65 protein-coding genes, 12 tRNA genes and 1 other annotated feature (1 of these 78 running past the window's edge) are annotated in these 49945 nt (G+C 35.2%); of the genes, 14 read left to right on the forward strand and 63 right to left on the reverse strand.

Features of this window, described 5'->3' with window-relative positions; all coding sequences use genetic code 11:
• A protein-coding gene (locus Q5I67_RS01620) for a DUF362 domain-containing protein (RefSeq protein WP_302486168.1) crosses the window boundary here: on the forward strand, positions 1–230 show its 3' end. 838 nt of this gene lie to the left of the window's left edge; only the last 230 of its 1068 coding nucleotides appear in the window; the start codon falls outside the window, past its left edge; its stop codon occupies positions 228–230.
• Positions 231–296: 66 nt separating this feature from the next.
• Here the strand turns inward: Q5I67_RS01620 and Q5I67_RS01625 are convergent, their stop codons facing one another.
• The 9 genes from Q5I67_RS01625 to Q5I67_RS01665 form a co-directional block, all read right to left on the reverse strand.
• Positions 297–1493 carry a cyclopropane-fatty-acyl-phospholipid synthase family protein gene (locus Q5I67_RS01625; protein ID WP_302486169.1) on the reverse strand — a complete coding sequence of 399 codons (1197 nt, stop codon included), beginning with the start codon at positions 1491–1493 and terminating at the stop codon, positions 297–299.
• Positions 1494–1804: 311 nt separating this feature from the next.
• Positions 1805–1879, reverse strand: a tRNA-Glu gene (locus Q5I67_RS01630).
• A gap of 69 nt (positions 1880–1948) precedes the next feature.
• Positions 1949–2034, reverse strand: a tRNA-Leu gene (locus Q5I67_RS01635).
• Positions 2035–2046: 12 nt separating this feature from the next.
• Positions 2047–2132 (reverse strand) — tRNA-Leu (locus Q5I67_RS01640).
• A gap of 29 nt (positions 2133–2161) precedes the next feature.
• Positions 2162–2250 (reverse strand) — tRNA-Leu (locus Q5I67_RS01645).
• 98 nt (positions 2251–2348) lie between these two features.
• A tRNA-Gly gene (locus Q5I67_RS01650) sits at positions 2349–2422 on the reverse strand.
• Positions 2423–2428: 6 nt separating this feature from the next.
• Positions 2429–2504: transfer RNA gene (locus tag Q5I67_RS01655), tRNA-Thr, on the reverse strand.
• 13 nt (positions 2505–2517) lie between these two features.
• Positions 2518–2593, reverse strand: a tRNA-Phe gene (locus tag Q5I67_RS01660).
• Positions 2594–2602: 9 nt separating this feature from the next.
• Positions 2603–2679 (reverse strand) — tRNA-Asp (locus Q5I67_RS01665).
• A 428-nt stretch (positions 2680–3107) separates the two neighbouring features.
• Here Q5I67_RS01665 and Q5I67_RS01670 point away from each other — a divergent pair.
• Entirely contained in the window at positions 3108–7331 is a 4224-nt protein-coding gene (locus Q5I67_RS01670; RefSeq protein WP_302486170.1) for a 2-hydroxyacyl-CoA dehydratase, read from the forward strand.
• Positions 7332–7464: 133 nt separating this feature from the next.
• Positions 7465–8409 (forward strand): alpha/beta hydrolase, encoded by a 945-nt coding sequence (locus tag Q5I67_RS01675; protein ID WP_302486171.1) that lies wholly within the window; start codon positions 7465–7467, stop codon positions 8407–8409.
• A gap of 134 nt (positions 8410–8543) precedes the next feature.
• Here Q5I67_RS01675 and Q5I67_RS01680 read toward each other — a convergent pair whose 3' ends face one another.
• The 3 genes from Q5I67_RS01680 to Q5I67_RS01690 form a co-directional block, all read right to left on the reverse strand.
• Positions 8544–9410 (reverse strand): EamA family transporter, encoded by an 867-nt coding sequence (locus tag Q5I67_RS01680; protein ID WP_296922937.1) that lies wholly within the window; start codon positions 9408–9410, stop codon positions 8544–8546.
• 106 nt (positions 9411–9516) lie between these two features.
• Positions 9517–10341 (reverse strand): SDR family oxidoreductase, encoded by an 825-nt coding sequence (locus tag Q5I67_RS01685; protein ID WP_302486172.1) that lies wholly within the window; start codon positions 10339–10341, stop codon positions 9517–9519.
• Positions 10342–10358: 17 nt separating this feature from the next.
• Entirely contained in the window at positions 10359–11102 is a 744-nt protein-coding gene (locus Q5I67_RS01690) for a carboxymuconolactone decarboxylase family protein (RefSeq protein WP_302486173.1), read from the reverse strand.
• A 167-nt stretch (positions 11103–11269) separates the two neighbouring features.
• Between Q5I67_RS01690 and Q5I67_RS01695 the strand changes: the two genes are divergently transcribed.
• Positions 11270–12043, forward strand: coding sequence for a DUF134 domain-containing protein (locus Q5I67_RS01695; RefSeq protein WP_302486174.1), 774 nt, complete (start codon positions 11270–11272; stop codon positions 12041–12043).
• A gap of 50 nt (positions 12044–12093) precedes the next feature.
• Here the strand turns inward: Q5I67_RS01695 and Q5I67_RS01700 are convergent, their stop codons facing one another.
• The 51 genes from Q5I67_RS01700 to Q5I67_RS01950 form a co-directional block, all read right to left on the reverse strand.
• Positions 12094–12603, reverse strand: coding sequence for an adenylate kinase (locus Q5I67_RS01700; RefSeq protein WP_302486175.1), 510 nt, complete (start codon positions 12601–12603; stop codon positions 12094–12096).
• Between the two features lie 45 nt (positions 12604–12648).
• Positions 12649–13419, reverse strand: a complete 771-nt coding sequence (gene truA / locus Q5I67_RS01705) for a tRNA pseudouridine(38-40) synthase TruA (RefSeq protein WP_117463779.1) — start codon at positions 13417–13419, stop codon at positions 12649–12651.
• A 103-nt stretch (positions 13420–13522) separates the two neighbouring features.
• A complete protein-coding gene (locus tag Q5I67_RS01710) occupies positions 13523–14347 on the reverse strand; it encodes an energy-coupling factor transporter transmembrane protein EcfT (RefSeq protein WP_302486176.1) in 825 nt (274 codons plus the stop codon).
• Positions 14341–15210 (reverse strand): energy-coupling factor transporter ATPase, encoded by an 870-nt coding sequence (locus tag Q5I67_RS01715; RefSeq protein ID WP_302486177.1) that lies wholly within the window; start codon positions 15208–15210, stop codon positions 14341–14343. Before Q5I67_RS01715 ends, Q5I67_RS01710 begins: the two co-directional genes overlap by 7 nt.
• 29 nt (positions 15211–15239) lie before the next feature.
• Complete coding sequence (locus tag Q5I67_RS01720; protein WP_302486190.1) at positions 15240–16091, reverse strand: energy-coupling factor transporter ATPase; 852 nt, start codon at positions 16089–16091, stop codon at positions 15240–15242.
• A gap of 196 nt (positions 16092–16287) precedes the next feature.
• Positions 16288–16629 (reverse strand): 50S ribosomal protein L17, encoded by a 342-nt coding sequence (rplQ, locus tag Q5I67_RS01725; RefSeq protein WP_027889375.1) that lies wholly within the window; start codon positions 16627–16629, stop codon positions 16288–16290.
• A 20-nt stretch (positions 16630–16649) separates the two neighbouring features.
• Positions 16650–17606: a DNA-directed RNA polymerase subunit alpha gene (locus tag Q5I67_RS01730; protein ID WP_008538846.1), complete on the reverse strand. Its 957-nt coding sequence runs from the start codon at positions 17604–17606 to the stop codon at positions 16650–16652.
• Between the two features lie 43 nt (positions 17607–17649).
• Positions 17650–18243 carry a 30S ribosomal protein S4 gene (gene rpsD, locus Q5I67_RS01735; RefSeq protein WP_008538847.1) on the reverse strand — a complete coding sequence of 198 codons (594 nt, stop codon included), beginning with the start codon at positions 18241–18243 and terminating at the stop codon, positions 17650–17652.
• A 21-nt stretch (positions 18244–18264) separates the two neighbouring features.
• Positions 18265–18657, reverse strand: a complete 393-nt coding sequence (gene rpsK / locus Q5I67_RS01740; protein WP_018998532.1) for a 30S ribosomal protein S11 — start codon at positions 18655–18657, stop codon at positions 18265–18267.
• A 19-nt stretch (positions 18658–18676) separates the two neighbouring features.
• Positions 18677–19045, reverse strand: coding sequence for a 30S ribosomal protein S13 (gene rpsM / locus Q5I67_RS01745; protein ID WP_118036076.1), 369 nt, complete (start codon positions 19043–19045; stop codon positions 18677–18679).
• Positions 19046–19060: 15 nt separating this feature from the next.
• Positions 19061–19174, reverse strand: a complete 114-nt coding sequence (rpmJ, locus tag Q5I67_RS01750; RefSeq protein ID WP_004092858.1) for a 50S ribosomal protein L36 — start codon at positions 19172–19174, stop codon at positions 19061–19063.
• A gap of 57 nt (positions 19175–19231) precedes the next feature.
• Positions 19232–19450, reverse strand: a complete 219-nt coding sequence (infA, locus tag Q5I67_RS01755; protein WP_008538853.1) for a translation initiation factor IF-1 — start codon at positions 19448–19450, stop codon at positions 19232–19234.
• 263 nt (positions 19451–19713) lie between these two features.
• Positions 19714–20358 (reverse strand): adenylate kinase, encoded by a 645-nt coding sequence (locus Q5I67_RS01760; RefSeq protein ID WP_296897136.1) that lies wholly within the window; start codon positions 20356–20358, stop codon positions 19714–19716.
• 11 nt (positions 20359–20369) lie between these two features.
• Positions 20370–21626 carry a preprotein translocase subunit SecY gene (secY, locus tag Q5I67_RS01765; protein WP_296897134.1) on the reverse strand — a complete coding sequence of 419 codons (1257 nt, stop codon included), beginning with the start codon at positions 21624–21626 and terminating at the stop codon, positions 20370–20372.
• On the reverse strand, positions 21627–22067 hold the full coding sequence (rplO, locus tag Q5I67_RS01770; protein WP_008538856.1) for a 50S ribosomal protein L15: 441 nt from the start codon (positions 22065–22067) through the stop codon (positions 21627–21629).
• A 21-nt stretch (positions 22068–22088) separates the two neighbouring features.
• A complete protein-coding gene (gene rpmD, locus Q5I67_RS01775) occupies positions 22089–22274 on the reverse strand; it encodes a 50S ribosomal protein L30 (RefSeq protein ID WP_008538857.1) in 186 nt (61 codons plus the stop codon).
• Between the two features lie 15 nt (positions 22275–22289).
• The gene (gene rpsE, locus Q5I67_RS01780; RefSeq protein ID WP_008538858.1) at positions 22290–22790 is read right to left on the reverse strand and encodes a 30S ribosomal protein S5; all 501 of its coding nucleotides are present in this window, start codon (positions 22788–22790) and stop codon (positions 22290–22292) included.
• A 22-nt stretch (positions 22791–22812) separates the two neighbouring features.
• On the reverse strand, positions 22813–23172 hold the full coding sequence (gene rplR / locus Q5I67_RS01785) for a 50S ribosomal protein L18 (RefSeq protein WP_008538859.1): 360 nt from the start codon (positions 23170–23172) through the stop codon (positions 22813–22815).
• Positions 23173–23208: 36 nt separating this feature from the next.
• A complete protein-coding gene (gene rplF, locus Q5I67_RS01790) occupies positions 23209–23754 on the reverse strand; it encodes a 50S ribosomal protein L6 (protein ID WP_008538860.1) in 546 nt (181 codons plus the stop codon).
• A 28-nt stretch (positions 23755–23782) separates the two neighbouring features.
• Positions 23783–24181: a 30S ribosomal protein S8 gene (gene rpsH, locus Q5I67_RS01795; protein ID WP_008538862.1), complete on the reverse strand. Its 399-nt coding sequence runs from the start codon at positions 24179–24181 to the stop codon at positions 23783–23785.
• Positions 24182–24208: 27 nt separating this feature from the next.
• On the reverse strand, positions 24209–24394 hold the full coding sequence (locus Q5I67_RS01800; protein ID WP_008538864.1) for a type Z 30S ribosomal protein S14: 186 nt from the start codon (positions 24392–24394) through the stop codon (positions 24209–24211).
• Positions 24395–24419: 25 nt separating this feature from the next.
• Positions 24420–24959 (reverse strand): 50S ribosomal protein L5, encoded by a 540-nt coding sequence (gene rplE / locus Q5I67_RS01805; RefSeq protein WP_008538865.1) that lies wholly within the window; start codon positions 24957–24959, stop codon positions 24420–24422.
• 21 nt (positions 24960–24980) lie between these two features.
• Positions 24981–25313: a 50S ribosomal protein L24 gene (gene rplX, locus Q5I67_RS01810; protein WP_008538867.1), complete on the reverse strand. Its 333-nt coding sequence runs from the start codon at positions 25311–25313 to the stop codon at positions 24981–24983.
• Between the two features lie 24 nt (positions 25314–25337).
• Complete coding sequence (rplN, locus tag Q5I67_RS01815; protein ID WP_008538869.1) at positions 25338–25706, reverse strand: 50S ribosomal protein L14; 369 nt, start codon at positions 25704–25706, stop codon at positions 25338–25340.
• Between the two features lie 39 nt (positions 25707–25745).
• Complete coding sequence (gene rpsQ / locus Q5I67_RS01820; protein ID WP_008538871.1) at positions 25746–26006, reverse strand: 30S ribosomal protein S17; 261 nt, start codon at positions 26004–26006, stop codon at positions 25746–25748.
• Positions 26007–26063: 57 nt separating this feature from the next.
• The gene (rpmC, locus tag Q5I67_RS01825) at positions 26064–26258 is read right to left on the reverse strand and encodes a 50S ribosomal protein L29 (RefSeq protein WP_008538872.1); all 195 of its coding nucleotides are present in this window, start codon (positions 26256–26258) and stop codon (positions 26064–26066) included.
• Positions 26248–26685, reverse strand: coding sequence for a 50S ribosomal protein L16 (gene rplP, locus Q5I67_RS01830; protein WP_008538873.1), 438 nt, complete (start codon positions 26683–26685; stop codon positions 26248–26250). Before rplP ends, rpmC begins: the two co-directional genes overlap by 11 nt.
• Complete coding sequence (gene rpsC, locus Q5I67_RS01835) at positions 26685–27359, reverse strand: 30S ribosomal protein S3 (RefSeq protein ID WP_296896962.1); 675 nt, start codon at positions 27357–27359, stop codon at positions 26685–26687. The genes rplP and rpsC overlap by 1 nt, the downstream gene beginning before the upstream one ends.
• 19 nt (positions 27360–27378) lie before the next feature.
• Positions 27379–27711, reverse strand: coding sequence for a 50S ribosomal protein L22 (gene rplV, locus Q5I67_RS01840; protein ID WP_008538875.1), 333 nt, complete (start codon positions 27709–27711; stop codon positions 27379–27381).
• A 21-nt stretch (positions 27712–27732) separates the two neighbouring features.
• Positions 27733–28014 carry a 30S ribosomal protein S19 gene (gene rpsS, locus Q5I67_RS01845; protein WP_008538876.1) on the reverse strand — a complete coding sequence of 94 codons (282 nt, stop codon included), beginning with the start codon at positions 28012–28014 and terminating at the stop codon, positions 27733–27735.
• A 62-nt stretch (positions 28015–28076) separates the two neighbouring features.
• The gene (gene rplB / locus Q5I67_RS01850; RefSeq protein ID WP_296896965.1) at positions 28077–28913 is read right to left on the reverse strand and encodes a 50S ribosomal protein L2; all 837 of its coding nucleotides are present in this window, start codon (positions 28911–28913) and stop codon (positions 28077–28079) included.
• Positions 28914–28943: 30 nt separating this feature from the next.
• Positions 28944–29225, reverse strand: coding sequence for a 50S ribosomal protein L23 (gene rplW / locus Q5I67_RS01855; RefSeq protein ID WP_008538878.1), 282 nt, complete (start codon positions 29223–29225; stop codon positions 28944–28946).
• Complete coding sequence (gene rplD / locus Q5I67_RS01860; protein WP_296896968.1) at positions 29225–29848, reverse strand: 50S ribosomal protein L4; 624 nt, start codon at positions 29846–29848, stop codon at positions 29225–29227. The genes rplW and rplD overlap by 1 nt, the downstream gene beginning before the upstream one ends.
• Before the next feature lie 26 nt (positions 29849–29874).
• The gene (rplC, locus tag Q5I67_RS01865; protein WP_008538881.1) at positions 29875–30516 is read right to left on the reverse strand and encodes a 50S ribosomal protein L3; all 642 of its coding nucleotides are present in this window, start codon (positions 30514–30516) and stop codon (positions 29875–29877) included.
• Positions 30517–30532: 16 nt separating this feature from the next.
• On the reverse strand, positions 30533–30844 hold the full coding sequence (rpsJ, locus tag Q5I67_RS01870) for a 30S ribosomal protein S10 (RefSeq protein ID WP_008538883.1): 312 nt from the start codon (positions 30842–30844) through the stop codon (positions 30533–30535).
• A gap of 179 nt (positions 30845–31023) precedes the next feature.
• The gene (tuf, locus tag Q5I67_RS01875; RefSeq protein ID WP_302486178.1) at positions 31024–32211 is read right to left on the reverse strand and encodes an elongation factor Tu; all 1188 of its coding nucleotides are present in this window, start codon (positions 32209–32211) and stop codon (positions 31024–31026) included.
• A 20-nt stretch (positions 32212–32231) separates the two neighbouring features.
• Positions 32232–34310, reverse strand: coding sequence for an elongation factor G (fusA, locus tag Q5I67_RS01880; protein WP_302486179.1), 2079 nt, complete (start codon positions 34308–34310; stop codon positions 32232–32234).
• A gap of 41 nt (positions 34311–34351) precedes the next feature.
• Positions 34352–34822, reverse strand: a complete 471-nt coding sequence (gene rpsG, locus Q5I67_RS01885) for a 30S ribosomal protein S7 (RefSeq protein WP_008538887.1) — start codon at positions 34820–34822, stop codon at positions 34352–34354.
• 40 nt (positions 34823–34862) lie between these two features.
• A complete protein-coding gene (gene rpsL / locus Q5I67_RS01890) occupies positions 34863–35240 on the reverse strand; it encodes a 30S ribosomal protein S12 (RefSeq protein WP_008538888.1) in 378 nt (125 codons plus the stop codon).
• Positions 35241–35356: 116 nt separating this feature from the next.
• Positions 35357–35596 carry a ribosomal L7Ae/L30e/S12e/Gadd45 family protein gene (locus Q5I67_RS01895; protein ID WP_296896976.1) on the reverse strand — a complete coding sequence of 80 codons (240 nt, stop codon included), beginning with the start codon at positions 35594–35596 and terminating at the stop codon, positions 35357–35359.
• Positions 35597–35949: 353 nt separating this feature from the next.
• The gene (rplL, locus tag Q5I67_RS01900) at positions 35950–36318 is read right to left on the reverse strand and encodes a 50S ribosomal protein L7/L12 (protein WP_296896978.1); all 369 of its coding nucleotides are present in this window, start codon (positions 36316–36318) and stop codon (positions 35950–35952) included.
• A gap of 71 nt (positions 36319–36389) precedes the next feature.
• Positions 36390–36932: a 50S ribosomal protein L10 gene (rplJ, locus tag Q5I67_RS01905; protein WP_296896980.1), complete on the reverse strand. Its 543-nt coding sequence runs from the start codon at positions 36930–36932 to the stop codon at positions 36390–36392.
• Positions 36933–36968: 36 nt separating this feature from the next.
• Positions 36969–37111, reverse strand: a sequence feature (ribosomal protein L10 leader region).
• Positions 37112–37117: 6 nt separating this feature from the next.
• Entirely contained in the window at positions 37118–37822 is a 705-nt protein-coding gene (gene rplA / locus Q5I67_RS01910) for a 50S ribosomal protein L1 (protein WP_296896982.1), read from the reverse strand.
• Positions 37823–37896: 74 nt separating this feature from the next.
• Positions 37897–38322 carry a 50S ribosomal protein L11 gene (gene rplK, locus Q5I67_RS01915; protein ID WP_008538898.1) on the reverse strand — a complete coding sequence of 142 codons (426 nt, stop codon included), beginning with the start codon at positions 38320–38322 and terminating at the stop codon, positions 37897–37899.
• 62 nt (positions 38323–38384) lie between these two features.
• Positions 38385–38912: a transcription termination/antitermination protein NusG gene (gene nusG / locus Q5I67_RS01920; protein ID WP_302486191.1), complete on the reverse strand. Its 528-nt coding sequence runs from the start codon at positions 38910–38912 to the stop codon at positions 38385–38387.
• Between the two features lie 47 nt (positions 38913–38959).
• Positions 38960–39178: a preprotein translocase subunit SecE gene (gene secE / locus Q5I67_RS01925; RefSeq protein ID WP_296899253.1), complete on the reverse strand. Its 219-nt coding sequence runs from the start codon at positions 39176–39178 to the stop codon at positions 38960–38962.
• Positions 39179–39213: 35 nt separating this feature from the next.
• Positions 39214–39363 (reverse strand): 50S ribosomal protein L33, encoded by a 150-nt coding sequence (gene rpmG, locus Q5I67_RS01930; protein ID WP_008538901.1) that lies wholly within the window; start codon positions 39361–39363, stop codon positions 39214–39216.
• A gap of 236 nt (positions 39364–39599) precedes the next feature.
• Positions 39600–39676, reverse strand: a tRNA-Met gene (locus tag Q5I67_RS01935).
• A gap of 14 nt (positions 39677–39690) precedes the next feature.
• Positions 39691–39766, reverse strand: a tRNA-Thr gene (locus Q5I67_RS01940).
• Positions 39767–39777: 11 nt separating this feature from the next.
• A tRNA-Met gene (locus tag Q5I67_RS01945) sits at positions 39778–39853 on the reverse strand.
• Positions 39854–39868: 15 nt separating this feature from the next.
• Positions 39869–39944 (reverse strand) — tRNA-Thr (locus tag Q5I67_RS01950).
• Between the two features lie 385 nt (positions 39945–40329).
• Between Q5I67_RS01950 and Q5I67_RS01955 the strand changes: the two genes are divergently transcribed.
• The 10 genes from Q5I67_RS01955 to Q5I67_RS02000 form a co-directional block, all read left to right on the forward strand.
• Positions 40330–41049, forward strand: a complete 720-nt coding sequence (locus Q5I67_RS01955) for an ABC transporter ATP-binding protein (protein WP_296899250.1) — start codon at positions 40330–40332, stop codon at positions 41047–41049.
• A gap of 11 nt (positions 41050–41060) precedes the next feature.
• Positions 41061–41981, forward strand: a complete 921-nt coding sequence (locus tag Q5I67_RS01960; RefSeq protein WP_008538904.1) for a SufD family Fe-S cluster assembly protein — start codon at positions 41061–41063, stop codon at positions 41979–41981.
• Between the two features lie 110 nt (positions 41982–42091).
• Complete coding sequence (locus Q5I67_RS01965; RefSeq protein WP_296899247.1) at positions 42092–42676, forward strand: hypothetical protein; 585 nt, start codon at positions 42092–42094, stop codon at positions 42674–42676.
• A 241-nt stretch (positions 42677–42917) separates the two neighbouring features.
• On the forward strand, positions 42918–43952 hold the full coding sequence (gene argC / locus Q5I67_RS01970) for an N-acetyl-gamma-glutamyl-phosphate reductase (RefSeq protein WP_296899255.1): 1035 nt from the start codon (positions 42918–42920) through the stop codon (positions 43950–43952).
• Between the two features lie 18 nt (positions 43953–43970).
• The gene (argJ, locus tag Q5I67_RS01975; protein WP_302486180.1) at positions 43971–45176 is read left to right on the forward strand and encodes a bifunctional glutamate N-acetyltransferase/amino-acid acetyltransferase ArgJ; all 1206 of its coding nucleotides are present in this window, start codon (positions 43971–43973) and stop codon (positions 45174–45176) included.
• Positions 45176–46078 (forward strand): acetylglutamate kinase, encoded by a 903-nt coding sequence (gene argB / locus Q5I67_RS01980; RefSeq protein ID WP_075555153.1) that lies wholly within the window; start codon positions 45176–45178, stop codon positions 46076–46078. The genes argJ and argB overlap by 1 nt, the downstream gene beginning before the upstream one ends.
• A gap of 25 nt (positions 46079–46103) precedes the next feature.
• Positions 46104–47300 (forward strand): aspartate aminotransferase family protein, encoded by a 1197-nt coding sequence (locus Q5I67_RS01985; protein WP_302486181.1) that lies wholly within the window; start codon positions 46104–46106, stop codon positions 47298–47300.
• Between the two features lie 23 nt (positions 47301–47323).
• Entirely contained in the window at positions 47324–48253 is a 930-nt protein-coding gene (gene argF / locus Q5I67_RS01990; RefSeq protein ID WP_302486182.1) for an ornithine carbamoyltransferase, read from the forward strand.
• Between the two features lie 77 nt (positions 48254–48330).
• Complete coding sequence (locus tag Q5I67_RS01995) at positions 48331–49545, forward strand: argininosuccinate synthase (protein ID WP_302486183.1); 1215 nt, start codon at positions 48331–48333, stop codon at positions 49543–49545.
• A partial coding sequence (locus Q5I67_RS02000) for a lyase family protein (protein WP_302486184.1) occupies positions 49545–49945 on the forward strand: 401 nt, incomplete at its 3' end. The genes Q5I67_RS01995 and Q5I67_RS02000, both read left to right, overlap by 1 nt.

The raw sequence follows: 49945 nt of genomic DNA on the forward strand, positions 1-49945 counted from the left end.
GTTATCAAAATTTGCTGCAAGCACTATCCTTATTAGATAAAGATAATTTACTTGATAAATTACCTACAAAATTATTTATCGGTCAAGGTTGGCGAGAATTTAGCGAAAATGGCATTGGCATAGGTCGCTGCACTAGCAAATTTGAAAATTATGTTAGAGGTTGCCCACCAAGCCCTCAAAAATCTTATGAATTCCTAAAAGAATTCATTCTTAATAATCAAAATGAATAAAAATTAATAAAAGCTCTATAAGTTAAATATCATAAATAACTTATAGAGCTTTTTCTTTAGATTATATTAATACCATCTTGTTATTGGTAATTCATTATTAACACCATTTGTTATTAAAATTTGATGCACTTCAATAACGCCAGTATAAAAAGCTGCTGCACAACCTGCTAAATATAAATCCCACATACGAATAAATCTTTCATCAAACATTTCTCTAACTTCATCTAAATGTTCATGGAAATTTTTATCCCAGCAAAGCAATGTTTTATTATAATGTCTGCGTAAATTTTCAATATCTAAAATATGGAAATCTTCATCTGCCATTATATTAACCATTTCACGTAAACTTGGTAATTCTCCACCTGGGAAGATATATTTTTGCATCCAACCATTACCACTATCTTCATTTAATTGACTAATATAATGTAAGAGGAATAATCCGCCTTTTTTCAATACTGCTTTTACACTATCATTAAATAATTTATAATTTTCACGACCAACATGTTCTACCATGCCAACGCTTACTACACGGTCAAATTTTTTGCCAGTTTTTGGTAAATCGCGATAATCCATTAATTCTACAGTCAAATAATCTTCTAAATGTTGTTCTTTTATTCTTCTGCTAAATTCTGCATATTGTTCATGACTTAAAGTAATACCCATACCTTTAATTTTATATTTTTTAGCAGCTTCAATGAGTAAAAAGCCCCAGCCACAACCGACATCAAGAAGTGTCATACCTTCTTCTAAGTGCAATTTTTCTAAAATGTAATCAACTTTATTTACTTGTGCCTGATATAAACTATCATCTTCATTTTTAAAATATGCACAAGAATAACTCATAGTTTTATCGAGCCATAATTTATAAAAATCATTACCTATATCATAATGACTTTGTACTTCTTTAGCCTGTGTTTTTTTAGAAAGAGATGGATGAAGCAATTTATTAAGTAAATGTTCATCAGTAGAAAATTTGCCCATCTGTCCTAAAAAATGAACTAAAGCATTGTATAAATCTCCCTCAATTGTCAAATTTTCATCCATATAAGCTTCACCAAGAGCCATAGATGTGCTCTTCATAAGTTCAGATACAGGTATCGGTTTTTTTACATTAACGACAAAAGTCGGTTCACCTTCACCAATTAAATATTCGTCGTCTTGAAATTTAATAAGAAAAGGATTTTCGTCAAATCGTTTTAAAAATGATACCATAGCTTTTTCTTCTGCTATGCGTTCTGCTTTTTCTTTTAATTTATCGAACATATCACTGCCTCCAAGTATGTATCTTTATAAAAAATTATAAACTACTAAAATTAATTAGTAGTTTAATATTTTATAAATAATATTCTTTTGTAACTTGCCAATATACAATATATTCGACTAGTTAACTATATATATATTTATACTATACCTATCTATAATTATTGTCAATCAAATAAAATTTAATAAGTTCAACAAAAAATTTAATCTTATAAAATAAAAAAAATGCTTTTTAAAATCTAGATAATAAATCTGGACTTTAAAAAGCATTTTTAAATCTATATAAAAACTCTTTTATAAGAGTTGAATAACCTTGGTGACGCGTATGGGATTCGAACCCATGAAGCCGCCGTGAAAGGGCGGTGTCTTAACCACTTGACCAACGCGCCATATTAAATTTTCTTACAGACATAAAAAAAGCTGATATCATATCGGTATCAGTTCATTTTTAACATTAATGGTGCGGTTGATGGGACTTGAACCCATACGACCATTGATCACTACCCCCTCAAAGTAGCGCGTCTGCCAATTCCGCCACAACCGCATATACTCTTAATGGTGCGGCCGAGTGGATTTGAACCACCATGAGGTAACCCCCACTAGCGCCTGAAGCTAGCGCGTCTGCCATTTCGCCACGACCGCAAAGGGCAAAAATAACAAATGATGGTGATTGGTGCCGAGGACCGGAATCGAACCGGTACGGTTATCACTAACCGCGGGATTTTAAGTCCCGTGCGTCTGCCAGTTCCGCCACCCCGGCATTATTCACTTCTTTGTTCTCGTCGAGAACATTTAATATGTTACCATATCGTTTTGTTCTTGTCAAGAACTTTTTTAAAGTTTTTTCAAACTTTTTTATGGAGCGGGTGATGGGAATCGAACCCACGTAACTAGCTTGGAAGGCTAGGGCTCTACCATTGAGCTACACCCGCATTTCATGGAGCTGGCGAGAGGAATCGAACCCCCAACCTGCTGATTACAAGTCAGCTGCTCTGCCAATTGAGCTACACCAGCATGTTAATAAAAATGGTGCCTCAGAGCGGAATCGAACCACTGACACGGGGATTTTCAGTCCCCTGCTCTACCGACTGAGCTACCGAGGCAAATAAAAATGGCGACCCGAAGGGGACTTGAACCCCTGACCTCCGCCGTGACAGGGCGGCATTCTAACCAACTAAACTACCGGGCCATCTTAACCTTTATTGCTGTTTTTTCTCTGTGAGTTACTGTCTCACGAGCCAGCTTCTATAGTATATTATTTTAAAATCATTTTGTCAACACTTTTTTTGAAAAAATTTTAAAAAACTATAAAAAAGTTAATATATCCCTGTTTTCATACTAAAAACTACCTAATTATATAAGATATTTTATTGAATTAGCATAAATTTTTCATAAAATCATAGACAAATAAAATTTATTGTATCAAACTATTACATAATCAAAATTTTTCTTTTATAATACTTTAAAATAAGGATTTTATAAAAAAGTGAATACAATTCATTTTGGTAAATCATTTATTCTATGATATAATACATATGCACAATAATAACTATTTAATGATTATATCTCAAATTTCTAAAGTATTAATAAATATATATTTTTATAGGTGGTGTTATCTTGAATTTTTCGTATAAACTTGGTATTGATATCGGTTCTACTACTATAAAATTAGTTGTCTTAGATAAAGATAATCAAGTGGTTTATAAGAAATACATGCGTCATTTATCAGAAATCTATAAATCCATGCATGATAATATGATTTTATTATCCGATACATTAAAAAATCATAAATTTACTTGTGCAATAACTGGCTCTGCTGGTATGGGTATGGCGAATAATTTAAAATTGCCATTTGTCCAAGAAGTAATTGCTTGTTCTAAAGCTGTAAAAAATTGGATACCTCAAACTGATGTAGCTGTTGAATTAGGTGGCGAAGATGCAAAAATCACTTATTTTGGCTCCGCTCCAGAACAACGTATGAACGGTGTTTGTGCTGGTGGTACTGGTTCATTTATTGATCACATGGCTTCCCTTTTAAATACTGATGCTATGGGATTAAATGAATTAGCTCAAAAAGGCACACAAGTTTATACCATTGCTTCTCGTTGTGGTGTTTTTGCTAAAACTGATGTTCAAGCTTTATTAAATGATGGTGTTTCTAAGGCTGATATCGCACTTTCTATTTTTCAAGCTGTAGTTAATCAAACCATTGGTAATTTAGCACAAGGTCGTCCACTTGAAGGCAATATAGCATTTTTAGGTGGACCTTTATATTTCTTAACCCAATTAAAAGATCGCTTCATTAAAACTTTAAAATTAACTGATGAACATATCGTAAATGTTGATGATGGTTGTTATTTCGTTGCTATGGGTTGTGCACTAAGTGATAATGCAATTGAAATGACATATGATGAATTAATGCAACGCTTAAATACTTGCAAGAATTCTTCTACTGAAACTGAATCTGTAGCATTTACATTATTCAAAAATGAACAAGAATATGCTGAATTTAAACAACGTCATAATAAAGATGTTGTAAAAAAAGCTTCATTATCAGATTATCAAGGACCTTTGTACATAGGTATTGATGCTGGTTCTACTACTACAAAATTAGTTGCTATTGGTAAAAATCATGAAATACTTTATTCATCTTATGGTAGTAATCATGGTTCACCTTTAAAAACAGCCATAGATAAAGTAAAAGCTTTATATGAAGTTATTCCTCCTAATGCCTATATTGCTACAGTTGGTACTACTGGCTATGGTGAACATATTATAAAAGCCGCTCTTCATGCCGATTTTGGTGAAGTAGAAACATTTGCTCATTTACGTGCTGCTCGCGAATTTTGTCCTGATGTATCTTGCGTTTTAGATATCGGCGGTCAAGATATGAAATGCTTTTATGTAAATAAAGGTAATATCGGACAAATCATTTTAAATGAAGCTTGCTCTGCTGGTTGCGGTTCTTTCATTCAAAACTTCGCTCAAGGTTTAAATATGGAAGTCAGCGAATTTGCCAATAAAGGTTTAACTGCTAAAAATCCAGTAGATTTGGGTACTCGCTGTACTGTTTTCATGAATTCTCGTGTAAAACAAGCACAAAAAGAAGGAGCTTCTGTAAATGATATCTCTGCTGGTATAGCTCTTTCTGTCATCAAAAACGCTTTATTTAAAGTAATTCAAGTAAAAGATGTATCTGAGCTTGGCGATAATATCGTAGTTCAAGGTGGTACTTTCTATAATGATGCTGTACTTCGTTCTATGGAATTATTATTAAATAAAAATGTAATTCGTCCAGATATCTCCGGATTAATGGGTGCTTACGGTATTGCACTCTTAGCTATAGAACGCCAACAAGAAAAATCTTCTATTTTGACTAAAGAGGATTTAAAAGATTTCCATATGGAAACAAAAACTTACCGCTGCCATGGCTGTGGTAATAATTGCTTAATCACAACACAAATTTTCCCTGATGGCAATCGCTATTCTACAGGCAATCGCTGTGAAAAAGGCATTGGTAAACAAATAGCTAAAGAAGACAAAGCTCCTAATATTTATAGATATAAATATCATCGTTTATTTGAATACTATAAACCATTGACTAATGCCCCTAAAGGACGCATAGGTATTCCTCGCGTACTCAATATGTATGAAGATTTCCCATTCTGGTTTACCTTCTTCACTTTATTAGGTTATGAAGTAGTCTTATCTGGCAAATCTTCCGCTCAATTATATTGTAAAGGTATGTCCACTATACCTTCCGACTCTTTATGTTATCCAGGAAAATTAGTACACGGTCATATAATGGATTTAATCGAAAAAGGTATCACTACTATCTTTTATCCATGTATACCTTACAATATGAAAGATCCACTTCATGCTTCTGATAATAATTACAACTGTCCTATCGTAGCATCTTATGCTGAAAATATCCGTGCTAATATGGATATTCTCCGCCAGAAAAATATAAACTTCCTTCAACCATTCTTACCAATAAATAATAAAAAAGCTTTGATTAAACGTTTACAAGAAGAATTATCTTCTTTAAATATTCCTAAAAAAGACTTAATCGAAGCTGTAGAAAAAAGTTATCAAGAATTAGATAAATATAAAGAAGACATTCGCAACTATGGTGAAAACATCATTAAAGAAGCTACTAACAAAAAAATGCCAATTGTCGTTTTAGCTGGTAGACCATACCATGTTGATCCTGAAATCAATCATGGTATTCCTGAAATGATACAATCTTACGGCATAGCTATTTTATCCGAAGATGCTCTTTATCACTTAGATTGCCCAGAAGATAGCTTAGATATCGTAAACCAATGGAGCTATCATGCTAGATTGTATCATGCTGCTAGTTATGTAGCTCGCCACAAAGAAATGACTTTAATTCAATTCAGTTCCTTCGGTTGTGGTCTTGATGCTATCACTACTGGTCAAGTACGTGAAATCTTAGAACAACATGGCGATATCTACACCATGATAAAATTAGATGAAGTAAGTAACCTTGGTGCAGCTCGTATACGTATTCGTTCTCTCATGGCTGCATGGAAATATGGCTTTGCCCAAATTGACGAAATTGAACCTCCAAAACAACGTGCTTATTTCAGCAAAGAATGTCAAGAAGAACATACTATCTTGGCACCGCAAATGTCTCCTAAACATTTTGATTTCATTCAACATGCTTGTAAAAAATCTGGCATGAAAATCGTCATTCCGCCAATGCCTACACAAGAAGATATTGATTTAGGTCTACGCTATGTCAATAATGATATGTGTTATCCTGCAATCGTAGTCATCGGTCAATTATTAAAAGCATTAAAATCAGGCGAATATGATGTAAATAATACTTCTATCATGCTTTTCCAAACTTGCGGGGCTTGTCGTGCTACAAATTATCTAAATTTAATGCGTAAGGCTTTACAAAATGCAGGTTTAAGTCAAGTTCCTGTATTTGCTTGCGTTGGTCGTGAAACTGACGACTTTAAAATAAAAACAGAAATTTGGATTGATGTCATCAAAGCTACAGTTTATGCCGATTTATTAATTCGCTTATCTAATAGAACAAGACCTTATGAAAAAGTAGCTGGTTCTGTTGATGTTCTTTATAATAAATGGCGTAAAATCTTTATGGATGAAATCACTAATGGCAACTATCTCAAATTCAGCAATAATATCAAAAAAGCTGTAAAAGAATTTGATGAACTTGCTTTAGATGAAAGTATCTCAAAACCAAAAGTAGGTATCGTCGGTGAAATTCTTGTTAAATATCACCCAACTGCCAATAATCATGTAGAAAAAGTTCTCTTTGATGAAGGTGCTGAAGTTGTAACACCAGATTTAATGGACTTCTTCATGTACATGGCTTATGATGATATTATTAGATATAAAATGCTTGATGGTAAATGGATAGATAAAGCTAAATCCGAAATCTTCATCAAAGTACTTGAATTTTTCCGCAAACCTATGCGTAAAGCACTTCGTGCTAGCAAGCGTTTCACCGCTCCATATACAATTAAAGAAATAGCTAACTTAACTAAACCGCATGTTTCTTTAGGTAATATGGCTGGTGAAGGTTGGTTCCTAACTGGTGAAATGGCAAAATTAATCCAAGAAGGTGTAGATAATATCATTTGTTTACAACCATTTGGTTGCTTGCCAAACCATATCACAGGAAAAGGTATGATACGTGAACTCATGCGTACTCACGATGGTGTAAATATCGTAGCTATTGACTGTGATGCTGGTATCAGTGAAGTAAACCAATTAAATCGTATAAAATTAATGCTTTCTGTAGCTAAAGAAAAAATCGCTGAGCAAGACCATAAAGCTCTATAAAAACATTTGATAAAGTAATAAAAAATAAGAACTGTATTTTCAAAGATACAGTTCTTATTTTTTTGCATTGACTTGAAGTAAACTCCAAGTTTTATAATTAAAATATAAATAATTTGTAATGGAGGTCTTCATTATGTCTAAACATTATATTGCCCCATTAAGCGATAATATTGAGCGTACTTCTGTATTTTATAAAAATCGCTATGGTTTTACTCTAGCTGGAGATTTATATCATCTAAAAAATTTAAATAAAAACAAACAATATCCAGCTTTAATTGTAGGTGCTCCCTATGGTGGTGTTAAAGAACAAGGACCTTGTATTTATGCTAATGAACTTGCAAAACGCGGATTTATCATTTTAACATTTGATCCTTGCTTTATGGGTGAATCCGAAGGATATCCTCGCCATGTTTCTTCTCCGGATATTTTTACAGAAAATTTCAGTGCAGGTGTTGATTATTTAGGGCTTTTACCATTTGTAAACCGTGAACAAATTGGAGCTATCGGTATTTGTGGTTCTGGTGGTTTCGCTTTATCTGCAACACAGATGGACACACGTATAAAAGCTGTGGCTACAGCTTCAATGTATGATATGACTGTAGCTTCTCGCTTAGGCATGGATAAAGAAACTATTCAAGCTACTAAAGAAAAATTATCTAAACAAAGATGGATTGATGCTCAAAATGGCTATCCTGAATACATTCCATATTTTCCAGATAAACCACTTGAAAAAGTTCCTGAAGATTTAACAGAGCCAACAGCTGAATGGTTCCGTTTTTACGCTTTAAAAAGAGGACATCATATCAATGCTTTAGGCGGATTTACTACAACTAGTGATCTTGCTTTTATGAATTACCATCTACTTGATTATCTTGATGAAATTTCTCCTCGTCCAATATTATTCATCGTTGGCGATAGAGCTCATTCTAAATTTTTCAGTGAAGAAGCCTTTAATAAAGCCTCTGAACCTAAAGAATTATATGTTGTAGATGATGCTGAACATATTGATTTATATGACAAAGTCGATAAAATACCATTTGATAAATTAGAATTATTCTTCAAAAATAGTTTTAAATAAATATTTCTTAACCCTGTAGAGCATTTTAAGCATTTCTTAAAAATATACAGTCCAATTATTGTTATAAATTATCTTATTTTGTGCAAAAAACAGCTTAAACATATTTGTCTAAGCTGTTTTTTTTACTATTTTTATTATTTCAAAAAGCTAATTATTATAGTAGCACTAACGATTAAAATTAAACCTATTCCCGTTTTTAAATTCAATTTTTCTTTAAATATTAACCATGAAAATAATATTGTTATCACTATACTCAATTTATCTATAGGAACAACAATACTTACTACACCATATTTTAAAGCATAATAATAACAAATCCATGACAATGTTGTTGTTATACCTGACAAAATAATAAAGCACATTTCTTTATGCGATATTGCTTTTATCAATGGCATTTTTCCTTGATAAATTACAATTAGCCATGATATCAAAAAAATAACTATTGTACGAATAGCTGTAGCTAAATTTGTACTTATATCAGCTACACCAAATTTAGCTAAAATAGATGTCAATGCAGAAAAAACAGCAGATAAGACAGCATATATTATATATTTTTGTGATAGTGCCTTTTCTTTACTATTTTTTAAATCAACCATTAATAACGTACCTATAAAAATTATAATTATACATATTATCTTAGCTTCAAAATATATGTATTCATGAAAGATAATTATTGCTAATAAAACACTAAGAACAACACTTGATTTATCAATAGGTACTACTTTATTTATATCTCCCATAGATAGAGCTTTAAAATAACAAAGCCATGCTATACCTGTAGCTATTCCTGATAAAATCAGAAAAAATAATGCTGATTTATTTATATTATTGAAAGAATGTATGTCCTCTACAAAATAGACAATCAACCATGCAAAAATCAAAATTGCCATTGTTCGCAAAGCATTTGCTATATCTGAATCTGTATGTTTAATACCACACTTTACTAAAATAGCCGTAACACCTGCAAAAAATGCTGATAAGATAGCCATAAACAACCACATTTTATCACCCTATTTTAATTTAAACTTCATATATGAAAAATTTCTGACTATCCTCTTATTATAAAATAAAAAAGGAACTTAAAACTAAGTTCCTTTTCTTCTATCGTTATTTATTTAAATCGCCATAAAAATATGCTGCTGTAGCTCCGCCATCGACTAAGAAATCCGCTCCTGTAATAAAACTACCCTTTTCACTCATCAATAATTCTGCTACATTTGCCACTTCATCTGCTGTACCTGGTCGTCCTGCTGGTGCTTTGGCAAACATATTTTTATAAAAAGCACCTCTTTTACCATTAAATTCATCTATAGCAAGTGGAGTAACTATAATTCCTGGAGAAATTGAATTTATACGAGCTTTTTTCTTACCCCATTTTACAGCTTCTGCCATAACTCTTTTTACATTACAACGTTTTGCTAATTGATAAGCATGTAAATTATCTTTTATATTTTCTGCTTGTAAAACAGACAAAGATAATAAATCTTCACAATTAGTAGTTGCTAATTGTTCATCAATTTCACTACCTAAAGCTTCCATGCGATGACCTGATTGACTAGAAATCGTTACGCCTGTGCCATATGGTTTGATTACTTTTCCGACTTCTTCTAATAAAACAGCTGTTCCATATAAATCTACTTTTAAAATAGTTTCTATAGAAGCTTGACTAGGTGATACACCAGCTGCATTTATAAGCATTCCTATCTGACCATATTTTTGAGCTTCCTGTATATAATTCTTAATAGATTTCCTATCTGCTAAATCTACTTCTAAATAATTTACATCAAAACCAGCATTATACATAATATCTGCTATTTTTTTAGCATTCTCTAAATTTTTATCACCAATTATTATCTTTTTATCAAAGCCAATACGTCTAGCGATAGCCATACCTATTTGACCTGCGCCTACTAATAATAAAACATCTTTCATCAAAAAATCTTCTTTCCTTATTTATCACAAACTTTTTTTATACAAGCTAGAGCATTTAAACTTCTAGGATAACCAATATACGGCAAACATTGAGTTAAAACTTTTAATAAAAATTCTTTATCATTGCCAACATTTAAATTACCTTGAATATGTGCTGTCAATTGATTTTCACAACCGCCTTGTGCCAAGATAAAACAAAAAGTTATCATCTCTCTTTGCTTTAAATCTAAACATTTGCGAGTGTAATAATCACCGAAACAATTTTCTGCAAGCCAACGATTTATATGTCTAGTTTCACTATCTCCGGATTTCCAAAAATCTTTCATATTTTCGCCAAAGATATCAACTTGAGCTTGTATACCTTTTTCTAATCTAGTCTGTCTTGTAGTTGTTGATTGTGCTTCAAGTGGTAAATTGATATTTAAAGATTTAAAACAATCATTTGCAATCTCTAAAAAATCAGCTACTCTGCCTATTCCTAGATAAGCTACAGCTTGATAAATTATTTCTTTTATTTCTACAGGTGTAACATTCATCTTCAAACTATCTGGCAATATACTTTCAAAAGCTTTTCTGCCCTGACAACCAATCAATGTAGCAAGTATAGCCATCATGCGAGTTTTATCATCTAAATCATTTTGATTAATGACATCATCAAAAGCAAAATCAGCAAAAAACTTTGCAAAATCTGGGTCTGTTTCACTAAATAATATAGCTTTATCATTTAATAATTTATCCTGATATTTTTCTCCGTTATCCATAAAAATCACTCTTTTCTTATGTATTTTTTTATTATTATAGAACTTTAAGTAAACTCCAAGTCAAATGATTATCTGAAAAATTTTTTAATTAAACTTGTTTTTTCTTGATTAATATCTTATAATAATAATCGACATATGTCGGAAATAAATTTTAGTGAGATGATTTTATGGCAAGACCTAGTCGCTGTCGCAAAATTTGTTTTGAACCCACTTATGATAGTTTTATTCCTGAAGGTATCTCTAATGGTGAAAAAATTATTTTGACCTTAGATGAATATGAAGTAATTCGCCTAATAGATTTAAATAAACTCACCCATGAACAAGCTTCTAAACAAATGAATATTTCTCGCACTACAGTCAGTGAAATATATGAAATGGCTCGCTATAAAATAGCCAACAGCCTTGTACATGGTCGTCCACTATTGATTTCTGGTGGCAATTATCAACTTTGCCAAGGAGAACAAAACTGTTTACAAAATTGCCCTAAACGAAAAATTCACAAACAACAAATTATAACTAAAAAAGGAGTAAATACAATGAGAATAGCTGTTACATACGATAATGGAAATATCTTCCAACATTTTGGTCATACATCACAATTTAAAGTTTATGATATTGAAAATAATCGAATCGTAAATGAACAAATCATTGATACACAAGGTCAAGGACATGGTGCTTTAGCTACATTTTTAAATAATGCTCAAGCAGATATCTTAATCTGTGGTGGTATCGGCGGTGGAGCTCAAAATGCTTTAGCTCAAGCTGGTATTAAATTATTCGGTGGCGTTATGGGAAATGCTGATGATGCTGTAAAAGCATATCTTAATGGCACCTTAAACTATAATGCTAATGTACAATGCAATCATCATGGTCACGGTCATTCTTGCGGTGGTCATGGACATGCTTGCCATGAAGATAAACATGGTTGTTCTGGTAACTAATCAAATTATTCGCTAACAAAAAAGCAGTAGATATAAATCTACTGCTTTTTTTATATATCACTTATATTATATTTTTCATCAATTAATATATATTTATAATTATATTGTTTACATATCTCTAAATTACGTTTATTTTCCTTTATCAACAATTCTTTTGTACAATAACTATCATCTAAACGCTTTTCAATGATATTCGCTTTTTGTTTTATCGTACTAAAATTATTTTTTATATATTCTTCACTCATAATTAAACAACAATATTTTATTTCTTCTAAATATCTTTGTTTAAAATACCTAATCCAATCTGCTGGAATATAACAGCCTTCAACAATTAAATTTTGTTTATTTTCAATAACAGTTTTTATCATTTCCACAACAATTGACCATAAATATTTAGTCAGTTGCTCATCATCTTCCACTGTTAAATTAGTTTGCCCACTTCTAATTAAGCCCATCTTTAAATGATCTATACTTAAATAAGGATATTTATATTTTTCTAATAATTTCTGTGCTAACAAAGTCTTCCCTGTATGACTAGCACCTGCAATTAAAATGATCATTTATACCTCTACATCTTTATTATTCATAGCTTAAACAAAATATTATCAATAATATACTTTTTGCAAATACAATCCATTTGCTGGTGCCATCTTCCCTGCTAAAGCTCTATTTTTAGCCTCTATTATTTTTGGCACTTCATGTTTATCTACTCTACCAAGCCCAATATTTATCATCAGACCCATGATATTTCTGACCATATGATATAAAAATCCACTGCCCCAAAATTTAAAAGTATATACATTCTTTTCTTTTGTACAACTAGCTTCATAAATTTCGCGAATAGGGCTTGTATCATTTCCGCCAGCAGAACGAAATGAAGAAAAATCATGCTCTCCTTCAATATATTTTAAAGCCTCTTGCATATCTTCTAAATTTAATTTTTTATTTACATGCCAATAAAATCTACTCATAAATGGGTCTGCCAATTCATTTTCAAAAACCTTATAAATATAAATCTTAGATTTTACACTATGTAGTGCACTAAAATCACGGTCAGCTTCTTCTGCTTTTAATAAAACTATATCATCTGGCAACAAGCGATTTCCTGCTCGCACTACATTTTGAATAGGAATAGTTCCATCAGTAAAAAAATTCACCACTTGACCTATAGCATGAACACCAGCATCAGTTCTACCTGCTGCCGCTAACTCAATACTATCGCCAAATAATTTAAATAATGCACCCTCTAATACATTTTGCACAGCTACAACTTTAGTCTGTCTTTGAAAACCATGATAATTTGTCCCATCATAACTAAGCGTAAGTTTTATATTACGTCTTCTAGCTTTCATCATTTCCTTATGTTCAGATTTCATTTTCTATCCTCGTTTAATTTTTTATTTTATCGCTTCAAAAAAGAACTAGTCTATTATATACATTTAAAATAAACTAGTTCTTTTAGATTATACATATTTAATTTTATAAAGTAAATAATACCATATGGGGAAAAACTATTTTTATAACTGTCAAAATTAATAAAATCCCTATAAAAGCAGTCATTGCTATATAATCTCTAGAAGCAAAACTCAATTGTTTCAAGCGTGTTCTACCCACTCCGCCATGATAACATCTTGCTTCCATAGCCATAGCCAATTCATCAGCTCTGCGAAAAGCACTGATAAATAACGGTATCAATATTGGCATAAAAGCTTTTACTCTCTTAAAAATATTTCCCGTCATAAAATCAGCACCACGAGATTTTTGAGCTTTTATAATTTTATCCGTTTCTTCTAATAAAGTAGGAATAAATCGAAGTGCTATCGTCATCATCATAGCTAATTCATGAGCTGGCACGCCAAATCTTTTCAGTGGCTTCATCAAATCTTCCAAAGCATCAGATAATACAAGTGGTGGCGTTGTAAATGTCAATAAAGATGCTCCAAACATCAATAATAACAATCTAAGACAGACAAAACTACCATTTGCCAAACCTTCCCATGTAATGCTAAGCTTCCAAATTTCAAAAATAACTTTTCCTTGCGTCGTAAATAAATGCAAAATAAAAGTGAACAAAATAATCCATATAATCGGCTTTATCGATATAAAAAACATCTTCAATGGTATTTTAGAACTATACATCAATAGACCAATAATCACACACCATATAAGATAATCCAACTGACTATCAAAAATGAAAATACCCACAATCAAGATAAATAAACTGACTATCTTCAATCTAGCATCTAGTTTATGCAACAAAGAATTTGCTGGGAAAAATTGACCAATTTTTATATCAGTTAACATTTTATCCCTCTCTTTCTCAAAGCTACTAAAATATTATTTAAAGCTTCTTGCTTGTTCAAGGCACTTACTTCTACATCTAAACCATATTCTTTTATTTTTCGCAACAACTGCATCACTTCTGGTTCTAATAAACCAGCTTGCTCTATTATATCCCTATGTGCAAAAACCTTTCTAGGTTCATCATATATCATTAGCTTACCTTGATTCATAACAGCTACTTTATTTGCTAAAAGTGCAATATCATCCATATTATGCGAAACCATGATAATAGTTACATGTTCTTTTTGATGTAATTTTTTTACTTTCTGCAATAAATTTTGTTTAAGTCTAGGATCAAGACCGGCTGTAGGCTCATCTAGTACTAAATACTTAGGCTTCAATGCAATTATTCCTGCAATTGCCACACGTCTCATCTGCCCACCACTCAATAAAAATGGAGACTTATCTTTATATTCTTCATAATCCAATTCTACAAAATCCATTGCTTCTTTTACTCTCTGTTCCACTTCAGATTCTGATAGACCAAAATTTCTAGGACCAAAAGCAATATCTGCAAAAATACTCTCTTCAAATAATTGTTGTTCTGGATATTGAAAAACTACACCTACACTGCGTCTAGCATTTAAAGTTTGTTTATCCTTTTTTTTATTGATATCAATACCATCAATAAAAACTTTTCCCTTATTAGGATTTAATAAACCATTTAAATGTTGCATAAGTGTAGATTTTCCTGAACCTGTATGCCCTGCTATAGCTACAAAATCGCCATCATTTATAGTTAAACTAACATTATTCAAGGCTTTTTTCTCATATGGAGTTTTTTCCATATAAATATGACTTATATCTTTTATCTCTATTGGCATCTTCTCACCGCTTTAAAATCTATTTATTACTATTTACAAATCAAATTTCGTAGTTCTTTAGCCAAATTTTCATTATCAAAAACATCTGCTATTTTTAAACCTTTTTTTTGCAAAGCATCTACAATATCTACAGCTAAAGGTACATTGAGACCTATCTTTTTTAATTTATCTTTTTCCTTAAAAATATCTTTAGCTGCACCATCTTGAATTATCTTGCCTTCATCCATAACGATAATTCTATTAGCTTGCACAGCCTCTTCCATGAAATGAGTAATCATTATAATAGTTATATTATATTTTTCATGCAATTCTTTTAAAGCTTTCATTACTGCATTTCTACCTTGAGGATCAAGCATCGCCGTCGGTTCATCTAAAACTATACATTGTGTACGCATCGCTATAGCTCCGGCAATTGCCGTTAGTTGTTTTTGTCCTCCCGATAATAAATGTGGTGGCATCTTACGTAAATGTTCAATATGCAAAGATTTCAATGCAAATTCTATTCGATTTCTTATCTCTTCACGCTCAAGCCCCATATTTTCAGGTCCAAAAGCAATATCATCTTCTACCACAGTGGCTATTATCTGATTATCTGGATTTTGAAATACCATACTTACTTTTTGACGAACCTTCCAAATATCCTCATTATCATCAACTTTCATGCCATCAACAATACATTGACCTTCACTTGGCAATAATAAACCATTAAAATGTTTTGCTAGTGTTGATTTTCCTGAACCATTGACACCAATAATAGCTATAAATTCGCCTTTATCTATTTTTAAATTAATATTATCTAATGCTATTTTTTCTGTTTTTTTCTCATCATTTTCCCTAAAAATATGCGTTAGATTTTTTACTTCTATAAAACTCAATATCATCACCTATAAATCTATATAAAAAAATAAGAACTGTAAAAAATTACAGTTCTTATTATACCTATTTTAAATTGTTAACACAATCACCTTATCAAGTAAACCAAAAATCTAACATCAATTTTTAACTTAATTGATAAGGCGAAGGCGGCCCATCTGACCGCCTCACATATCAATAATTCAATGAATTACTAATTCTAAATTATTTTACTAACTCTAAAAGAGCCATTGGAGCAGCGTCACCACGACGTACGCCTAATTTAAGAATACGAGTGTATCCACCATTACGTTCTTTATATTTAGGTGCAATTTCATCGAATAATTTTTTAGCAACTTCTTTATCAACAAGTTCAGCAACAACCTGACGACGAGCACTTAAGTCATCGCGTTTTGCAAGGGTAATGAGTTTTTCAGCAAGACCGCTGATTTCTTTAGCCTTAGCTTCAGTAGTTTCAATGCGTTCATGTTTAAAGAGGGAAACTAGTACACTACGGAATAAAGCTTTACGTGCACTGGAGTTGCGTCCTAATTTACTGTAGCCCATTAGCAGCCTGTCCTTTCCTGTTATTCTTTTTCAGCGAGTGTTAATCCTAATTCCTGTAATTTTTTCTTAACTTCTTCAAGAGATTTACGACCAAGGTTTCTAACTTTGATCATATCATCTTCACTCTTTTGCATTAAATCTGCAACAGTATTGATTTCAGCTCTCTTCAAGCAGTTATAAGAACGTACAGATAAATCAAGATCCTCGATTGTCATTTCCATAACTTTAGAAGTATTATCTTCTTCTGGTGTATTGAAAATTCCTTCATCAGCAGGAATATCTTCTACAGAACCACCCATATTCTGGAATAGACGCAAGTGAGTAATCAAAATGCTAGCTGATTTACTTACTGCTTCTTCTGGTTTTATAGAACCATCAGTCCATACTTCTAATGTAAGTTTATCATAATCGGTAACATTACCAACACGAGTATCTGTTACTGTGTAGTTAACTCTTTGAATAGGAGAGAAGATGGAATCGATAGGGATAATACCAATAACCTGATCTGGTTTTTTATTCTTATCAGCAGGAGTATATCCTCTTCCACGTTCAACTACCATTTCCATTTTCAAAGAACCAGTTTCATCAACAGTAGCAATATGCAAATCTTTATTGAGAATTTCAATATCAGAATCAACAATAATGTCTGCTGCTGTTACTTCTTTTTCACCAGTAACATCTATACGAATGGTATGAGGTTCTTCATCATGCATTTTTAAGCATAATTCTTTTAAGTTTAAGATAATGTTTGTTACATCATCACGAACCCCAGGAATAGTAGAAAATTCATGAAGAACACCATCAATTTTGATAGATGTTATAGCTGCACCCTCTAAAGAAGACAACAAAATACGACGTAAACTGTTGCCAAGAGTAGTACCATATCCGCGTTCCAATGGTTCACAGACAAATTTACCATAACGGTTGTCTTCACTTATTTCTACAATCTCAATCTTTGGTTTTTCGATTTCGATCATCTGAAACAACCTCCTATTCTATGCGCTATAAAACACAGACATATTATCTGGAGTACAATTCGACAATCGCCTGTTCATCAACTGGAATATCGATTTCGTCGCGGTTAGGGAATCTAGTAACAGAACCGCTAAGATTCTGGATATCAGCAGTAAGCCAAGCTGGTACATTCAAAGCATTTTTGCTTTCAGCAATTTCTTTGAATAATGCTGTACCACGGCTTTTTTCTTTAACACCGATTACGTCGCCAACTTTAATTAAAGCGGAAGGAATATCAAGACGTTTACCATTTACAGTGATGTGACCATGGGAAACGAGCTGACGAGCCTGACGACGAGTGGATGCAAGACCTAAACGGAAAACAACATTGTCAATTCTACGTTCGAGAAGACCAAGTAAGTTTTCACCAGTTACGCCTGGCATAGTTTTAGCTTTATCATAATAAGCTCTAAACTGTTTTTCTAATACACCATATATAAATTTAGCTTTTTGTTTTTCTTTTAACTGCATTCCGTATTCGCTTACTTTGCGGCCAGAACGTTTAGGCTGTCTTTTGGAGCTTTTTGCAAGACCAACTACAGCTGTTTCTAAACCGAGAGCGCGACATCTTTTCAGAGAAGGAACTCTGTCAATAGCCATATTTCTACTTCAACCTCCTAATTATACTCTTCTACGTTTAGGTGGGCGACAACCGTTATGAGGAATTGGAGTAACATCTTTAATCATATTAACTTCAAGACCAGTTGCCTGTAAAGATCTGATTGCAGCTTCACGACCTGCACCAGGACCTTTTACATATACTTCAACCTGTTTTAAACCATGTTCCATTGCTGCTTTTGCTGCAACTTCTGCTGCCATTTGAGCTGCAAATGGAGTGCTTTTTCTGGAACCTCTGAAACCGAGTCCACCAGCACTAGCCCAGGATAAAGCATTACCATTTTTGTCAGTGATAGTAACAATTGTATTATTGAAAGTCGAACGAATGTGTGCAACACCGTATTCGACATTTTTACGATCTTTTCTCTTTGGACGAGATGTTTTATTTGCTGCCACTTATTAAACCTCCTTCTTCTTAGCCTTTTTTACCCATTACAGTCTTTTTAGGACCTTTACGAGTACGAGCGTTGTTTTTAGTGTTCTGACCACGTACAGGTAAACCTAAACGATGACGTCTACCTCTATAGCAGCCAATTTCAACTAAACGTTTAATATTCAAAGAAATTTCACGACGAAGGTCACCTTCTACAAGGTGATTTTTGTCGATATATTCACGTAACTTAGCAACTTCATCTTCAGTAAGATCACGTGCTCTAGTATCTGGATTAATACCAGTAGCAGCTAAGATATTCTGAGAAGTTTTAAGACCAATACCAAAAATATATGTTAAAGCAATTTCAACTCGTTTATCGCGTGGTAAATCTACACCGGCAATACGTGCCATACAATCAGCACCTCCTTATCCTTGTTTCTGTTTATGTTTAGGATTTTCGCAAATAACCATTACATGACCTTTGCGTTTAATAACTTTACATTTTTCACAAATAGGTTTTACTGATGGTCTAACTTTCACTGCATGTACCTCCTTCTACATTGCTATAATGCCTATCAATTATAATTATAATAGGTCTTATTTAAAACGGTAAGTGATTCGGCCTCTGGTCAAATCATAAGGCGTAAGTTCAATAGTAACTTTATCACCCGGCAGGATGCGAATAAAATTCATACGAATTTTACCAGAAACATGAGCTAAAACAACGTGACCGTTTTCTAACTCTACCTTAAACATTGCATTAGGCAAAGCTTCTAATACTTTACCTTCAACTTCAATTACATCTTGCTTAGACATGAAATTCTCCTTCAATTAAAGCTTAAGTTGGGCCGAAAACTCTTTGAGGTTTGAATTATCATGCCCATGATATGCCCAAACCTGTCAGTAATCCGTTTTTACAGCAATGCCATGCCCAACATTATTGTTATCTGCCGCAGAAAAACATTCCTGTTCACTGCCCGAATATTAATTATAACATATTACAGCGTTTAAATATATCATTATCAGCGATTTTTTTCACACTTTTTTTATACAGATATATTACCGTATTATATTATCAATTAACTGCGCAAAATTGCAACAATGTCTTGGAATACTTTATCCATTGACTGACTTCCGTCAACTTCTTTGTAAAGTTCTTCTTTTTCATAATAAGAAATAAGAGGCTTTGTCTGTTCTTCATAAACAGAAAGACGATTTTTCATTGTTGCTTCGCTGTCGTCAGCTCTTTGATAAAGTTCACCGCCGCACACGTCACAAATTCCGTCTTTCTTAGATGGCTTAAATTCTACATGATAAGTAGCACCACATTTTTTACAAATGCGACGACCAACTGCTCTTCTTATTAATTCACTTGCTGGAACAGCAACGTTTAATGCACAGTCGAGTTTTAAACCTAATTCATTTAAAATTTTATCCAAAGCCACAGCTTGTTCTACTGTACGAGGAAAACCATCCAAAATAAATCCTTTTTCGCAGTCAGCTTTAGCTAAACGTTCTTTTACAATACCAATTGTAACTTCATCTGGAACTAATTGTCCAGCATCCATGCAAGCTTTTGCTTGTTTTCCAAGTTCAGTACCTTCTTTTACTGCTGCACGAAACATATCCCCAGTGGAGATATGAGGAATTTTAAATTCTTCTACTAGCCTAGCTGCCTGTGTACCTTTACCAGCACCAGGAGGGCCCATTAAAAGGATGTGCATAAAAATCCTCCTTACTTCATAAAACCTTCATAATGGCGCATTACGACCATTGATTCAATTTGTTTCATCGTATCAAGAGCAACCCCTACTACGATTAATAACGCTGTACCACCAAAATGAATTCCTTCAATATGTGTAGCACCCGCTATCATTGTTGGTAAGATTGCAATGAATGCAAGGAAAAATGCACCCGCTAATGTAATACGTGTCATAATACGGTCTAAATAATCTGCAGTTGCCTGACCTGGACGAATTCCAGGAATAAAACCACCGTATTTTTTCAAATTATCAGCGAGGTCCGGAATTTTAAATGTAACCGCAGTGTAAAAATACGTAAAAAATAAGATCAATAATGCATATACAGCACTTTGGAAAGGTGTTCCCCATTGGAAATAATCAGCAATTGTCTTAATCCAAGGAGTTTGTACAAACTGAGCTAATGTAGCTGGGAACATCAATACTGATGATGCAAAGATGATTGGAATAACGCCGGCCTGATTTACTTTAAGCGGTATATGCGTAGACTGGCCGCCGTAAGTTTTACGACCTACAACGCGTTTTGCGTAGGACACCGGAACTCTACGTTGTCCTTGCTGAATGGCAATAACAAAAACAATCATAGCAAGGGCGATTATTGCAAAGAATAACACATTAAAATAGCTTATTGTGCCTGCTTGCAAGTAATTATATATAGTACCCAAATTTTGTGGAAGTGCTGCTACGATACCTGCGAAAATGATAAGTGATATACCATTTCCCACACCATGTGCAGTTATCTGCTCACCAATCCACATGAGGAACACTGTTCCCGCTGTTAGGGTAATTGCAATAATAAGAATTGATGTAATACTAGGATTAATTATGGCCTGTTTCAGACCAATAGACATACCTATAGCTTGTAAAAATGCCAAGACAACAGTCAAATAACGGGTCGTCTTGGTTATCTTTTTATGTCCCTCTTCACCTTCTTTAGACCATTGCTCTAAAGTAGGTACTACTACGGTCAATAATTGAATAATAATTGACGCGTTGATATATGGGGTAATACTCATAGCAAAGAGAGAGAATTTACTTAAAGCACCACCGGAAAATAAATCCAATAATCCGAACAAGTTACCGCTGTTAAATAACTGTTCAATCATTGATGGATTTACTCCAGGCACCGGGATATGAGTCCCGAGCCTGAAGATTGCAAACATAATAAGTGTAAATACTATTTTCTGTCGCAATTCGGTGATTTTGAGGATATTGCTAAGAGCTGAAAGCACTTAGATCACCTCTACTTTTCCACCTGCTGCTGTAATTTTTTCTTCAGCAGATTTTGTGAAGCCGTTTGCTACAACAGTCAATTTCTTAGTAATTTCGCCGTTACCAAGAACACGTACACCGTCACAAACGTTTTTAAGAATACCTGCTTCTACTAATGCTGCTGGATCTACTGTTGCGCCATCTTCAAAACGATTTAAAGAAGAAACGTTTACTTCAGCATATTCTTTTGCAAAAATATTTTTGAAGCCGCGTTTTGGCAATCTACGGTATAAAGGCATCTGGCCACCTTCAAAACCTGTACGTACGCCGCCACCAGAACGAGCATTCTGACCTTTATGACCACGTCCGGAAGTTTTACCTAAACCAGAACCTAAACCACGACCAACACGAATACGAACTTTTCTAGAGCCCGGTGCTGGTGATAATTCATGTAATTTCATAACCTGGACACCTCCTCTAAATTATTCGCCGATTTTTTCTACTGTAATAAGATGTTCTACTTTATGAATCATACCTCTAATAGTAGCTGTATCTTCATGTTCTACTGTAGAATTTAATTTACGTAATCCCAAAGCCTGAATTGTTCTTCTCTGAGTTTCAGGTCTGCCGATCAGACTTCTTGTAAGGGTAATTTTCACTTTTGCCATTGAAATATTTCCTCCTTAACCTAAAAGTTCCTGAACGGATTTTCCACGAAGTTCAGCTACAAGCTCAGCTTTTTTAAGCTGTTCTAAACCTTTAATAGTTGCACGAACCATGTTATTAGGGTTAGAAGAACCAAGGGATTTTGTTAAGATATTACCAACACCTGCAAGTTCTAATACTGCACGAGCTGGACCACCTGCGATAACACCAGTACCTTTTGCAGCTGGTTTTAAGAGCACACGACCTGCACCGAATACACCGAGGCTTTCGTGTGGAATAGTTTTATCTACTAAAGAAACTTCTACAAGATTCTTTTTAGCATCTTCAATGCCTTTTCTGATTGCTTCAGGTACTTCGCTAGCTTTACCGAGACCTGCACCAACATGACCGTTTTTATCGCCTACTACAACAAGAGCGCTGAAAGAGAAGCGACGGCCACCTTTTACAACCTTAGCAACGCGATTAATATACACAACTTTTTCTTCTAATTCAAGTGCGTTAGCGTCAATCTTGGCCATTAATTTACCTCCTGTTCCAATATTAGAATTTTAGACCAGCTTCACGAGCTGCATCTGCTAAAGCTGCTACACGACCATGATATACATAGCCACCGCGGTCAAATACAACTTCAGTAATGCCTTTTTCAAGAGCACGTTTTGCTACAGCTGCACCTACAGCTTTAGCTGCTTCGATGTTACCGCCGTAAGCGTTGAAATCTTTATCTTTGGAGCTTGCGGATACTAATGTAACACCATTAACATCATCAATAACTTGAGCATAAATGTTGCTTAAGCTACGGAATACGTTTAAACGAGGTCTTTCAGCTGTGCCAGAAATATGATTACGAACTCTTAAATGACGTTTCTGACGAGCTTTATTTTTATCCTGTTTATTAAACAAAACCAGCCTCTCCTTTCTATTTCTAACTAAAGATTATTATTTCTTAGAACCAGTTTTACCAGCTTTACGACGGATATGTTCGCCTTCGTACTTAATACCTTTTCCTTTGTAAGGTTCAGGTTCTCTGTAAGAACGAATTTTAGCTGCCATAGCGCCAACTGCTTCTTTATCGATACCAGATACAACAATCTTGTTAGGAGCAGGAGCTTCTAATTTGATTCCAACAGGAGGTTCAACAACTACTGGATGGGAAAAACCTAAGGATAAGTTAAGGTTTTTACCAGCCTGTGCAGCTCTATAACCTACACCATTAATTTCAAGATTTCTTACAAAGCCTTGTGTTACACCTACAACCATATTGTTGATAAGAGTACGAGTAAGACCATGTAAAGATCTATGCATTTTATCTTCGGATGGACGTTCTACTGTTACAACGCCTTCACCTACTGTAATTTTCATATCTTTATGACAGTCACGGCTAATTTCACCTTTAGGTCCTTTAACCGCTACGTGATTATGTTCATCAACTGTTACAGTAACCCCAGCAGGGATTGTAATCGGTTCTCTACCAATTCTTGACATCTGTACACCTCCTAGTCTAAAACTAATTTTACCATACGTAAGCTAAAACTTCGCCGCCAACACCTTCACGACGTGCTTGTTTATCACTCATAATACCTTTAGAAGTAGAGATGATAGCAATACCAAGACCACCAAGTACGCGAGGTAATTGATCTTTCTTAGCATAAGCACGAAGACCAGGTTTAGAAATACGTTTAATACCAGTGATTACTTGTTCACGGTTTGGACCATATTTCAAGTTAATTGTAATAACACCTTGTTTGTTATCTTCTGCGAAGGAGAAGTCTTTAATGAAACCTTCTTCTTTAAGAACTTCTGCAATAGCCTGTTTAATTTTAGAACCAGGAATTTCAACTTTATCATGAAGTACGGAGTTTGCATTACGCAAACGAGTTAACATATCTGCAATAGGATCAGTCATTCCCATAAATCGATATCCTCCTTTCTTTCAACCTTACCAACTAGCTTTTGTTACGCCAGGGATTGCGCCTTTATAGCTCTGTTCTCTGAAACAGATACGGCACATTTCAAATTTACGCATATAACCGTGTGGACGACCACAGATTTTGCATCTGTTATATTTACGAACCTTGAATTTAGGTTCTTGACTCCATTTCTGGACCATTGCCTTTCTGGCCATAGATCAGTATACCTCCTCTTAAGAATTAAGCACTAAACGGCATACCCATTAATTTAAGAAGAGCTCTAGCTTCTTCATCAGTCTTTGCCGTAGTAACAATAATAATATTCATACCATGAATTTTTTCGATTTTATCATATTCGATTTCAGGGAAAATCAATTGTTCTTTAAGACCAACTGAATAGTTTCCGCGACCATCAAAAGCTTTAGGGCTTACGCCACGGAAGTCACGAACGCGAGGCAAAGCGATATTCATAAATTTATCAAGGAACTGATACATACGAGTTCCACGAAGAGTAACTTTAGCGCCAATAGGCATTCCTGCACGTAATTTCCATGCAGCAAGAGATTTTTTCGCACGAGTCAAAACAGGTTTTTGACCAGCGATAATAGTGAGGTCAGCTACAGCAGAATCTAATGCTTTAGAGTTGTGAGCAGCTTCACCAACACCCATACTAATGATAACTTTTTCAATCTTAGGAAGTTGCATTACATTTTTATAACCGAATTTTTCAGTCATAGCAGGAACAACTTCATTGATATATTTTTCTTGTAATCTATCCACCAAGATATCCTCCTTCCTCAATTATTTTGCTTGGTCTAATGCTTCACCGCATTTTTTGCATACACGAACCATTTTACCATCAATTTCTTTTTTCGCAACACGAGTTGCTTTAGAGCAAGCTGGGCAAACTACCATTACTTTAGAAGCGAACATAGGAGCTTCTTTTTCAATGATACCGCCGTTTGGAGCTTTCTGATTAGGTTTAGTGTGACGTTTAATTTTGTTAACGCCTTCAACTACAACCTTATCTTTAGCAGGCATAGCCTGAAGGATTTTACCTTGTTTACCTTTATCTTTACCGGATAATACTAAAACTGTATCACCTTTTTTTACATGCAATTTAGCCTGTGACAAATCTTGGCACCTCCTGTCTATTTATTAAATTACTTCTGGTGCCAGTGAAACGATTTTCATGAAATCTTTGTCACGTAATTCTCTGGCTACCGGGCCAAAAATACGAGTTCCGCGTGGAGTTTTATCATCTTTAATAATAACAGCAGCGTTTTCATCAAAGCGGATATAAGAACCGTCAACACGACGTAAACCCTTTTTAGAACGTACTACTACAGCTTTAACAACGTCACCTTTTTTAACCATACCACCAGGTGAAGCAGATTTAACTGCAGCTACGATTATATCACCAATGTTGGCATATTTACGATAAGAACCGCCCATTACACGGATACACATAATTTCTTTTGCACCAGTGTTATCACCAACATTCAACATTGTTTGTTGCTGAATCATTGCTTTACCTCCTTCTAAAATTCTCTATTAAGTAACAAATTATTTTGCTCTTTCAAGAATTTCAACGAGTCTCCAACGTTTATCTTTAGATAAAGGACGAGTTTCCATAATAGAAACTGTATCTCCTACGTGAGCTTCGTTGTTTTCATCATGTGCTTTAAATTTAACAGTTTTCTTAACTGATTTTTTGTAGAGTGGATGACTTTCAGTATCAACTACAGCAACAACAATAGTTTTTTCCATTTTGTCGCTTACAACTTTACCAACTTTAGTCTTGCGTTCATTTCTAATTTCGCTCATTAAAAGAACCTCCTTCCTTCTGCATATCATTTATTATCTATTAATCAATCTAAACTATTAAGCTTTTAATTCTTGTTCGCGTTGAATAGTTTTAATACGAGCAATAGTTTTTTTAACTTCTTTGATACGCATAGGGTTTTCAAGCTGACCTGTAGCAAGCTGGAATCTGAGGTTGAATAATTCTTCTTTAAGCGAAGCAAGTTTCTGGTTAAGTTCGCCAGCACTCATTTCACGTATTTCATTAACCTTCATTTACTTCACCCTCCCCTTGCACTTCACGCTTAACAAATTTTGTTTTGATTGGGAGTTTATGGCTTGCAAGACGCATAGCTTCTTTAGCAACTTCTTCGCTAACGCCGCCCATTTCAAACATAATACGACCTGGTTTAACTACTGCTACCCAGTATTCAGGTGAACCTTTACCGCTACCCATACGAGTTTCAGCAGGTTTTGCAGTTACTGGTTTATCAGGGAAGATTTTAATCCAAACCTGACCACCACGTTTAATATAACGAGTCATCGCAATACGAGCTGCTTCGATCTGACGGTTTGTAATCCATGCAGGTTCGAGAGCTTGTAAACCGAATTCACCATGTACTACAGTATTACCTTTATGAGCTTTACCTTTCATAGTACCACGGAACTGTTTACGGTATTTTACTCTTTTAGGTATTAACATTAATCTTCGCTCCCTTCAACAGCTTCTGCCTGTGCAGCAAGTTTCTTTTCAGGAAGAACTTCACCTTTGAAGATCCATACTTTTACGCCAAGACGGCCATAAGTTGTATGTGCTTCAGCTGTACCATAATCAATATCAGCACGTAAAGTATGAAGTGGAATACTACCTTCACGGTAAGATTCACTACGAGCAATTTCAGCACCGCCGAGACGGCCACCTACTGTTACTTTAATACCTTTTGCACCCATACGCATTGTACGGCTAACAGCCTGTTTCATTGCACGACGGAAAGCAACACGGCGTTCGAGCTGAGAAGCGATGTTTTCAGCAACGAGTGTAGCATCCATATCTGGCTGTTTAATTTCTGCGATATTAATATCTACGTGTTTATCAGTGTATTTTTTAAGGCCTTTTTTGAGCTGTTCAATACCAGAACCACCACGGCCGATAACCATACCAGGTTTAGCAGTATGAATAGTTAATCTGAGACGATTTTTAGAACGTTCTGTTTCAATTTTAGATACGCCAGCAACTTTTAAAGTTTCTTTTAAGAAGCTACGAATTTTAATATCTTCGTGTAAGTTAGCAGCGAAATCTTTACCAGCATACCACTTCGCATCCCAAGTTTTTACGATACCAAGACGCATACCATGTGGATTAACTTTTTGTCCCAAATCTATTCCCTCCTTCTAATTATTTTTCTTTAACTACGATCGTAACATGAGATGTACGTTTTAAGATTTTGAATGCCTGTCCACGGGAACGTGGGTGAATACGTTTAAGGGTAGGTCCCTGATCAACGAATGCTGTAGCCACATAGAGGTTATCAGGATTCATATCAAAATTATTTTCAGCATTTGCTACTGCTGATTTTAAAACTTTATTAATTACATCAGCACCTGCTTTAGGTGTGAATTTTAATATTGCAAACGCGTCAGCTACGTTTTTGCCACGAATAAGATTCATAACAATACGTACTTTACGCGGAGAAATACGGATATATTTTGCTACTGCTTTAGCTTCCACAGTTGTTCCTCCTTTCAACAATTATCTTAAAGATGTACGTCTTTCTTCGCCAGCATGGCCTTTGTATGTTCTTGTTGGTGCAAATTCACCAAGTTTATGACCAACCATGTCTTCTGTAACATATACAGGTACATGTTTGCGACCATCATGAACTGCAATTGTATGGCCTACAAATGTAGGAAGGATTGTCGAACTGCGGGACCAAGTTTTAACAACTTTTTTGTCATTAGCTGCATTTAAAGCATCAATTTTCTTTTCGAGGCTTTCAGCAACGTAAGGTCCTTTTTTTACTGATCTTGACAAAATATGTCCTCCTTTCATTTTAGAATAAGGTAATCAGTTAAGCTACCTTATTCACAAATTTATTATTTACGACGTTTTGCACGACGTTTAACGATAAGTTTATCAGATGCTTTTTTACGGCGAGTTTTAGCACCCATAGCACATTTACCCCATTTAGTAACAGGATGTTTACGTCCAACTGGGCTACGGCCTTCCCCACCACCATGTGGATGGTCATTAGGGTTCATCGCAACACCACGGTTTTCAGGACGAACGCCTAACCAACGGTTACGACCTGCTTTACCAATTGTGAGGTTTTCATGTTCTAAGTTACCAATCTGACCGATTGTTGCACGGCAGTTGATATGAATTTTACGGATTTCACCGGATGGCATACGTAAGAGAGCATAGTTGCCTTCTTTAGCCATGAGCTGAGCAGCTGCACCAGCGGAACGAACCATCTGGCCGCCTTTACCGATTTTCATTTCAATGTTGTGTACTAATGTACCAAGTGGAATATTAGCAAGTGGTAATGCATTACCTACTTTAATATCTGCTTCTGGACCGGATACGATCTGGTCACCAACTTTTAATCCATCTGGAGCTAAGATGTAACGTTTCTCACCATCGAAATAGTTAAGAAGTGCGATACGAGCGCTACGGTTTGGATCATATTCTATAGTAGCAACGCGTGCTGGAACACCATCTTTATTACGTTTGAAATCGATTATACGATATAAACGTTTGTGTCCGCCGCCTTGATGTCTTACTGTTAAACGGCCCTGGAAGTTACGACCACCGTTCTTTTTAAGACTTTCAACCAAGGATTTCTCAGGTTTTTTAGCTGTAATTTCTTCGAAAGAAGAAACAGTCATAAATCTTCTACCTGCAGAATAAGGTTTAAAACTCTTTATTGCCACTTAATTAACCTCCTTTTTTTATCTTTTTACTTAAGCTTGGAAGAACTCGATAGTTTCTCCAGCTGCAAGTTTTACGATTGCTTTTTTATAGTCAGAACGTTTGCCAAGATTACGGCCCATACGTTTTACTTTACCAAGAACGTTAACTGTATTTACAGATTCAACTTTTACATTGAAAATTGTAGATACTGCTTTGGCAATTTCAATTTTGTTAGCTTCTTTAGCAACTACAAATACGTATTTGCCTTCTTCCATCAATTCAGTTGTCATTTCTGTAACAAGCGGTCTGATAATGATATCTCTAGCTTCCATTATGCTAATACCTCCTCAATACGTGTAATAGCATCTTTAGTAATGAAGAGTTTGTTATGATTTAAGATATCATATACATTTAATCCGCAAGAACTGATAGCTTTTACACCAGGGATATTGCGAGAAGATTTCTCTACGTTTTCTACTACATCAGCAGTAACGATAAGAGCTTTCTCTGCAACGTTGAAATCGCTCATCATTTTTACAACTTCTTTTGTTTTAGGAGCTGCGAAATCTAAGCTTTCTAATACAATGAAATCACCATTGTTTACTTTATCTGTTAAAGCGCATTTAATAGCTAAACGACGCTGTTTACGAGGCATTCTGAATGCATAGGAACGAGGAGATGGACCAAAGATTGTACCACCGCCTACCCAAAGTGGGGAACGGGTGCTTCCGCTACGAGCACGACCTGTACCTTTTTGTTTCCAAGGTTTACGACCGCCACCGCGTACTAAACCTCTAGTTTTTGTTGCATGCGTTCCTAAACGCTGAGCTGCCAACTGCATTACTACAGCCTGATGAACAAGGCCTTCGTTAACTTCAACGCCAAATACGCTTTCATTTAATTCGATATCACCGATCTGCTGGCCGGCAACTGTATAAACTGCTACTTTAGGCATAATATAGCATATCCTCCTTCCAATTATTATTTCTTAGGTTTAACTGTATCTTTAATAACAACAAAGCTATTTTTAGCACCAGGAATAGCACCTTTGATTAAAATAAGGTTACGGTCTGCATCAACACGTACAACGCTTAAACGCTGAACTGTAACTTTAGCGCCACCCATACGGCCTGGTAATTTTTTACCTTTTAGTACACGTCCACCATGACCAGAAATCATAGCACCTGTAGAACCTGGTTCACGATGAGATTTAGAACCGTGACCCATAGGACCTCTAGCAAAGTTATGACGTTTAATACCGCCGGCAAAACCTTTACCTTTGGAAGTACCAGTAACATCAACTAAATCACCGGCACCAAATATGTCAACGCTGATGGAGTCACCAGCCTTATATTCAGGAACATCTGCAAGGCGTAATTCGCGAATGAATTTTACTGGTTCAACGCCAGCTTTTGCGAAATGGCCTTTCATTGGTTTAGTTACATTTTTTTCTTTAACTGTTCCAAAGCCAATCTGAACAGCATTATAGCCATCAGTTTCAACAGTTTTGCTCTGAAGAACAACATTTTTACCGGATTCTACAACTGTAACAGGAACTACTTTACCTTCTTCAGTAAAGATTTGAGTCATGCCAAGTTTTTTACCTAAAATTACTTTTGCCATCTATTGCCACCTCCTCTTACAATTTAATTTCGATATCCACACCTGCTGGCAAATCTAAACGCATTAAAGCGTCAACAGTTTTAGATGTTGGTTCTAAAATGTCAATAAGACGTTTGTGAGTTCTCATTTCGAACTGTTCACGGGAGTCTTTATTAACATGTGGAGATCTTAAAATTGTAAAAATATTTTTTTCGGTAGGCAATGGAATAGGACCAGATACCATTGCACCTGTTCTTTTAGCTGTTTCAACAATTTTAACGGAGCTCTGATCAAGTGCTTTGTGATCATATGCTTTTAAACGAATTCTGATTTTCTGCTGTTTAGCCAAATTATTTTCCTCCTTGTCGCCCAGATTCTTGACCCGGACAATTTCTCCACGCCAGTTCCCTTGCCTTATGCAAGCAATCTGCCGCGTCATCGCATTTTAAAAGAACTTTATATAAGGGCAGCAAAATGCCGCCCTTATACAAATTAATTATTAAAAGTAATAAGCTCTTAAGCTTAAAATTATTCGTCGATTTCGATTACACGACCAGCGCCTACTGTATGGCCACCTTCACGAATAGCGAAGCGAAGACCTTTTTCAATAGCGATTGGAGTGATAAGTTCGATAGACATTTCAATGTTATCGCCAGGCATAACCATTTCTGTACCTTCTGGAAGAGTTACAACACCAGTAACGTCAGTAGTACGGAAATAGAACTGTGGACGATAGTTGGAGAAGAATGGAGTATGACGTCCACCTTCTTCTTTAGTAAGAACGTAAACCTGAGCTTTGAATTTTTTGTGTGGATGAATAGTACCAGGTTTAGCAAGTACTTGACCACGTTCAATTTCTTTACGGTCTACACCACGAAGTAATGCACCGATGTTGTCACCAGCAACAGCGCTATCAAGCATTTTGCGGAACATTTCGATACCAGTTACAGTAGTGGATTTCTTTTCTTCGGAAAGACCAACGATTTCAACAGTGTCACCAAGTTTGAGTTCACCACGTTCTACACGGCCAGTAGCAACTGTACCACGACCAGTGATTGTGAATACGTCTTCAACTGGCATTAAGAATGGTTTATCAGTGTCACGAGTTGGAGTTGGGATATAATCATCAACAGCATCCATTAATTCAAGGATTTTCTTTTTAGCTTCTTCGTCACCTTCAAGAGCTTGAAGAGCGGAACCAGTTACTACAGGGATATCATCACCTGGGAAGTCATAGCTGGAGAGAAGTTCACGAACTTCCATTTCAACGAGTTCGAGAAGTTCAGGATCATCAACCTGGTCAGCTTTGTTGAGGAATACAACGATAGCTGGAACACCAACCTGACGAGCAAGAAGGATGTGTTCACGAGTCTGAGGCATAGGGCCATCAGCAGCACTAACAACGAGGATAGCACCGTCCATCTGAGCAGCACCAGTGATCATGTTTTTAACATAGTCAGCATGGCCTGGGCAGTCTACGTGAGCATAATGTCTTTTATCAGTTTCATATTCAACGTGTGCAGTGTTGATTGTAATACCACGTTCACGTTCTTCTGGAGCTTTATCAATCATGCTGTAATCTTCGAACTGAGCCATACCTTTTTCAGATAAAACTTTAGTGATAGCAGCAGTTAAAGTAGTTTTACCATGGTCAACGTGACCGATTGTACCAATGTTTACATGTGGTTTAGTTCTTTCAAACTTCTGTTTAGCCATTTAATTAATTTCCTCCTTTATTATTCGCCTTTTGATTTAGCGACAATAGCATCAGATATATTTTTAGGAACTTCATCATAGTAAGAAACTTCCATGGAGTAGTTCCCACGACCCTGTGTTTTAGAGCGTAAGTCGGTTGCATAACCGAACATTTCAGAAAGTGGAACAAATGCGTTGATTACTTGTACGCCATTACGTGGTTCCATACCTTCGATACGACCACGACGGGAGTTTAAGTCACCAATTACATCGCCCATATATTCTTCAGGAACAGTAACTTCAACTTTTACATATGGTTCTAATAATACTGGATTTGCTTTTAAAGCACCAGCTTTGAATGCCATAGAACCTGCAACTTTGAAGGCCATTTCTGAGGAGTCAACTTCATGATAAGAACCATCATAAACGACAGCTTTGATATCAACCATTGGATAACCAGCAACAACACCGTTTTCCATAGCTTCTTTGATACCATTTTCGATTGGTCCGATGTATTCTTTAGGAATAGCACCACCAACGATTTTACTTTCGAAGGAGAAACCTTCACCTGGATCCTGTGGAATAAGTTCAAGCCAGCAATGACCATATTGACCTTTACCACCGGACTGACGAACGAATTTACCTTCAGATTTAACTGTTTTGCGAATTGTTTCACGGTAAGCAACCTGTGGTTTACCTACTTTACAATCTACTTTAAATTCACGGCTCATACGGTCTACGATAATATCGAGATGTAATTCACCCATACCAGAGATGATTGTCTGTCCAGTTTCAGCATCAGTTCTTACACGGAATGTAGGATCTTCTTCTGCTAATTTCTGAAGAGCAATACCCATTTTTTCCTGGTCAGCTTTAGTTTTTGGTTCTACAGCTACAGAAATAACTGGGTCTGGGAATTCCATAGATTCGAGAACAATTGGATGATTTTCATCGCAAAGTGTATCACCAGTTGTAGTATCTTTAAGACCTACAGCAGCAGCGATATCACCGCTATAAACAACTTCAATTTCTTTACGGTTGTTTGCATGCATCTGTAAGATACGGCCGATACGTTCTTTTTTGCCTTTTGTAGAGTTATATACATAAGAACCAGCATTTAATGTACCGGAGTATACACGGAAGAATGCAAGTTTACCAACAAATGGGTCAGCCATGATTTTGAATGCTAACGCTGCGAATGGTTCTTCATCGCTAGAATCACGATGGTCTTCTTCATTTGTTTCTGGATTAATACCTTTTATTGCTGGAATATCAACTGGAGCTGGCATATAGTCAACAACAGCATCAAGCATAGGCTGAATACCTTTATCTTTGTAGGAAGAACCGCAAACTACTGGACAAATTTCACAAGCAATTGTAGCTTTACGAATTGCTGCTTTAATTTCTTCTTCAGTAAGTTCTTCGCCTTCAAGATATTTCATCATTAATTCATCATCTGTTTCAGCAACAGAATCAAGCATTTTCTGACGATATTCTTCAGCTTTTTCTTTATATTCAGCTGGAATTTCTACGGATTCAGGTTCTTTTGTATAATCTTCTTCGTAGATTACAGCTTTCATTTTAATTAAGTCAATAAGACCTTGGAATGTATCTTCAGATCCGATTGGAATCTGAATAGCAACTGGATGTGCGTTAAGACGTTCAACCATCATTTTGAGAACATTATAATAATCAGCACCTACGATATCCATTTTGTTAACGTATACCATACGAGGTACATGATATCTTTCAGCTTGACGCCAAACTGTTTCAGACTGAGGTTCAACACCGCTTTTTGCGGATAATACTGTAACAGCACCATCAAGTACTTTAAGAGAGCGTTCTACTTCAACTGTGAAATCCACGTGGCCTGGTGTATCAATGATGTTGATACGATGGTTTTTCCAATGGCAAGTTGTTGCAGCAGAAGTAATTGTAATACCTCTTTCTTTTTCCTGTGCCATCCAGTCCATTGTTGCTCCACCTTCATGAACTTCACCCATTTTATGAAGTATACCTGTGTAGAACAGAATACGCTCTGTAGTAGTGGTTTTACCAGCATCAATATGTGCTATAATACCAATGTTACGAGTTTTTTCAAGGGAAAACGCTCTTGCCACTTACTCATCGCTCCTTATATTATACAAAAGATACTTTAAAATTACCAACGATAATGAGCAAATGCTTTATTAGCTTCAGCCATTTTATGAGTATCTTCTTTTTTCTTAATTGCTGCACCAGTGTTGTTAGCAGCATCCATTAATTCGCCGGAAAGACGTTCGTTCATAGTTTTTTCACCACGAAGTCTAGCATAGTTAACAATCCAACGAATACCAAGTGTCATACGACGGTCCTGACGAACTTCTACAGGAACTTGGTAGTTAGCACCACCAACACGGCGTGCACGAACTTCTAATACTGGCATAACATTTTTCAATGCAGTTTCAAAAACTTCCATTGGGTCTTTACCAGTTTTTTCTTTTATAATGTCAAATGCATCATATACAACTTTCTCAGCAACACCTTTTTTACCGGAAAGCATAACTTTATTTATGAATTTAGTTACAACCTTGGATTTGTACACCGGATCTGGTAATACATCTCTTTTAGGTACGGAACCTTTTCTTGGCATTACTACCCCTCCTTGTCATAGTCTTCAATGTTTTAAGTAATTATTTTTTCTTAGGACGTTTTGCACCGTATTTAGATCTTCCTTGTTCACGGTTTTGAACACCAGCAGTATCCAAAGAACCACGAATGATGTGATAACGCACACCTGGTAAGTCTTTTACACGACCGCCTCTAATTAAAACAACACTATGTTCCTGAAGATTGTGACCAATACCAGGGATATAAGCTGTTACTTCAATACTATTCGTTAAACGAACACGGGCAACTTTACGCAATGCGGAGTTTGGTTTTTTAGGAGTAGTAGTATATACTCTTGTGCAAACACCACGTTTCTGCGGGCAATTTTTTAATGCCGGTGCTGTAGATTTTTCCTGCATGCTCTGTCTGCTTTTACGAATCAACTGATTTATTGTAGGCATACATGCACCTCCTTCCTTAAATTTCCAAAGGCTTCAAAGCCCTATCCTTATTTCGGATATTTTAGATTAAGAAATCTTACTTGCTGTAAGATTTTCAGCTTAGTTAACGGTATCCCTTAAAGTAATGCTACCGCAGCAGCACCTACTTCAATATTACAGGACTTACCTAATTCAGCCATTGTATTTCCAAAAACCATTTTAACATTCTTGGTCATACAAAGCTCTTTTAAAGGGCTTAAAACTCTATCATCTGCGTCATCTGCTATGTAAACACATTTCGCTAAATCGTTTTTCACCGCTTTAGTAACTTGTTTTATGCCAATAACGCGTTTAGCATTTTTTAGTGTAACTGTCATTTTATCACTCCTAAATACTAACTGACAGATTTCAGGCACTCATTAATATTATCATCATTAAAAAGTATTGTCAACACATATTTTATAAGTATTTTTATTTACACGGTTCCTGGCGTATCATATATAAATATAAAAGCCGTAAAAACCCTTATAAATAAAGGCCTCATGCTATCTCACTTTCTAATTTATTAAATTTTAAGAAAATATTTTTATTTACATACCTTTTACATTAGACACTTGTTTTTGATAGAAAGATTTTATTTTTTCATCTAAATTCATCATAAAAAGCACAAAAAGGACACCGGATAATATCCAGTGTCCTTTAATAGCTTATCAACTTTACTTAAATAAAATTATTTAAGTTCTACAGTTGCACCAGCTTCTTCTAATTTAGCTTTTAATGCTTCAGCATCTTCTTTAGAAACGCCTTCTTTTACAGGAGCAGGAGCACCATCAACTAAAGCTTTAGCTTCTTTTAAGCCAAGGCCAGTTACTTCACGAACAACTTTGATTACGTTGATTTTTTTGTCGCCAGCGGAAGCTAAAACAACATCGAATTCAGTTTTTTCTTCAGCAGCAGCAGCACCAGCAGCTGGAGCAGCAGCTACAGCTACAGGAGCAGCAGCACTAACACCAAATTTTTCTTCCATAGCTTTTACAAGTTCGGATAATTCAAGAACAGTCATTTCTTCAATGGCTTGCATAATTTCTTCTTTAGTCATTTTTATATTCCTCCAAATTTAAAACATTAATTTCATTTTATTTTTATATTATTTATATAGAGAGAGTCTGCTTATGCAGATTCTTTCTGAGCACGAATTGCATCAAGCACATATACTGCGTTGCGAATAGTACCCTGAAGTACGTTGACAACACCAGAGATAGGAGCTTGCATACTTCCAAGAATTTTTGCGATGAGAACTTCGCGGGATGGTAGGGATGCCAAAGCTTTAACTTCTTCAACATTGATAATTTTACCTTCAACAAGACCAGCTTTAATAGTTAAAACTTCTGTGTTTTCAAGTTTATTTTCTTTGATGAATTCATAAATAACTTTAGCTGGAGCTACAGCATCATCAGCGGATACTGCAAGAGCAGTAGTACCGTTAAGAACTGGATCTAAACCTTCTAAGCCAATTTCATTAGCAGCAATACGAACCATTGTGTTTTTTACAACATGATAAGTAACACCTGCTTCACGAAGTTTAGCACGAAGTTTCATATCTTGAGCTACAGTTAAACCTTTATAACCTGTTAATACAGCACCTTTTGCAGAGCTAAGTTGTTCTTTAAGACCTGCAACTGCGGCCTGTTTTTCTGGACGAATGTTTGCCATTTTTCATGACACCCCCTCTCAAATAAGGATATTTATTACGAAACCAAAAAACGGTCTCTAGTGAGGACCAGAGACCGCAAAGTTTTCATGCCTTGCCAAGTATCTGACCTCGGCAGGCTATATTATGTCGCAAAATAAATTGCAACACCTGCTGTCTTAAGTCGCTTTACTAAATGAATATTAAATTATTCAGCTTTAGAAGCTTTGAAGTTTGTAGTTACAGTAACAGCTGGGCCCATAGTTGTGCTAACTGTGATGTTACGCATGTATTGACCTTTTGCTGCTGCTGGTTTAACTTTTACTAATGTGTCAAGAAGTGTCTGTAAGTTTTCAACGAGTTTTTCGTTATCGAAAGAAACTTTACCGATTGGCACATGTACGTTACCAGCTTTATCTGTTCTATATTCAACTTTACCTGCTTTAATTTCATTAACAGCTTTTGTTAAATCCATTGTAACAGTACCAAGTTTAGGGTTTGGCATTAAGCCACGAGGACCGAGGATTTTACCTAAACGACCTACAACACCCATCATATCAGGAGTAGCTACTGTAACATCAAAGTCACACCAGCCCTCTTTAATTTTTGCAACGAATTCATCGGAACCAACATAGTCAGCTCCAGCAGCTTGTGCTTCAGCAACTTTATCGCCTTTAGCAAAAACTAATACTTTTTTAGATTTACCAGTGCCATGTGGTAATACAACAGCACCGCGAACTTGTTGATCAGCATATTTAGGATTAACACCTAAACGAACAGCTACATCAACGCTTTCATCAAATTTAGCAGTAGCAGTTTTTTTAACTACTTCAATTGCTTCTACTAAATCATATGCTTTACCAGCTTCAACTAATTTAGCTGCGTCCTGGTATTTTTTACCAAATTTAGCCATTATAAAATTCTCTCCTTTGTGGTTTTAACGGTATAAGCCTCCCACAGTCAAGTATCTTATCTCAACTAATAAAATTAGTCAACGATTTCGATACCCATGCTGCGTGCAGTACCTTCGATCATGCGAGTTGCAGCTTCAATATCTGCAGCATTAAGGTCTTGCATTTTGCTTTCTGCAATTTTCATTGCTTCAGCACGTGGTAATTTAGCCACTTTCTTTTTATTAGGTTCACCAGATGCTTTTTCAATGCCAGCTGCTTTCTTTAATAATACAGCTGCTGGTGGAGTTTTTGTAACAAAAGTAAAGGATCTATCTTCAAAAACTGTAATTTCTACTGGGATAATTAAACCGCCCTGTTTAGCAGTTCTTTCGTTGAATTCTTTAACGAAAGCCATGATATTTACACCAGCCTGACCTAAAGCAGGACCAACTGGAGGAGCAGGAGTAGCTTTACCAGCGAGAACTTGCAATTTTACAAGTTTAACAACTTTTTTTGCCATTGTTATTTACACCTCCTTAGGATTATGGAATATAACTATATGTTATATTTAAATTTGCTGATTTATATTTTTTCTATCTGATCGAAATCTGCTTCAATAACAGTTTCACGACCAAACATATCAACAACGCCTTTAATCTTACTCTTACTATAATCAATTTCTGTTATAGTTGCAACAAAATTTTCAAAAGCACCAGAAGTAATATTTACTTGGTCACCCACTTCAATATCAAGTTCTGCTGGTTTATCCATACCCATTGCTTTTAAAATTCTATTTGCTTCTTCATCTGTTAATGGAACAGGTTTTGTATTTGAACCAACAAATCCTGTAACACCTGGTGTATTTCTTACAATATACCAAGAACGTTCATCCACTATCATTTCAAGTAAGACATAACCTGGAAAAATTTTTCTTTCTACTACTTTTTCTTTGCCATTTTTCTTTTCAGTCTCTTTTTCTACAGGCACGATTACATTGAAGATTTTGTCTTCCATACCCATGGAGTGGATTTTTCTTTCAAGATTAAGTTTTACTTTATTTTCATAACCAGAATATGTATGGATTACATACCATTTTTTTCCTAGTTCCATCTTTTCTAATTCCATGTCAAGGGACAAGACATCTCCACCTCCTGTATTTAACGTAAAATGAGATCAAATATACGGGCAAAAACAGTATCACATATCCAAATTAAAGCACAAACAAATGCCACCGCAACGAAAACTACTCCTGTATAAGAGACAAGTTCTCTGCGAGTAGGCCAAACAACTTTTTTTAACTCTGTTTTTACACCAGATAAGAATCCTATTATTCCGGATTTTTCCTGATTTACTGGAGTATTTTCATTCTGTGCCATTTTTTCACTTCCTCACACTACTACAAAGGAAAACCTTATTTTGTTTCTCTGTGTAAAGTATGTTTTTTACAGAATTTGCAATACTTTTTCATTTCAATTCTATCAGGATTATTTTTTTTGTTTTTATTAGTCTGATAGTTGCGCTGTTTGCATTCAGTGCAGGCTAAAGTAACAGCATTGCGCATCTCATGCACCCCTCTTTACATCATTTAGTATAATATTCGTTCGTCTTATAAACGTCGCCTATATAATTTATCACAATTAAAAACATGTGTCAAATAAATAACACGACTTCAGGCGAAATTGAACTACCAAAAACGCCTGACACTGAAAATATTATCATTTCTTATTGAATATTTAAACGAGATATTCAAACCTACCAACATAAATAAAGCCCCAATTAAGGGGTTGTTGTTTTGATTGGTGGCGGCGCAGAGATTCGAACTCCGGACACTGCGGGTATGAACCGCATGCTCTAGCCAACTGAGCTACGCCGCCATATTATATTTTTTTGGAGCTGATGACCGGGATTGAACCGGTGACCTTATCCTTACCAAGGATACGCTCTACCGACTGAGCTACACCAGCAGAATCGGCTTTGGTTGCGGGGAGAGGACTTGAACCTCTGGCCTTCGGGTTATGAGCCCGACGAGCTACCAACTGCTCCACCCCGCGATTTGGTAAAGAATATGGAGCTGGCGAGAGGAATCGAACCCCCAACCTGCTGATTACAAGTCAGCTGCTCTGCCAATTGAGCTACACCAGCGTTTCTCGCTTTCGTTTGTCAGCACCGTGCTGACAGGTAATAATGTTATCATAAGATAATCCATTTGTAAACCCCTTTTTTGAAAAAAATTAAAAAAAACTTAAAAAAAGTTGTTTTTGCCCATAATCATCACACTTATATATATTAATTAAGGATATCTTTTTCTCTCCAAAAACTTTAATAAAATCTTATTTTTTTATTAAAACTACTGTATTTTTAATAAACTAAAAAACTATTTCATTTTTTTATAATAGATTACCAACAAAAAAAGATTTTAATTTAAATTACTTTTGCTAATATATAATAAAAATTGTATAATAGGTATCATATATTATGTATTTAATATATATAAATTACATAAATATATTAGATTGGAGTTAGATTAATGTTAGAATTAAAAAATCTATCATTTTCTGTTGATGATGGAAATAAAACTAAACAAATTCTTAAAGATATCAATTTAGTTATTGATGATAAAAAATTTACAGTAATCACTGGCCCAAACGGCGGTGGTAAATCCACTTTAGCCAAAATAATCATGGGCATTGAAAAACCTACCAGTGGTAAAATCTTATTTAATGGAGAAGATATCACTGATTGGGACATTACTAAACGTGCTAATGCTGGCATCAGTTTTGCGTTCCAGCAACCAGTCCGCTTTAAAGGTATCGGTGTTAAAGATTTACTCAGCTTGGCTGCTGGTGAAAAATTATCCACAAGTGGTGCTTGCACATATTTATCTGAAGTTGGTCTTTGTGCTGCTGATTATGTAAATCGTGAAGTAGATACATCTCTATCTGGTGGCGAAATCAAACGCATTGAAATCGCTACTATTTTGGCCCGAAAACAAACAAAATTGGCTGTTTTTGATGAACCAGAAGCTGGCATTGATTTATGGAGTTTCCAAAAACTCATCAGTGTTTTTGAAAAATTACATGAACAACAACAATCAATTATGATCATCTCTCACCAAGAACGTATCTTAAATATAGCTGACCAAATTGTATTAATCGCCAATGGTTCTATTAAACAAATTGGTACAAAAGAAGAAATCATGCCTCAGCTCATGGAAGTTGCTGGTGTTTGTGATTTCTATAAAAAATAGGAGGACTCCTCATGTTAGATAATCTAGAAAAAGATTTATTAGAAAAAGTAGCTGGTATTAAAGATAAACCACAAGGTGCTTATAATATCCGTTTAAATAGTAAAGCTGTTGATAGAGCTTCTAGTAAAAATATAACTATAACTAAAAAAGAAGATAAAGATGGCATTGATATCCGCATTGCTCCAGGAACAAAAAAAGAAGTTTGCTACATTCCTGTTATCATGGATAAATCTGGCGTCAATGAATTAGTATATAATGACTTTTTCATCGGCGATGATTGTGATGTGACCATTGTCGCTGGCTGTGGTATCCATAACTGTGGCAATGCAGACTCTGAACATGATGGTATTCATGCTTTTTATATAGGTAAAAACTCTAAAGTAAAATATTTAGAAAAACATTATGGTTCTGGCGATGGTGATGGTAAACGCATCATGAACCCTACAACAATTGTTGAAATGGATGAAAATTCCTATATGGAAATGGAAACCACTCAAATTCGTGGCATTAACTCTACTAAGAGAATTACTAAAGGAACTGTCGGTAAAAATTCTACTTTAATAGTCAAAGAAAAACTTTTAACTCATGGAAATCAATATGCTGAAAGTGATTTTGAAGTAAATTTAGATGGTGAAAATTCTCACTCTAATATCATCTCTCGAGCTGTAGCACAAGAAAAATCCAAACAGATTTTTATAGCAAAAATCTACGGCAATAATAAATGCCATGGTCACTCTGAATGCGATGCCATCATCATGGATGATGCTACAATCTCTGCAATTCCTGAAATCAAAGCAAATCACCCTGAATCAAATTTAATTCATGAAGCAGCTATCGGTAAAATTGCAGGAGAACAATTAATAAAATTAATGAGTTTAGGCTTAACTGAAAAAGAAGCTGAAAATCAAATTATAAATGGTTTCTTAAAATAAAATAGAAAGGCTCCAAATAAAATCTCTAATTTGGAGCCTTTTTTAGCAGGAATAAAAAATTTTTAAACGAATATTATTTATTAATTAAATTTTATTTAGGAGGTTTTTTCATGAAAAAACTAATTACTATATTTTCATTGTTAGCAATCATGCTCTTTAGTATATCTACAGCATTTGCAGCTAATGAAAAAATCACTATGATGGATGAAGACTATAACTTAAAAAATATTCATACATTGGCTATTTATACACCAAATTATAAACCTTCTGCTTTGAGCATTGAACGCAAAGCTAAATTAGAAAATGCCCCTGAATTAATCACTCCTGATATGTTGACAGACGTTATTTTTAAAGTGGCTAAAGAAGATGAAGTTACATACACTTTACTATCTGATAAAGATGTAATTCAAAATATAAAAGCTACTACAGGCACTGATATCACTACTTTATCTAATCGTGAAGCACTAAGTATTTATAAAGATAATATCAAAAATTACGCTGATGCTTATGTAATTTTCACATTTGCTAATGATAGCCGTGTAGTTATGTTTGCTGATGTATATGATGCTAAAGATAATCACTGGATTTGTTCCTATCAAATAATTGGCGGCGATACCGAAGATGATAATTTAGAAAATTATTCCATGTTTATGCATAAATTCTTCCGTACATTAAGCCTTCAAGCACAAAAATAAACATAGTTTATAAATATTAATTTATGGTATATATATTCTTTTAGTCTATATATACCATTTTTTTATTATTTTTTTCAAAAAAACTATTGAAATTTTATGCGATTAGGATGTATAATTATAACCACCTTATTTGATTAGCGTTTTTTCTATTTTGTGTTATAATTTATTTACATGTTAACACTATCTATTTCTTTATAATTTGAAGTGTTAGGATCTAATTTTTTCAATGGAGGATATCATGATTAGAGTAAGTATTATCGGTGCTACTGGCTATGCTGGTGCAGAACTTTTACGTTTACTGTACAATCATCCCCAAGTCCAAGTAGTACATATCACCTCAGAAAGCTATACTGGTAAAAAAATTTCTGAAGTATATCCTCACTTACGAGGATTATATGACCAAGAATTAATCAGTATGAAAGATATGGATACTATTGCTAATGATAGCGATTTTGTATTTATAGGTCTTCCTCATGGTCATGCTATGGAAGTAGGTAAAGCTTTAGCCAATACCAATGTTCGTATTATTGATTTAGGTGCAGATTACCGTTTTGATGATACAGATATCTATGAAGCATGGTATAAAGTAGCTCATACACATAAAGACGCACCTCGCGTTTATGGTCTAGCTGAACTTTATCGCGAAGATATTAAAAATGCTAAAATTATCGGCAATGCTGGTTGCTATACTACAGCTAGTATCTTAGCTTTAGCACCACTTGTAAAAAATGAATTTATCGAACCAAATACTATTATCATTGATGCTAAATCTGGTACATCCGGTTCTGGTCGCTCAGCTAAACAAATGACACATTATCCTGAGCTTTATGATAATTTCAAAGCTTATGGCGTAGCTACACATCGTCATACACCTGAAATCGAACAAGCTTTAGGTCATTTATGTCATCGTAAAGTTACTTTGAATTTCACACCTCATTTAGTACCAATGTCTAGAGGTATTTTAAGTACTTGTTATGCAAATATTAAACAATGGGTAACTCCTGAAATGATTGATAAAGCATATACTGATATGTATGGCAATGAATTCTTCATTCGCCTGCTAGGTCGTGGTGCTTATCCATCTACAAAAGAAGTTCGCGGTTCTAATTTTTGCGATATTGGTTGGCATATCGACCTTAGAACTGGTCGCATAATCGTCCTTTCCGCTATCGATAATTTAGTAAAAGGTGCCGCAGGACAGGCTATTCAAAACTTCAATATTGCTTGCGGTTTTGATGAAAAAACTGGTTTAGATTTTACTCCAATCTATCCATGACAATTCGGAGGTATATTTATGATAAAGAAAGATACTCAAGGCGTAACATTCGCTAAAGGTTTTACAGCAGCGGGTGTTAAAGCTGGCATAAAAAAAAGCGGTAACTTAGATGTTGCTGTTATTTATACAAAAACTAAAGCAGCTGTAGCAGGAACATTCACTCAAAATAAAGTAGCTGCTGCTCCTGTTTACGTATCCAAAGAAGTAGTTGCTACAGGAACTGCTCATGCAATCGTAGCTAATGCTGGCTGTGCTAACGCTTGCACAGGTCAACAAGGCTTAGATGATGCTCATAAAATGGCACAAATCGCAGCTGATGAACTCGGTGTTAATGCTGATGATGTAATCGTTGGTTCCACTGGTGTTATCGGTGTTAATTTACCAATGGATAAACTTGAAACTGGTATCAAAGATGCTGTAGCTCATTTATCTACAACTGGAAGTGATGATGCTGGTAGAGCTATTATCACTACTGATACTCATAGCAAATGCGTAACTTGCGAATTCGAATTATCTGGTAAAACTGTTCGCATGGGTGCTATTGCTAAAGGTTCTGGTATGATCCGTCCTAATATGGCTACAATGCTTTGCTATATCACAACAGATATCGCAATTGATCAACCACTTTTACAAAAAGCTGTGTCTGGTTGCGTAGAAAAATCCTTCAACATGATTTCCGTTGATGGTGATATGAGTACAAATGATATGGTAATCGTACTCGCTAACGGCGAAGCAAATAATGCAAAAATCACAGAAGAAAACGCTGATTATCAAATCTTCTTTGATAAACTCATGATGCTTTGCACAGAACTTGCAAAACAAATTGCAGCTGATGGTGAAGGTGCTAGCAAATTCTTAACAATCAATGTAAAAGGTGCAAAATCTTTTGCTGATGCTAAAACTGTAGGTATGGCAATTGCTAATTCTCCACTTGTAAAAACTGCATTCTTCGGTGAAGACCCTAACTGGGGACGTGTAATCTGTGCTGTTGGTTACTCTGGTGCAGATATGGTTCCTGAAAAAACTGTTGTAAAATTCGGTGGCATTACTATTTTTGCTAATGGTACTGGTGCAACTTATGATGAAAAAGCTCTCACTCATGTTATGAAAGAAAAAGATATCGTTATCGATATTGAATTAAATATGGGACAAGAAGATGCTACAGTTTGGAGTTGTGACCTTTCTTACGAATATGTAAAAATCAATGGGGAGTATCACACCTGATGAGTAATTTAAATAATTTTTCCGCTGAAGATAAGGCTTCTATTCTAGTAGAAGCCCTTCCATATATTCAAGAATTCTATGGCAAAACCATCGTTATCAAATACGGTGGTAATGCCATGATAAACGATACTTTAAAAGAACAAGTAATGAAAGATATCGTACTTATGAAATATGTTGGTATTCGCCCTGTAATCGTTCATGGTGGCGGTCCTGATATCACATCTTTCTTAAAAAAATTCGGCAAAGTAACTGAATTTGTAAGCGGTCTTCGCGTTACTGATAAAGAAACTGTGCAAATCGCTGAAATGGTACTTGCTGGTAAAATCAATTCTGAAATCGTAAATCGTTTAAATCGTCTTGGTATTCGTGCTGTTGGTTTAAGTGGTAAAGATTCAGATTTAATTATCGCTCATAAAAAATTAGCAGAAGTACATAATGGTACAGATGCTATTGAACAAGTAGATATCGGTTATGTTGGTGAAGTAGAAAAAATCAATACAGCTTTAATCAATGATTTACTAGATAATGATTATGTTCCTGTAATCGCTCCAATCGGTGCAGGTCATGCAGATGAATCTTTCAATATCAATGCTGATTATGTAGCTGCTGAAGTTGCTGGTGCACTTCAAGCTGAAAAACTTTTACTCTTAACTGATACTAAAGGAATTTATCGTGATTTTGAAGATAAATCTTCCTTTATCTCTACACTCACTCAAAGCGAAGCTAAAAAACTCATCAATGATGGCAGTATCGGCGGTGGCATGATACCAAAAGTAGAAGCATGTCTTCATGCTCTCGATAGCGGTACTGGCAAAGCTTGTATCATTGATGGTCGCGAAGCTCATTCTTTAATTCTCGAATTATTTACTTCTCAAGGTATTGGTACAGAAGTAGTTCGCTAATTCGATAGAAGGAGAGAGAATTTATATGTTAACTAATCAAGAAATTTTTGCTAAAGACAAAAATGATTATTTACCTGTCTTTGCTCGTTATAATATAGTTTTAGACCATGGTGATGGTCCATATGTTTATGATACACAAGGTAAAAAATACATTGACTTTTTAGCTGGTATCGCAGTAAACGTTGTTGGTCATAATTACAAACCACTTGTTGAAGCAATAAGTCATCAAGCTGCAAAAATGATACACTGCTCCAATCTTTATTACACTGAAGTTCAAGTTGAAGCAGCAGAAAAACTCAAAAATTTAAGTGGCATGGATAAAGTGTTCTTTGGAAATTCCGGTGCAGAAGCTAATGAAGGTGCCATCAAACTTGCTCGTAAATATGCAACTAATATTGATCCAGAAAAAATTCAAATAATATCTGCACTTCATAGTTTCCATGGACGTACTATTGCCACATTGACTGCTACAGGTCAAGATCATTATCATCATGGCTTTGGTCCATTACCTGCTGGTTTTGACTATGTGCCATACAATGATATTCAAGCACTCGAAGCAAAAATGAGTGATAAAACTTGTGCTGTAATGCTTGAAGCTATCCAAGGTGAAGGTGGCGTTCATGTCCCTGATCCAGATTATTTACCAAAAGTACGTGCTTTATGTGACAAGTACAATGCCGTTTTAATCTTCGATGAAGTTCAATGCGGTATGGGCCGTACTGGTACATTCTTTGGTTGTCAACAATTTGGTGTAAAACCAGATATTGTAACACTTGCAAAAGGTCTCGCTGGCGGTGTGCCAATCGGTGCTTTCATGGCAACAGACAAAGTTGCTAGTGCCTTCCATGCTGGAGACCATGGTTCCACATTTGGTGGTAATCCACTTGCTTGTGCAGCAGCTTGCGTTGTTTTAGATGCCTTAATTGATGGCAATCTCATGGAAAATGCCAAAGAAATAGGTGCTTATCTTCAATCTAAATTTGAAGCATACAAAGCAAAATATCCAAATTTAATCAAAGAAGTCCGTGGTCGTGGTTTAATTTTAGGTATGGAACTTACTCGTCCTGGCCGTGAAATTGCAAACGAATGCTTAGACTATGGTGCAATCATCAATTGCACTGCTGGCAATGTACTTCGCTTTGTACCACCACTTAATATCACTAAAGCTCACGTTGACGAATTAATCTCTGTTTTAGATAAAGTATTACCAAAATACGCTTAAAACTTAACGAGGAGGAAATATTCATGCTAAAAGGCAAAGATTTATTATCTATACATGATTTAACTTCTGATGAAGTAATGGAAATTTTAGATTTAGCTCATGAATTAAAAGCTAAACAAAAAGCTGGCGTTGAACACCATCTTTTAAAAGGAAAAACTCTCGGTATGATTTTTGAAAAATCTTCTACTCGTACTCGTGTTTCCTTTGAAGTTGGTATGTATCAATTAGGCGGACAAGCATTATTCTTATCCAACCGTGACCTTCAAATCGGTCGTGGCGAACCAATCAAAGATACTGCTCGCGTTCTTTCTCGTTATCTTGACGGTGTAATGATCCGTACTTTCGGTCATGACAAAGTTGAAGAATTTGCTCAATATGCTAGCATTCCTGTTATCAATGCACTCACAGACTTACTTCACCCTTGCCAAGCTTTGACAGATCTTTTAACAGCTCAAGAACATAAAGGCAAAGATTTAAAAGGCTTGAAAATGGCTTATATTGGTGACGGCAATAATATGACTCATTCCTTGATGTATGCTTGTGCTAAAGTAGGTATGAATTTTGCTAGTGCTAGTCCAAAAGGCTATGAACCAAATGCTCAAGTAGTAGCAAATGCTAAACTTGATGCCGCAAAAACAGGTAGCAATATTGAAATTTTAAATGACCCATATGAAGCTGCTAAAGATGCAGATATTTTATATACTGACGTTTGGGCAAGTATGGGACAAGAAGCTGAACACGATGCTCGTGTAAAAATCTTCAAAGATTATCAAATCAATAACGAACTTCTCAGCGTAGCTGATAAACGTGCTGTAGTAATGCATTGTCTTCCTGCTCATCGCGGTGAAGAAATCGCTGAAGATGTTCTTGAAAAAAATGCAAATGTCATCTTTGATGAAGCCGAAAATCGTCTTCATACACAAAAAGCAATCATGGCTCTTTTAATGGGCTGATAAATCTGTTAATATATCTAATAGCCATACATAATATGACTATTTAAAAATCGTAAATTTAAGGAGTTGTAATTTAAATGGAAAATATTAAAAAAGTAGTTCTTGCTTACTCTGGCGGTCTTGATACTTCCGTTATCATTCCATGGCTCAAAGAAAACTATAATGGTTGCGAAGTTATCGCAGTTTGTGCTGATATCGGACAGGGCGATGAATTAAATGTTGTTCATGATAAAGCTTTAAAATCCGGTGCTTCTAAAGTTTATATCGAACATTTAACTGAAGACTTCGTAGAAAACTATGTATTCCCAACATTAAAAGCTAGTGCTGTTTATGAAGGTAAATACCTTTTAGGTACTTCCTTTGCTCGTCCACTTATCGCAAAACGCCTTGTTGAAATTGCAAAAGCTGAAGGTGCTGATGCTATCGCTCATGGTGCTACTGGTAAAGGTAATGACCAGGTTCGTTTCGAACTTTCTGTAAAAGCTCTTGCTCCAAATATCAAATTAATCGCTCCATGGCGTGAATGGGAACTTCGTTCTCGTGAACAAGAAATTGCTTATGCTGAAAAACATGGTATTCCAATCGCTACAGAAAACAAAACTTACTCCATGGATAGAAATATCTGGCATTTAAGCCATGAAGGTTCTGACCTTGAAGATCCTTGGAATGCTCCAAAAAACAGCATGTATTTAATCAGTAAAGCTCCAGAAAATGCTCCTGATGAAGCTGAATATGTAACAATTGACTTTGAAAAAGGTATTCCTGTTGCTGTAAACGGTGAAAAACTTGCTCCTGTTGCACTCCTTGAAAAATTAAATGAAATCGGTGCTAAAAACGGTGTTGGTATCACAGATATCGTAGAAAATCGTCTTGTTGGTATGAAATCCCGTGGTGTATATGAAAATCCAGGCGGAGCTATCTTATATGCTGCTCATCAAGAACTTGAATATCTTTGCCTCGACCGTCAAACTCTTCATTATAAAGAAACAGTTGCTATCAAATACGCTGAACTCGTTTATGATGGTATGTGGTTCTCCCAACTTCGTGAAGCTCTTGCAGCATTCGTTGATGCAACTCAAGAAACAGTTACTGGTACTGTTAAACTTAAACTTTATAAAGGCAATATTTGCCCAGCTGGTGCAAAATCTCCATACTCCCTCTACAGCCAAGAATTCGTAACATTTGAAGAAGACGATGTTTACAACCAAGCAGATGCTACTGGATTCATCAACCTCTTTGGTCTTCCACTCAAAGTTCGTGCATTAATGAAAGAAAAAGCAGGTTTAAAATAATGGCAGAACAAATGTGGGGCGGTAGATTCGCCAAATCTACAGATGAAATGATCAATGAATTTCAGGCTTCTATTAACTTTGACAAACGCATGTATCATGAAGATATAGCTGGTAGCATAGCCCATGCTACCATGCTTTGCAAAGTTGGTATTTTGACTGAAGAAGATAAAAATAATATTATCTCTGGCTTAAAAAATATTTTAGCTAAAATCGAACAAGGTGATTTTGATTTTTCTGTTGACCTTGAAGATATTCATATGAATATTGAAAAACGTCTTACTGAAGCAATCGGCGAAGCTGGCGGTCGTCTTCACACTGCTAGAAGCCGTAATGACCAAGTAGCACTTGATTATTGTGAGCTGCACACTTGTGATTTTAATCATGAGTTAGGCGAACAAAA

This window comes from uncultured Megamonas sp., assembly GCF_958438645.1.
GTDB lineage: Bacteria > Bacillota > Negativicutes > Selenomonadales > Selenomonadaceae > Megamonas.

What these genes read in the sequence shown, in the direction of transcription:
- rpsM (WP_118036076.1), bottom strand. Translation starts at nt 19,045, where the DNA reads ATGGCACGTATTGCCGGTGTAGATTTACCACGCGATAAACGAGTTGAA.
- rpsG (WP_008538887.1), bottom strand. Translation starts at nt 34,822, where the DNA reads ATGCCAAGAAAAGGTTCCGTACCTAAAAGAGATGTATTACCAGATCCG.
- Q5I67_RS01710 (WP_302486176.1), bottom strand. Translation starts at nt 14,347, where the DNA reads ATGTTAACTGATATAAAAATTGGTCAATTTTTCCCAGCAAATTCTTTG.
- rpmC (WP_008538872.1), bottom strand. Translation starts at nt 26,258, where the DNA reads ATGAAGGTTAATGAAATACGTGAAATGAGTGCTGGCGAACTTAACCAG.
- Q5I67_RS01715 (WP_302486177.1), bottom strand. Translation starts at nt 15,210, where the DNA reads ATGCCAATAGAGATAAAAGATATAAGTCATATTTATATGGAAAAAACT.
- rplK (WP_008538898.1), bottom strand. Translation starts at nt 38,322, where the DNA reads ATGGCAAAAAAAGTTGTTAAACTTGTAAAATTGCAAGTTCTCGCTGGT.
- Q5I67_RS01995 (WP_302486183.1), top strand. Translation starts at nt 48,331, where the DNA reads ATGGAAAATATTAAAAAAGTAGTTCTTGCTTACTCTGGCGGTCTTGAT.
- Q5I67_RS01955 (WP_296899250.1), top strand. Translation starts at nt 40,330, where the DNA reads ATGTTAGAATTAAAAAATCTATCATTTTCTGTTGATGATGGAAATAAA.
- rpsL (WP_008538888.1), bottom strand. Translation starts at nt 35,240, where the DNA reads ATGCCTACAATAAATCAGTTGATTCGTAAAAGCAGACAGAGCATGCAG.
- Q5I67_RS01695 (WP_302486174.1), top strand. Translation starts at nt 11,270, where the DNA reads ATGGCAAGACCTAGTCGCTGTCGCAAAATTTGTTTTGAACCCACTTAT.
- argB (WP_075555153.1), top strand. Translation starts at nt 45,176, where the DNA reads ATGAGTAATTTAAATAATTTTTCCGCTGAAGATAAGGCTTCTATTCTA.
- Q5I67_RS01685 (WP_302486172.1), bottom strand. Translation starts at nt 10,341, where the DNA reads ATGAAAGATGTTTTATTATTAGTAGGCGCAGGTCAAATAGGTATGGCT.
- rpmG (WP_008538901.1), bottom strand. Translation starts at nt 39,363, where the DNA reads ATGCGCAATGCTGTTACTTTAGCCTGCACTGAATGCAAACAGCGCAAC.
- Q5I67_RS01690 (WP_302486173.1), bottom strand. Translation starts at nt 11,102, where the DNA reads ATGGATAACGGAGAAAAATATCAGGATAAATTATTAAATGATAAAGCT.
- rpsD (WP_008538847.1), bottom strand. Translation starts at nt 18,243, where the DNA reads ATGGCTATTGACAGAGTTCCTTCTCTGAAAAGATGTCGCGCTCTCGGT.
- rplA (WP_296896982.1), bottom strand. Translation starts at nt 37,822, where the DNA reads ATGGCTAAATTTGGTAAAAAATACCAGGACGCAGCTAAATTAGTTGAA.
- Q5I67_RS01700 (WP_302486175.1), bottom strand. Translation starts at nt 12,603, where the DNA reads ATGATCATTTTAATTGCAGGTGCTAGTCATACAGGGAAGACTTTGTTA.
- tuf (WP_302486178.1), bottom strand. Translation starts at nt 32,211, where the DNA reads ATGGCTAAACAGAAGTTTGAAAGAACTAAACCACATGTAAACATTGGT.
- Q5I67_RS01675 (WP_302486171.1), top strand. Translation starts at nt 7,465, where the DNA reads ATGTCTAAACATTATATTGCCCCATTAAGCGATAATATTGAGCGTACT.
- Q5I67_RS01625 (WP_302486169.1), bottom strand. Translation starts at nt 1,493, where the DNA reads ATGTTCGATAAATTAAAAGAAAAAGCAGAACGCATAGCAGAAGAAAAA.
- rplW (WP_008538878.1), bottom strand. Translation starts at nt 29,225, where the DNA reads ATGGAAGCTAGAGATATCATTATCAGACCGCTTGTTACAGAAATGACA.
- rplF (WP_008538860.1), bottom strand. Translation starts at nt 23,754, where the DNA reads ATGTCAAGAATTGGTAGAGAACCGATTACAATCCCTGCTGGGGTTACT.
- truA (WP_117463779.1), bottom strand. Translation starts at nt 13,419, where the DNA reads ATGAAATCTGAACATAAGGAAATGATGAAAGCTAGAAGACGTAATATA.
- rpsE (WP_008538858.1), bottom strand. Translation starts at nt 22,790, where the DNA reads ATGGCCAAGATTGACGCTAACGCACTTGAATTAGAAGAAAAAGTTGTG.
- Q5I67_RS01730 (WP_008538846.1), bottom strand. Translation starts at nt 17,606, where the DNA reads ATGATCGAAATCGAAAAACCAAAGATTGAGATTGTAGAAATAAGTGAA.
- Q5I67_RS01680 (WP_296922937.1), bottom strand. Translation starts at nt 9,410, where the DNA reads ATGTGGTTGTTTATGGCTATCTTATCAGCATTTTTTGCAGGTGTTACG.
- argF (WP_302486182.1), top strand. Translation starts at nt 47,324, where the DNA reads ATGCTAAAAGGCAAAGATTTATTATCTATACATGATTTAACTTCTGAT.
- infA (WP_008538853.1), bottom strand. Translation starts at nt 19,450, where the DNA reads ATGTCTAAGCAAGATGTAATTGAAGTTGAAGGTAAAGTATTAGAAGCT.
- rplD (WP_296896968.1), bottom strand. Translation starts at nt 29,848, where the DNA reads ATGCCTAAAGTAGCAGTTTATACAGTTGCCGGCCAGCAGATCGGTGAT.
- rplQ (WP_027889375.1), bottom strand. Translation starts at nt 16,629, where the DNA reads ATGGGCTACAGTAAATTAGGACGCAACTCCAGTGCACGTAAAGCTTTA.
- rplP (WP_008538873.1), bottom strand. Translation starts at nt 26,685, where the DNA reads ATGTTAATACCTAAAAGAGTAAAATACCGTAAACAGTTCCGTGGTACT.
- rpsH (WP_008538862.1), bottom strand. Translation starts at nt 24,181, where the DNA reads ATGGGAATGACTGATCCTATTGCAGATATGTTAACTCGTTTGCGTAAT.
- secE (WP_296899253.1), bottom strand. Translation starts at nt 39,178, where the DNA reads ATGGCACAGAATGAAAATACTCCAGTAAATCAGGAAAAATCCGGAATA.
- Q5I67_RS01960 (WP_008538904.1), top strand. Translation starts at nt 41,061, where the DNA reads ATGTTAGATAATCTAGAAAAAGATTTATTAGAAAAAGTAGCTGGTATT.
- rpmD (WP_008538857.1), bottom strand. Translation starts at nt 22,274, where the DNA reads ATGGCAAAAGTGAAAATTACCCTTACAAGAAGTCTGATCGGCAGACCT.
- rplJ (WP_296896980.1), bottom strand. Translation starts at nt 36,932, where the DNA reads ATGGCAAACATTCGTCCAGAAAAACAGGCCGCAGTTGCAGGTCTTAAA.
- Q5I67_RS01720 (WP_302486190.1), bottom strand. Translation starts at nt 16,091, where the DNA reads ATGATATTGAGTTTTATAGAAGTAAAAAATCTAACGCATATTTTTAGG.
- rplC (WP_008538881.1), bottom strand. Translation starts at nt 30,516, where the DNA reads ATGGCAAAAGTAATTTTAGGTAAAAAACTTGGCATGACTCAAATCTTT.
- rplO (WP_008538856.1), bottom strand. Translation starts at nt 22,067, where the DNA reads ATGAAATTACATGAATTATCACCAGCACCGGGCTCTAGAAAAGTTCGT.
- rplN (WP_008538869.1), bottom strand. Translation starts at nt 25,706, where the DNA reads ATGATTCAGCAACAAACAATGTTGAATGTTGGTGATAACACTGGTGCA.
- nusG (WP_302486191.1), bottom strand. Translation starts at nt 38,912, where the DNA reads ATGGAACTAGGAAAAAAATGGTATGTAATCCATACATATTCTGGTTAT.
- Q5I67_RS01760 (WP_296897136.1), bottom strand. Translation starts at nt 20,358, where the DNA reads ATGCACATCCTTTTAATGGGCCCTCCTGGTGCTGGTAAAGGTACACAG.
- Q5I67_RS01965 (WP_296899247.1), top strand. Translation starts at nt 42,092, where the DNA reads ATGAAAAAACTAATTACTATATTTTCATTGTTAGCAATCATGCTCTTT.
- Q5I67_RS01895 (WP_296896976.1), bottom strand. Translation starts at nt 35,596, where the DNA reads ATGACAGTTACACTAAAAAATGCTAAACGCGTTATTGGCATAAAACAA.
- rpsQ (WP_008538871.1), bottom strand. Translation starts at nt 26,006, where the DNA reads ATGAGCGAAATTAGAAATGAACGCAAGACTAAAGTTGGTAAAGTTGTA.
- Q5I67_RS01985 (WP_302486181.1), top strand. Translation starts at nt 46,104, where the DNA reads ATGTTAACTAATCAAGAAATTTTTGCTAAAGACAAAAATGATTATTTA.
- rplL (WP_296896978.1), bottom strand. Translation starts at nt 36,318, where the DNA reads ATGACTAAAGAAGAAATTATGCAAGCCATTGAAGAAATGACTGTTCTT.
- Q5I67_RS01800 (WP_008538864.1), bottom strand. Translation starts at nt 24,394, where the DNA reads ATGGCCAGAAAGGCAATGGTCCAGAAATGGAGTCAAGAACCTAAATTC.
- argJ (WP_302486180.1), top strand. Translation starts at nt 43,971, where the DNA reads ATGATAAAGAAAGATACTCAAGGCGTAACATTCGCTAAAGGTTTTACA.